The organism is Pseudomonas sp. dw_358 (assembly GCF_018449655.1).
Classification (GTDB): Bacteria; Pseudomonadota; Gammaproteobacteria; order Pseudomonadales; family Pseudomonadaceae; genus Aquipseudomonas.
Genome location: NZ_JAAVUX010000001.1, coordinates 453,881 through 510,033, shown reverse-complemented (window position 1 = coordinate 510,033; position 56,153 = coordinate 453,881). Strand labels below are relative to the sequence as shown.

At 62.7% G+C, this 56,153-nt stretch carries 58 protein-coding genes and 1 pseudogene (2 of these 59 running past the window's edge); 31 read left to right on the top strand and 28 right to left on the bottom strand.

Annotation, left to right across the window (positions count from 1 at the left end):
• The 5 genes from thiL to HB675_RS02410 form a co-directional block, all read left to right on the top strand.
• A protein-coding gene (gene thiL / locus HB675_RS02430) for a thiamine-phosphate kinase (RefSeq protein WP_213875487.1) crosses the window boundary here: on the top strand, positions 1-681 show its 3' portion. The gene continues 285 nt to the left of window position 1, outside the view; the window shows 681 of its 966 coding nt (coding positions 286-966); the start codon falls outside the window, past its left edge; it ends in the stop codon at positions 679-681.
• Positions 678-1,181: a phosphatidylglycerophosphatase A gene (locus HB675_RS02425; protein WP_213875486.1), complete on the top strand. Its 504-nt coding sequence runs from the start codon at positions 678-680 to the stop codon at positions 1,179-1,181. Before thiL ends, HB675_RS02425 begins: the two co-directional genes overlap by 4 nt.
• 41 nt (positions 1,182-1,222) lie before the next feature.
• Entirely contained in the window at positions 1,223-1,975 is a 753-nt protein-coding gene (locus HB675_RS02420) for a transporter substrate-binding domain-containing protein (RefSeq protein WP_213875485.1), read from the top strand.
• Between the two features lie 105 nt (positions 1,976-2,080).
• A complete protein-coding gene (gene ribA, locus HB675_RS02415; protein WP_213875484.1) occupies positions 2,081-2,713 on the top strand; it encodes a GTP cyclohydrolase II in 633 nt (210 codons plus the stop codon).
• Entirely contained in the window at positions 2,710-3,138 is a 429-nt protein-coding gene (locus tag HB675_RS02410; RefSeq protein ID WP_213875483.1) for an MFS transporter, read from the top strand. Before ribA ends, HB675_RS02410 begins: the two co-directional genes overlap by 4 nt.
• A gap of 48 nt (positions 3,139-3,186) precedes the next feature.
• On the opposite strand, the gene dxs is transcribed toward HB675_RS02410, so the two are convergent.
• The 4 genes from dxs to HB675_RS02390 form a co-directional block, all read right to left on the bottom strand.
• Positions 3,187-5,088, bottom strand: a complete 1,902-nt coding sequence (gene dxs / locus HB675_RS02405; RefSeq protein WP_213875482.1) for a 1-deoxy-D-xylulose-5-phosphate synthase — start codon at positions 5,086-5,088, stop codon at positions 3,187-3,189.
• Positions 5,089-5,157: 69 nt separating this feature from the next.
• Complete coding sequence (ispA, locus tag HB675_RS02400) at positions 5,158-6,045, bottom strand: (2E,6E)-farnesyl diphosphate synthase (RefSeq protein ID WP_213875481.1); 888 nt, start codon at positions 6,043-6,045, stop codon at positions 5,158-5,160.
• Positions 6,046-6,297, bottom strand: a complete 252-nt coding sequence (locus HB675_RS02395; protein ID WP_213875480.1) for an exodeoxyribonuclease VII small subunit — start codon at positions 6,295-6,297, stop codon at positions 6,046-6,048.
• Between the two features lie 63 nt (positions 6,298-6,360).
• On the bottom strand, positions 6,361-6,984 hold the full coding sequence (locus HB675_RS02390) for an ATPase (RefSeq protein WP_213875479.1): 624 nt from the start codon (positions 6,982-6,984) through the stop codon (positions 6,361-6,363).
• 191 nt (positions 6,985-7,175) lie between these two features.
• On the opposite strand from HB675_RS02390, the gene HB675_RS02385 reads away from it, so the two are divergent.
• The 5 genes from HB675_RS02385 to HB675_RS02365 all read left to right on the top strand — a co-directional run bounded on the left by HB675_RS02385 (position 7,176) and on the right by HB675_RS02365 (position 11,085).
• Positions 7,176-8,396 (top strand): putative DNA modification/repair radical SAM protein, encoded by a 1,221-nt coding sequence (locus HB675_RS02385; protein WP_213875478.1) that lies wholly within the window; start codon positions 7,176-7,178, stop codon positions 8,394-8,396.
• Positions 8,393-9,223: a TIGR03915 family putative DNA repair protein gene (locus HB675_RS02380; RefSeq protein ID WP_213875477.1), complete on the top strand. Its 831-nt coding sequence runs from the start codon at positions 8,393-8,395 to the stop codon at positions 9,221-9,223. Before HB675_RS02385 ends, HB675_RS02380 begins: the two co-directional genes overlap by 4 nt.
• Positions 9,224-9,268: 45 nt before the next feature.
• Positions 9,269-9,820 (top strand): hypothetical protein, encoded by a 552-nt coding sequence (locus tag HB675_RS02375; protein ID WP_213875476.1) that lies wholly within the window; start codon positions 9,269-9,271, stop codon positions 9,818-9,820.
• 94 nt (positions 9,821-9,914) lie between these two features.
• Positions 9,915-10,310 (top strand): NUDIX domain-containing protein, encoded by a 396-nt coding sequence (locus HB675_RS02370; RefSeq protein WP_213875475.1) that lies wholly within the window; start codon positions 9,915-9,917, stop codon positions 10,308-10,310.
• A 55-nt stretch (positions 10,311-10,365) separates the two neighbouring features.
• Positions 10,366-11,085 (top strand): aspartate/glutamate racemase family protein, encoded by a 720-nt coding sequence (locus tag HB675_RS02365; RefSeq protein ID WP_213875474.1) that lies wholly within the window; start codon positions 10,366-10,368, stop codon positions 11,083-11,085.
• A gap of 312 nt (positions 11,086-11,397) precedes the next feature.
• Here HB675_RS02365 and HB675_RS02360 read toward each other — a convergent pair whose 3' ends face one another.
• From HB675_RS02360 to HB675_RS02335, 6 genes are all read right to left on the bottom strand, one after another.
• Positions 11,398-12,132: a LexA family transcriptional regulator gene (locus tag HB675_RS02360; protein ID WP_213875473.1), complete on the bottom strand. Its 735-nt coding sequence runs from the start codon at positions 12,130-12,132 to the stop codon at positions 11,398-11,400.
• Positions 12,133-12,292: 160 nt separating this feature from the next.
• On the bottom strand, positions 12,293-12,820 hold the full coding sequence (gene ppa, locus HB675_RS02355; protein WP_213875472.1) for an inorganic diphosphatase: 528 nt from the start codon (positions 12,818-12,820) through the stop codon (positions 12,293-12,295).
• Between the two features lie 216 nt (positions 12,821-13,036).
• Positions 13,037-13,675, bottom strand: coding sequence for a DedA family protein (locus HB675_RS02350; protein WP_213875471.1), 639 nt, complete (start codon positions 13,673-13,675; stop codon positions 13,037-13,039).
• Between the two features lie 142 nt (positions 13,676-13,817).
• Positions 13,818-14,276: an N-acetyltransferase gene (locus tag HB675_RS02345; protein ID WP_213875470.1), complete on the bottom strand. Its 459-nt coding sequence runs from the start codon at positions 14,274-14,276 to the stop codon at positions 13,818-13,820.
• Between the two features lie 29 nt (positions 14,277-14,305).
• A complete protein-coding gene (locus HB675_RS02340) occupies positions 14,306-15,700 on the bottom strand; it encodes an ethanolamine ammonia-lyase subunit EutB (protein ID WP_213875469.1) in 1,395 nt (464 codons plus the stop codon).
• Positions 15,701-15,903: 203 nt separating this feature from the next.
• Positions 15,904-17,424, bottom strand: a complete 1,521-nt coding sequence (locus tag HB675_RS02335) for an aldehyde dehydrogenase family protein (protein WP_213875468.1) — start codon at positions 17,422-17,424, stop codon at positions 15,904-15,906.
• Between the two features lie 305 nt (positions 17,425-17,729).
• Here HB675_RS02335 and HB675_RS02330 point away from each other — a divergent pair, with 305 nt between their 5' ends.
• From HB675_RS02330 to HB675_RS02315, 4 genes are all read left to right on the top strand, one after another.
• Positions 17,730-19,628 carry a sigma-54-dependent Fis family transcriptional regulator gene (locus HB675_RS02330; RefSeq protein ID WP_213875467.1) on the top strand — a complete coding sequence of 633 codons (1,899 nt, stop codon included), beginning with the start codon at positions 17,730-17,732 and terminating at the stop codon, positions 19,626-19,628.
• Positions 19,629-19,696: 68 nt separating this feature from the next.
• Positions 19,697-21,046 carry a UDP-N-acetylmuramate:L-alanyl-gamma-D-glutamyl-meso-diaminopimelate ligase gene (gene mpl / locus HB675_RS02325; protein ID WP_213875466.1) on the top strand — a complete coding sequence of 450 codons (1,350 nt, stop codon included), beginning with the start codon at positions 19,697-19,699 and terminating at the stop codon, positions 21,044-21,046.
• Positions 21,043-21,672, top strand: a complete 630-nt coding sequence (gene ubiX, locus HB675_RS02320) for a flavin prenyltransferase UbiX (protein WP_213875465.1) — start codon at positions 21,043-21,045, stop codon at positions 21,670-21,672. The genes mpl and ubiX overlap by 4 nt, the downstream gene beginning before the upstream one ends.
• Entirely contained in the window at positions 21,668-21,952 is a 285-nt protein-coding gene (locus tag HB675_RS02315; RefSeq protein WP_213875704.1) for a YceK/YidQ family lipoprotein, read from the top strand. The genes ubiX and HB675_RS02315 overlap by 5 nt, the downstream gene beginning before the upstream one ends.
• Positions 21,953-21,961: 9 nt before the next feature.
• On the opposite strand, the gene HB675_RS02310 is transcribed toward HB675_RS02315, so the two are convergent.
• From HB675_RS02310 to HB675_RS02300, 3 genes are all read right to left on the bottom strand, one after another.
• A complete protein-coding gene (locus HB675_RS02310; protein ID WP_213875464.1) occupies positions 21,962-22,603 on the bottom strand; it encodes an oxidoreductase in 642 nt (213 codons plus the stop codon).
• 36 nt (positions 22,604-22,639) lie between these two features.
• Positions 22,640-24,361 carry a C13 family peptidase gene (locus HB675_RS02305; protein ID WP_213875463.1) on the bottom strand — a complete coding sequence of 574 codons (1,722 nt, stop codon included), beginning with the start codon at positions 24,359-24,361 and terminating at the stop codon, positions 22,640-22,642.
• Positions 24,362-24,435: 74 nt separating this feature from the next.
• Positions 24,436-24,891, bottom strand: coding sequence for a MaoC family dehydratase (locus HB675_RS02300; RefSeq protein WP_213875462.1), 456 nt, complete (start codon positions 24,889-24,891; stop codon positions 24,436-24,438).
• 266 nt (positions 24,892-25,157) lie between these two features.
• Between HB675_RS02300 and HB675_RS02295 the strand changes: the two genes are divergently transcribed.
• On the top strand, positions 25,158-25,748 hold the full coding sequence (locus HB675_RS02295) for an LON peptidase substrate-binding domain-containing protein (protein ID WP_213875461.1): 591 nt from the start codon (positions 25,158-25,160) through the stop codon (positions 25,746-25,748).
• 95 nt (positions 25,749-25,843) lie between these two features.
• On the opposite strand, the pseudogene HB675_RS02290 reads toward HB675_RS02295, so the two are convergent.
• Positions 25,844-27,118, bottom strand: a pseudogene (locus HB675_RS02290) (bifunctional DedA family/phosphatase PAP2 family protein); the annotation flags it as partial.
• Positions 27,119-27,121: 3 nt separating this feature from the next.
• Positions 27,122-27,820, bottom strand: a complete 699-nt coding sequence (locus tag HB675_RS02285) for a DNA-3-methyladenine glycosylase (protein ID WP_213875459.1) — start codon at positions 27,818-27,820, stop codon at positions 27,122-27,124.
• A 178-nt stretch (positions 27,821-27,998) separates the two neighbouring features.
• Here HB675_RS02285 and HB675_RS02280 point away from each other — a divergent pair, with 178 nt between their 5' ends.
• From HB675_RS02280 to HB675_RS02220, 13 genes are all read left to right on the top strand, one after another.
• Positions 27,999-29,273 carry a glutamate-5-semialdehyde dehydrogenase gene (locus HB675_RS02280; protein WP_213875458.1) on the top strand — a complete coding sequence of 425 codons (1,275 nt, stop codon included), beginning with the start codon at positions 27,999-28,001 and terminating at the stop codon, positions 29,271-29,273.
• A 41-nt stretch (positions 29,274-29,314) separates the two neighbouring features.
• Positions 29,315-29,962 carry a nicotinate-nucleotide adenylyltransferase gene (nadD, locus tag HB675_RS02275; RefSeq protein WP_213875703.1) on the top strand — a complete coding sequence of 216 codons (648 nt, stop codon included), beginning with the start codon at positions 29,315-29,317 and terminating at the stop codon, positions 29,960-29,962.
• A gap of 16 nt (positions 29,963-29,978) precedes the next feature.
• Positions 29,979-30,377 carry a ribosome silencing factor gene (gene rsfS, locus HB675_RS02270; RefSeq protein ID WP_213875457.1) on the top strand — a complete coding sequence of 133 codons (399 nt, stop codon included), beginning with the start codon at positions 29,979-29,981 and terminating at the stop codon, positions 30,375-30,377.
• 9 nt (positions 30,378-30,386) lie between these two features.
• Entirely contained in the window at positions 30,387-30,854 is a 468-nt protein-coding gene (gene rlmH, locus HB675_RS02265; protein WP_213875456.1) for a 23S rRNA (pseudouridine(1915)-N(3))-methyltransferase RlmH, read from the top strand.
• A 15-nt stretch (positions 30,855-30,869) separates the two neighbouring features.
• Positions 30,870-32,768, top strand: a complete 1,899-nt coding sequence (mrdA, locus tag HB675_RS02260) for a penicillin-binding protein 2 (RefSeq protein ID WP_213875455.1) — start codon at positions 30,870-30,872, stop codon at positions 32,766-32,768.
• Between the two features lie 31 nt (positions 32,769-32,799).
• Entirely contained in the window at positions 32,800-33,903 is a 1,104-nt protein-coding gene (gene rodA / locus HB675_RS02255; protein WP_213875702.1) for a rod shape-determining protein RodA, read from the top strand.
• A gap of 17 nt (positions 33,904-33,920) precedes the next feature.
• Complete coding sequence (gene mltB, locus HB675_RS02250) at positions 33,921-34,946, top strand: lytic murein transglycosylase B (protein WP_213875454.1); 1,026 nt, start codon at positions 33,921-33,923, stop codon at positions 34,944-34,946.
• Positions 34,946-35,959 carry a septal ring lytic transglycosylase RlpA family protein gene (locus tag HB675_RS02245; protein WP_213875453.1) on the top strand — a complete coding sequence of 338 codons (1,014 nt, stop codon included), beginning with the start codon at positions 34,946-34,948 and terminating at the stop codon, positions 35,957-35,959. The genes mltB and HB675_RS02245 overlap by 1 nt, the downstream gene beginning before the upstream one ends.
• Before the next feature lie 145 nt (positions 35,960-36,104).
• The gene (locus tag HB675_RS02240) at positions 36,105-37,265 is read left to right on the top strand and encodes a D-alanyl-D-alanine carboxypeptidase family protein (protein WP_213875452.1); all 1,161 of its coding nucleotides are present in this window, start codon (positions 36,105-36,107) and stop codon (positions 37,263-37,265) included.
• Positions 37,266-37,347: 82 nt separating this feature from the next.
• A complete protein-coding gene (locus HB675_RS02235) occupies positions 37,348-37,623 on the top strand; it encodes a DUF493 domain-containing protein (protein WP_213875451.1) in 276 nt (91 codons plus the stop codon).
• Positions 37,624-38,286: a lipoyl(octanoyl) transferase LipB gene (gene lipB / locus HB675_RS02230; RefSeq protein ID WP_213875450.1), complete on the top strand. Its 663-nt coding sequence runs from the start codon at positions 37,624-37,626 to the stop codon at positions 38,284-38,286.
• A gap of 1 nt (position 38,287) precedes the next feature.
• Complete coding sequence (gene lipA / locus HB675_RS02225) at positions 38,288-39,313, top strand: lipoyl synthase (RefSeq protein ID WP_256737445.1); 1,026 nt, start codon at positions 38,288-38,290, stop codon at positions 39,311-39,313.
• Positions 39,310-40,236: an LD-carboxypeptidase gene (locus HB675_RS02220; protein WP_213875449.1), complete on the top strand. Its 927-nt coding sequence runs from the start codon at positions 39,310-39,312 to the stop codon at positions 40,234-40,236. Before lipA ends, HB675_RS02220 begins: the two co-directional genes overlap by 4 nt.
• 41 nt (positions 40,237-40,277) lie before the next feature.
• Here HB675_RS02220 and HB675_RS02215 read toward each other — a convergent pair whose 3' ends face one another.
• The 5 genes from HB675_RS02215 to leuS form a co-directional block, all read right to left on the bottom strand.
• A complete protein-coding gene (locus tag HB675_RS02215) occupies positions 40,278-41,585 on the bottom strand; it encodes a lytic murein transglycosylase (protein ID WP_213875448.1) in 1,308 nt (435 codons plus the stop codon).
• Positions 41,586-41,645: 60 nt separating this feature from the next.
• Positions 41,646-41,807, bottom strand: coding sequence for an alternative ribosome rescue factor ArfA (gene arfA, locus HB675_RS02210; protein WP_213875447.1), 162 nt, complete (start codon positions 41,805-41,807; stop codon positions 41,646-41,648).
• Between the two features lie 84 nt (positions 41,808-41,891).
• The gene (gene holA, locus HB675_RS02205) at positions 41,892-42,929 is read right to left on the bottom strand and encodes a DNA polymerase III subunit delta (RefSeq protein WP_213875446.1); all 1,038 of its coding nucleotides are present in this window, start codon (positions 42,927-42,929) and stop codon (positions 41,892-41,894) included.
• A 60-nt stretch (positions 42,930-42,989) separates the two neighbouring features.
• Positions 42,990-43,595, bottom strand: coding sequence for an LPS assembly lipoprotein LptE (gene lptE / locus HB675_RS02200; protein WP_213875445.1), 606 nt, complete (start codon positions 43,593-43,595; stop codon positions 42,990-42,992).
• Positions 43,596-43,648: 53 nt separating this feature from the next.
• Positions 43,649-46,255 carry a leucine--tRNA ligase gene (leuS, locus tag HB675_RS02195; RefSeq protein ID WP_213875444.1) on the bottom strand — a complete coding sequence of 869 codons (2,607 nt, stop codon included), beginning with the start codon at positions 46,253-46,255 and terminating at the stop codon, positions 43,649-43,651.
• Between the two features lie 242 nt (positions 46,256-46,497).
• On the opposite strand from leuS, the gene HB675_RS02190 reads away from it, so the two are divergent.
• Positions 46,498-46,815 (top strand): hypothetical protein, encoded by a 318-nt coding sequence (locus HB675_RS02190; protein ID WP_213875443.1) that lies wholly within the window; start codon positions 46,498-46,500, stop codon positions 46,813-46,815.
• An 84-nt stretch (positions 46,816-46,899) separates the two neighbouring features.
• On the top strand, positions 46,900-47,667 hold the full coding sequence (locus tag HB675_RS02185) for a YdcF family protein (protein ID WP_213875442.1): 768 nt from the start codon (positions 46,900-46,902) through the stop codon (positions 47,665-47,667).
• 7 nt (positions 47,668-47,674) lie between these two features.
• Here the strand turns inward: HB675_RS02185 and lnt are convergent, their stop codons facing one another.
• From lnt to miaB, 5 genes are all read right to left on the bottom strand, one after another.
• Positions 47,675-49,192 carry an apolipoprotein N-acyltransferase gene (gene lnt, locus HB675_RS02180; RefSeq protein WP_213875441.1) on the bottom strand — a complete coding sequence of 506 codons (1,518 nt, stop codon included), beginning with the start codon at positions 49,190-49,192 and terminating at the stop codon, positions 47,675-47,677.
• Between the two features lie 21 nt (positions 49,193-49,213).
• Positions 49,214-50,053, bottom strand: coding sequence for an HlyC/CorC family transporter (locus HB675_RS02175; RefSeq protein WP_213875440.1), 840 nt, complete (start codon positions 50,051-50,053; stop codon positions 49,214-49,216).
• A 5-nt stretch (positions 50,054-50,058) separates the two neighbouring features.
• On the bottom strand, positions 50,059-50,565 hold the full coding sequence (gene ybeY / locus HB675_RS02170; protein WP_213875439.1) for an rRNA maturation RNase YbeY: 507 nt from the start codon (positions 50,563-50,565) through the stop codon (positions 50,059-50,061).
• On the bottom strand, positions 50,558-51,553 hold the full coding sequence (locus HB675_RS02165) for a PhoH family protein (protein ID WP_213875438.1): 996 nt from the start codon (positions 51,551-51,553) through the stop codon (positions 50,558-50,560). The genes ybeY and HB675_RS02165 overlap by 8 nt, the downstream gene beginning before the upstream one ends.
• Positions 51,554-51,764: 211 nt before the next feature.
• Entirely contained in the window at positions 51,765-53,093 is a 1,329-nt protein-coding gene (gene miaB / locus HB675_RS02160) for a tRNA (N6-isopentenyl adenosine(37)-C2)-methylthiotransferase MiaB (protein ID WP_213875437.1), read from the bottom strand.
• Between the two features lie 131 nt (positions 53,094-53,224).
• On the opposite strand from miaB, the gene HB675_RS02155 reads away from it, so the two are divergent.
• Positions 53,225-53,551, top strand: a complete 327-nt coding sequence (locus HB675_RS02155; protein WP_007927079.1) for a DUF1820 family protein — start codon at positions 53,225-53,227, stop codon at positions 53,549-53,551.
• A 3-nt stretch (positions 53,552-53,554) separates the two neighbouring features.
• Here HB675_RS02155 and HB675_RS02150 read toward each other — a convergent pair whose 3' ends face one another.
• The 3 genes from HB675_RS02150 to thiE form a co-directional block, all read right to left on the bottom strand.
• A complete protein-coding gene (locus HB675_RS02150; RefSeq protein ID WP_213875436.1) occupies positions 53,555-54,106 on the bottom strand; it encodes a tetratricopeptide repeat protein in 552 nt (183 codons plus the stop codon).
• Between the two features lie 142 nt (positions 54,107-54,248).
• A complete protein-coding gene (gene hemL, locus HB675_RS02145) occupies positions 54,249-55,532 on the bottom strand; it encodes a glutamate-1-semialdehyde 2,1-aminomutase (RefSeq protein WP_213875435.1) in 1,284 nt (427 codons plus the stop codon).
• A 30-nt stretch (positions 55,533-55,562) separates the two neighbouring features.
• Positions 55,563-56,153 carry the 3' portion of a thiamine phosphate synthase gene (thiE, locus tag HB675_RS02140; RefSeq protein WP_213875434.1) on the bottom strand. Its footprint extends 36 nt past the window's final position, so the window shows 591 of its 627 coding nt (coding positions 37-627); its start codon lies beyond the right edge, outside the window; its stop codon occupies positions 55,563-55,565.

Below are 56,153 nucleotides of genomic sequence, written 5' to 3'. Positions count from 1 at the left end.
GACGAAGCCTGGCTCAAGGGCTTCAGCGACGGTTTGAACCGGATGGCCGAGCAGTGCCGGCTGCGCCTGATTGGCGGCGACACCACCCGTGGGCCGTTGACCCTGACCCTGACCGTGTTCGGCAGCGTGCCCGTCGGGGCGGCGCTGACGCGGGGTGGTGCCCGGCCTGGCGACCTGCTTTGTGTCGGCGGCTCGCTGGGCCTTGCCGCCGGAGCCTTGCCGCTGGTGCTTGGTCAGCGTCAGGCCGAGCCTGCCATTGCCGTGCCGTTGCTGGCGCAGTACTGGTCGCCGTCCCCGCAACTGGCGCTGGGTCAAGCCTTGCGCGGCCGGGCTTCGGCAGCGCTGGATATTTCCGACGGCCTGCTGGCGGACTGCGGCCACCTCGCCAAAGCCTCCGACTGCGCCCTGCAAATTGAACAATCCGCCTTGCCCCTGTCCAGGCCATTGGTGACCTTTCTCGGCCTGGATGGCGCCCGGGCTGCTGCCTTGAGCGGCGGCGACGATTACGTGCTGGCCTTCACCTTGCCCGTCGAGCATCTGCCGGCACTGCAGGCAGAGGGCTTTACGGTGCACGTGATCGGACGTGCGGTGTCCGGCAGCGGTGTGCAATTGCTCGACGAGCATGGCCGGGATATCACCCCGGCCGTCCGTGGTTATCAACATTTTCCGGAGTCCCCGTGACAGACCATCCCAAGCAGGTCCCGGCCGAGTTCGTGCCACCGTCGGTGTGGCGCAACCCTTGGCATTTCATTGCCTTCGGCTTTGGCTCCGGGACGTTGCCCAAGGCGCCGGGCACCTGGGGTTCGCTGGTGGCCATCCCGTTCATCCCGCTCTGGCAGATGCTGCCCGATTGGGGATATTGGCTGATGCTGGGCGTGACCATGCTGTTCGGCTTCTGGCTGTGCGGCAAGGTAGCGACCGATCTGCGGGTGCATGACCATGAAGGCATCGTCTGGGATGAAATGGTCGGAATGTGGATCACGCTATGGCTGGTGCCCAGTGGCTGGTACTGGATTCTCGCGGGTTTCCTCATGTTCCGTTTCTTCGACATTCTCAAACCCTGGCCGATACGCTGGATAGACAAGCATGTGCACGGCGGTGTCGGTATCATGCTGGACGACGTGCTGGCCGGGGTCTTTGCCTGGTTGTGCATGCAGGCGCTGGTTTGGGCGGTGGCTTGATCCACGGATTTGAAACGATGGCATGACCTGGGGAGCAGGGAATGGCGCGGTGGGCCTTGTGGTTGTGCACCTTGATGTTCATGACGGGCGTCGTGCGCGCGGACGAGACGCTGACGCCGCCGGCGCAGATCAACCTGGCGAGTGATCAGTGGCTCGAATACACCAACGCCGATGGCACGGGGCTGGGCTGGGATCTGCTGCGCAAGGTCTTCGAACCTGCCGGTGTCAGCCTGCGCTTTCGCATCGTCCCTTACACCCGCTCGGTGGGGCTGGTGCAGCGTGGCGAGGCGGATGCCTGGGTGGGTTCCTATCAGGACGAGACCAAGGCGCTTTATCCGCGCTGGAATTACGACACTGACCACATTTATGCCTTGGGCCGGGCGACAGCGCCGCATCCGACCCGGGAAACGGTTGGCACCTACCGATTGGCCTGGGTGCGCGGCTACGACTACCAGAAATACCTGCCCAACGTGCTGCACTTCAATGAGGTGCAGCGGCGCGGAAGCATTCTCGCGATGCTTGAGCACGATCGCGCGGATTACTACATCGACTCGCTCAACGAGATCAATTTCATTCTCAAGGGTGCCCCCGACGCGAGTGCTTACCACATTACCTCATTGGTGGACCTGCCCATGTATCTGGGCTTTGCCGACAACCCGCGCGGGCGTGCGCTGCGCAAGTTGTATGACCAGCGGATGGGTGAGTTGGTCGCCAGTGGCCAACTGCGGGAAATCTTCCTACGCTGGAAGCAGCCCTACCCGTTTGAATCGGGTAAGCCGCCAGCAGGGCCGTGATCAATTTCGTTGATCTATATGTTCGCTAATTCGGAATAAGCGTCTTCGGCATCGTCCTGTACAATGCCGGTCCTCACCAAGACTCTTATTGATCAGGAGCACAAAGTGCCCGTCGTTTTTGTCGCTGCCTCGAAATTGCCCACTCCCTTCGCGGAGTTCACCATGCACGGTTTTCTCGATGAGGCCACCGGCCGCGAGCATGTCGTGCTGAGCCTTGGTGATGTCGCCGATGGCGCGCCGGTATTGGGTCGCCTGCACTCCGAGTGCCTGACCGGAGACGCCCTGTTCAGCCAGCGTTGCGACTGCGGCTCGCAGCTCGAGGCCGCCCTGCGGGCCATTGCCGAAGCGGGTCGTGGCGTGTTGCTGTATCTGCGTCAGGAAGGCCGAGGCATCGGTCTGTTGAACAAGATCCGCGCCTATGAGCTGCAGGACGGTGGTGCCGACACGGTCGAAGCCAACGAGCGCCTGGGCTTCGCGGCCGATCAGCGTGAATACGGCATGTGCCGGCCGATGCTCGAACACCTGGGTATCAGCGCGTTGCGCCTGATGACCAACAATCCGCGCAAGGTCAAGGCGCTGACCGGGATGGACATCACTGTCACCGAGCGCGTGCCGCTGCACACGGGTCATAACCCGCACAACAAACATTACCTGGCGACCAAGGCCGGCAAGCTCGGGCACATGATGGGCAACGAGCACCAAGGTGAGATCGTCCTGACCCGGATCGACCACGCGTGACCCGCTCTCAGGTCAAGGCCAAGCTGGCCAGCGCCTGGTGGCAGCAGCTGGGGCTGACCCTGGCGCCAATGTTTGTGATGAGTTGGGCTTTCGGTCAGATGGAGCCTGTCATGCCGATGCTGGCCTTGCCGCTGTTCATGGCCGGGATTGCCGGGCTGTTTCTGAGTATTCCGCGGATTGGCCTGTTTCGCCGTGCGCTGCACGCTACCGAAGATGCGCTGGACACGCCCAACGAGCCGGCGGCCTGGGTCGGCCTCGCGCGGATCAGAAGGTTTGCTTTTCTGCTGGCGGGTATTCCGGCCTGGGTGGCCGCCTTGGCAGTGCCCTTCGGCCTTGAGCCATTGCCGCAGTGCGTGCTGGCAGTGATCAGTGTGGGGCTGCTGTGCCTGTATCGGATACCGGCGAAGATGGGTACGGCGGTCTGACGTGCAATGCCAGGACCTCCAGGACCGAGCCAGCTCGGTCCTGGAGCGTCAGAGACCCTTCAGCAAAGCCAGCCGCTTCAGCACCGCCGCCTCGATCCCCGCCGCATCCAGCCCACACTCGGCCAGCATCTGCGCCGGCTTGGCGTGTTCCACATACGCATCCGGCAGGCCAAGGTGCAGCACCGGCTTGAGCAGGTTCTCGCGCGCCAGAAACTCGCTGACGGCGGCGCCGGCTCCGCCCATGATGGCGTTTTCTTCGACCGTCACCAGCAGTTCGTGGTGGGCGGCCAATTCACGCACCAACGCTTCGTCCAGCGGCTTCACAAAACGCATGTCGACGACAGTGGCGTCCAGTTTCTCCGCCACTTTCAGGGCGTCGGCCAGCTGTACGCCGAACACCAGCAAGGCGGTCTTGCTGCCTTGGCGGCGAACCACGCCTTTACCGATCTCGATTGGCTCGAGCGCCTCTTCGATCAGGGCGTTCGGGCCATTGCCACGGGGGTAGCGCACGGCTGCGGGCCCAGGGTATTGGTGACCGGTGGTCAACATGCGACGCAGTTCGTTTTCGTCGCTGGGTGCCATCACCACCATGCCGGGGATGCAGCGCAGGAACGACAGGTCGAAGCTGCCCGCGTGGGTCGGGCCGTCTTCGCCCACCAAACCGGCACGGTCGATGGCGAACAGCACGTCGAGATTCTGCACCGCGACGTCGTGGATCAACTGGTCATAACCGCGCTGCAGGAAGGTCGAATAGATCGCCACGACGGGTTTGGCGCCTTCACAGGCCATGCCGGCGGCCAAGGTCACCGCGTGCTGTTCGGCAATCGCCACGTCGAAATAGCGTTCCGGAAAACGTTCGCTGAACGCCACCAGATCCGAACCTTCCTTCATCGCAGGCGTGATGCCCACCAGGCGCGGGTCAACGGCAGCCATGTCGCACAGCCATTGGCCGAACACGGCGGAATACTTCGGCCCACCGACCTTTTTCGGCGCGGCGGCCGGGGCGTTCAGCGGGTCGAGCTTGGTGATGGCGTGGTAGCCGATCGGGTCGACTTCCGCCGGCGCGAAGCCTTTGCCTTTCTTGGTCACCACATGCAGGAACTGCGGCCCTTTGAGGTCGCGCATGTTGCGCAGGGTGGCCACCAGGGTCGGCAGGTCGTGGCCGTCGATCGGGCCGATGTAGTTCCAGCCCAGCTCCTCGAACAGGGTGCCGGGGACCAGCATGCCCTTGGCGTACTCTTCGGTACGCCGGGCAATTTCCCAAGCGCCGGGCAGACGCGACAGCACTTTCTTGCTGCCTTCGCGCATGCTGGCGTAGGTGCGGCTGGAGAGGATCTTGGCCAGGTAATTGGACAGTCCGCCGACATTGCGCGAAATCGACATGTCGTTGTCGTTGAGGATCACCAGCATGTCGGCGTTCACTTCAGGCGCGTGATTCAGCGCCTCGAAGGCCATGCCAGCGGTCAAGGCGCCGTCGCCGATCACCGCAATGGACTTGCGCCCACTGTTCTGCAGACGGGCGGCAATGGCCATGCCCAGGGCTGCACTGATCGAGGTGCTGGAGTGGCCGACGCCAAAGGTGTCGTACTCGCTTTCCGAGCGGCGCGGGAATGCGGCGATGCCTTCTTTCTGACGAAGGGTCTCCATCCGCTCGCGGCGGCCGGTCAGGATCTTGTGTGGATATGCCTGGTGGCCCACGTCCCACACCAGCCGGTCATCCGGGGTGTCGAAAACGTAGTGCAGGGCGATGGTCAATTCGATCACGCCCAGCCCGGCACCGAAGTGCCCGCCAGTCTGGCCGACCGTGTAGAGCAGCTCCTGGCGCAGCTCGTCAGCCAGCGGCTCAAGCTCCGCCTCGCCCAGCCGACGCAGGCCGGCAGGGGTGTCGGCGCTGTCGAGCAGGGGCGTCAGCGGGCGTTCGCGGGGAATCTCATGAAACGTCGTGGGCATCAGGCGAATCGTTATAAATTATGAGGACGCGGCAGTTTACATCATGCAACGTCACTCGGGCAGGTCGAATCAACTACGCCTTTCAACAATGAAACGCGCCAGTTCACGCAGCGGCTCGGCGGCTGCGTCGAAAGGTCGCAAGGCGTGCAGGGCCTGATCGCGCAATTCCAGGGCGTAGGCTTTGGCGGCCTCCATGCCCAGCAGCGCCGGGTAGGTGGGCTTGTCGCGGGCGATGTCGGCACCTTGGCGTTTGCCCAGTGTGGCAGTATCGCTTTCGACGTCGAGAATGTCGTCCTGGACCTGGAAAGCCAAGCCGACTGCCCGCGCATAGAACTGCAAGGCCTTGAGCTCATCGCGCTCGGCATGACCGCTGGCGAGGGCGCCGAGGCGCACGCTGGCCTCGATCAAGGCGCCGGTCTTGTGCCGATGCATGTTCTCCAGCGTCTGCTGGTCGAGCTTGCGCCCTACCGATTCGAGGTCGATGGCCTGACCGCCGACCATGCCCGCCGGGCCGGCGGCACTGGCCAGGGTCTGGACCATGCTCAGCAGCACGTCGGCAGGCTGGGGGCTCAGGCGCGGGTCCACCAGCGCGGTGAAGGCCAGGCTCTGCAAGCCGTCACCGGCCAGAATTGCACAGGCTTCGTCGAACGCCTTGTGGGTGGTGGGCTGGCCGCGGCGCAGGTCGTCGTCGTCCATTGCCGGCAGATCGTCGTGGACCAGCGAGTATGCGTGAATCAATTCGACGGCGCAGGCAGCACCGTTGGCCTTGTCCGCCGAGATACCCAGCGCCTCGCAAGCCGCGTAGGCCAGCAATGGGCGCACGCGCTTGCCGCCGTTCATCACGCTGTAGCGCATGGCCTCGTACAGGCGGGCCAGCTCCGCGGATGGCGCCACCAGCAGGGCGTCGAGGGCGGCGTTGACGCGTTTTTGGCAGGTGGCCTGGTAAGCTGCGATCATTCAGGGTTTTTCCACGTCGAGGTCGGCTTCGAACGGCTCTTCGGCCAATTCGCCATCACGCTCCAGGAGCACCTGAACCTTCTGTTCCGCCTGGGCCAGGGCGCTCTGGCAGTCGCGGGTCAGGCGGATGCCTTGTTCAAAGGCGGTCAACGAATCTTCCAGCGACAGCTCGCCGTTTTCCAGGCGCTCCACCAGCGTCTGCAGGTCGGCGAGGGACTGCTCGAAATCCAGGGAAGCTTTTTTGCGGGCCATGGCGGCTATCTCGACAGGGGTTCAAACCGCGCGACACTAGCAGAGCCAGGGCAGCGGGGCAAATCAGGCTGCCTCATGACGGCCGTGTGCGCCACTGATGAGCTTGCCCAGCGAGCTGTCGAACTGGCGCAGGGCGTTTTCCTGGACAGTCTTTTGCTGAGTGATGTCTTGGGCGACGTCGCTGATGCGTCGGGTCGGCAGCCAGAGCGTCGACAATGACCGAGCGTCCGAGCCTTCGGCCTTGCCGATGTAGTTGAAGGCGGCGTCGTAGAACTCGGCGCGAATGTCGGCGGAAACGTTGTTGCTGCGGTCGCTGACCAGGTGAGCGCGGGTGTCGAGCATCACCACGATATCGGGGTGCGCAGCGTTCAGCGCAGCGAGGTTGTCGTAGAACGTCACCGAGGCAAAATGCTTGCTCAAGGACGCCGCTAGCCAGTGCACCGCCAGGGTTGGGTCGGAGCTGTCGGCGTAGGCTTGCTGGATGGTGGGGTCGAGGTCTTGGCTGCCCACGCCTTTGCGCGCGGCGGCATGATAAGCCTTGAGGTAGGCGAGGTTGAGTTCGGTGTCCTCGGTGAAGATGACGCCCACGGTCTGCGAATGCTTGAACACGACCGGCGAGTCGGCCGATGCCGAGCCGATGGACAGGCTGAACAGGAGGATCAAGAGGGTGACGATGGCAAGTTTCATGGCGGGGTGCTCCGTGAGCGGTGTGGCATGGCGCTATGCTGACGGGTGCGGGTTCGGAGCAGAACTTGAATGGCGTGATGGTGAATATTGCCGGGATCGATAGCCTGTTGCTTGCAGTCTCCCGACCACCGGGCTTGAGAATGACGCAGCGTCCATATACTGTACAAAAAACCAGTAAAACCGAGCCCGTCATGCAACTGATCGAAAAGCTGAGCATTCTCGCCGACGCTGCCAAGTACGACGCTTCCTGCGCCAGCAGCGGCGCGCCCAAGCGCAGTTCGCGGGGGCAGGACGGTATCGGCTCGACCAACGGCATGGGTATCTGCCACAGCTACACACCGGACGGGCGCTGCGTGTCGTTGCTCAAGGTGCTGTTGACCAACTTTTGCCTGTACGACTGCCAGTACTGCGTCAACCGCCGCTCCAGCGACGTGCCTCGGGCACGCTTCAGCCCCGAGGAAGTGGTCACCCTGACCCTGGACTTCTACCGCCGCAACTGCGTCAGCGGGTTGTTCCTGAGCTCGGGCATCATCCGCTCGGCCGACTACACCATGGAACAGCTCAATCGCGTGGCCAGGCTGTTGCGCGAGCAGCACCAGTTTCGCGGCTATATCCACCTCAAGACCATTCCGGACGCCGACCCGCTGTTGATCGAAGAGGCCGGGCGATATGCCGACCGACTCAGCGTCAACATCGAATTGCCCACCGAAGCCAGCCTGCAGACCCTAGCGCCGGAAAAGAACGTCAAATCCATCAAGCAGGCCATGAACACCATCTACACCGGCCAGCGCACAGTGGAAAACGAACCGCGGGCACCGCGCTTCACCCCGGCCGGGCAGAGCACGCAAATGATCGTCGGCGCCGATGCCACCGATGACAGCGTGATCCTCCATAGCGCGCAGTCCCTCTACGGTGACTTCAAACTCAAGCGAGTGTATTACTCGGCGTTCAGCCCGATCCCTGACAGCCCCAGCAGCGTCCCGTTGGCCGCGCCGCCCTTGATGCGCGAGCATCGTCTGTATCAGGCAGACTTCCTGTTGCGCAGCTACGGCTACACCGCCGGCGAACTGCTCGGCGGCCCCGGCAACCTGGCCCTGGACATTGATCCCAAGCTGGCCTGGGCGCTGGATAATCGCGACGTATTCCCTCTTGACCTCAACCGCGCAGAACCTGCCTTGATTGCGCGTATTCCCGGTATCGGGATCCGCACCACCCAGCGCCTGATCGAGCTGCGCCGAGAGCGCCGTATCCGCTTCGAAGACCTGACTCGCTTGCGTTGTGTGCTGGCCAAGGCCAAGCCGTTCTTCATCACCAGCGATTACCACCCGCGCCAGGCCGAGAGCACCAGCCTGTTGCTGCGCGAGCAAATGCGCGAGCGGCCGCAGCCGCAGCAATTGGGGTTGTGGGCATGATCAGCCTTGATTGCGATGACCTGTTTTCGACCTGGCGACAGCAAGCGCGCTGGTTGCTCAGCCATCAGGTCGACCCAAGCCGCGTCAGCTGGGCGGCACAGGATCTGTTCGGCAGTGATGAAGCGCTGCCTGAGCACCCCGGACCGTTCCAGGCACGCATTCCCGCCGAGTTGATCCCTCTGCTGGAAAGTGCGGCCTGCTACCGGGGCGATCAACGCTGGAGCCTGCTGTACGAAGTGCTCTGGCGGGTCAGCCACGGCGACCGCACTGCCATGCTGGCCGGTGACACGCTGGGCAGTGAATTGCACCGCCGCCTCAAGCAGGTCAGCCGCGAGGCCCACCATCTGCATGCCTTTGTGCGCTTCGTGGCTCGCCCGGCCAGTGCCATCGACGCTGCAAGCCAGCCGGAGTTCGTCGCCTGGCACGAGCCGGCTCATGACATTCTCGCCAGTGCCAGCCAGCATTTCATCGGGCGCATGGGCCGCCACCGCTGGCTGATCGCCACGCCGCGCGACGGCGTCTACTATGATGGCGAGTGCTTGATCCATGAACGTCGCTGCCCGCTCGAGTGGCAACAGATGGCCCAAGGCGCAGAAGACCCTCACGGGGACTTGTGGCTGGCCTACTACAGCCACATTTTCAACCCGGCGCGGCTCAACCCCAAGGTCATGCAAGGTCACTTGCCGGCCCGTTTCTGGAAAAATCTGCCGGAAGGGCCTTTGATTCCAGCACTGATCACTCAGGCGCGCACTGGCAAGCAACGGGATGGACAGGCCAGTGAGGTGGCAGCCATGCGCGGGAAGAAGATCAAAGCAAACCGTCCATGATCATGGCACTCTGGCATCTTTTCCAGGGCGGAGGACCGCACACCCATGACGACCTTGCTCGATGTGCAACTGGCCCGCCTGCTCTATCCGCTGCTGGTTGAAATTGCCGCCGGCAAGACGCCGCGCTCGACTCAGCAGTTTCTGCACCTGGCCCACACGCGCTTTTTGAGCGATCGCCGGGTCGGACAGCTGATCCCTGCGCGACTGGGTCGTGTGCTCGCCGTCATTCGTCATTTCACCGAACAGCATGACCTGCCGGACCTGACCCGCACCGTCAACTTGCCCCGTGACCATGAACCCGCGCTGTTGGAGCACCAGAGCGGTGACTGCTTCGGTTACTCCTGGGCCAAGGCCACCGCCGACTTCAACCTTTACGGTGCCATCGCCGAACGCGCGCTGACGTCGCCTCACCGCCTCAGCCGCGAAACTGCCACGCGCGTGATGTCCGATTACTACTTCGAACACCGTGAGCCATACGCCCAAGTGATGCGGCATATGCGCGAGGTGGTGATCGAAAACCTCATCAACGGCATGGGGGTGGCGGAGGCTTTTGAAGTGGAGGCGCGGTTGTTGGCGGCGTATCAGGGGCGGATTTGATAGCGGGTGCTGCGCCCCCAGCGTCACCCTTGCAGGACCGAGCTTGCTCGGGAACAATTCAGCGCCACCTTCAAGTGAACACCGAGCGCTGCCCATGACCACCTTGATCACCATCGCCGCCGCCCTGCTGCTCGACCTACCAGGCCGCACCCTCTTGGTGCGTAAGCGCAGCACACCGTTCTTCATGCAGCCCGGTGGCAAGATCGATGCCGGCGAACAACCGATTCAGGCGCTGATCCGTGAGCTCCAGGAAGAACTCGGCTTGCACATCACCGCGCAGCAGGCTCACTACTTGGGCACTCACACAGCACCGGCCGCGAACGAACCTGGCCATCAGGTGCAGTGCGCTTTGTTTCGCGTGACCATTGCCGATACTGTCGTCCCCGCTGCTGAAATCGAGGAGGCCCGGTGGGTTGATGCCGAGGGCGCCGGGACTCTCCAGCTGGCACCGCTGACTCGCGATTGGGTACTGCCACGGTTTTTTCTTTGACTCTGGTGCGGCTCTTGCAAAACACGTGACTCTGCCCCGTTTTCAAGGTCACTTCATGCGCATCCTGGTCGTTAACGTCAACACCACCGAGTCCATCACCGAGACCATCGCCGAACAAGCCCGCAGCGTCGCCTCCCCGGACACCGAAATCATCGGCCTGACCCCACGCTTCGGTGCCGAGTCGGTGGAAGGCAACTTTGAAAGCTACCTTGCCGCGCTCGGCGTGATGGACTGCGTCATGGCCTATGACCAGCCCTTCGACGCCGTCATCCAGGCGGGGTACGGCGAGCACGGCCGCGAAGGGTTGCAAGAGCTGCTTGAGGTTCCGGTCGTTGATATCACCGAAGCCGGCGCCAGCCTGGCCATGTTGCTGGGCCATGCCTATTCGGTAGTGACCACCCTCGACCGCACCGTCCCGCTGATCGAGGACCGCCTGCGCCTCGCCGGTTTGTTTCAACGCTGTGCCTCGGTCCGTGCCAGCGGCCTCGCCGTGCTGGAGCTCGAAGAAGACCCCATCCGCGCCGTAGAGGCCATCGTCGCCCAGGCGGCGCTGGCCGTCAGCGACGACAAGGCCGAAGTCATCTGCCTGGGTTGTGGCGGCATGGCCGGGCTCGATGAGTTGATCCGCGCGCGCACCGGCGTGCCGGTGGTGGACGGCGTGACCGCGGCGGTGATGCTCGCCGAGTCGCTGGTGCGCCTGGGGCTGAGCACTTCGAAGGTGCGAACCTACGCCAAGCCCAGGGAAAAGCAGGTCAAAGGTTGGCCCTTCAAGTGATGACGGCGACTGCAGTATTACCAAGCGCGAGCGGCTGGCCGATGATTGGCTCGCAGAAAATCGGGGGGGAGGGGGACCGAATAACTTTCAATCAAGCATTAAAAAGCCGGCTTGTGGCCGGCTTCTCGCGGACGGTCTCGGTCTGTTTTTGACAAACCCCAACCGCCATCAACTGGAGTGCTGGCTCTAGCCAGCCATGGTGCAAACCGCGCGTAGCAGCCCCACCGGGTATCGATGCCCGCTTAAAGGGGATCGGTACCTGAACGTGGGCAGAATAATACTGCCATTCCCCCGCCATGCCCAGCGCGAATGTCATAGCGGCCTCTTCGTGCTAAACGTCCCGTGCCAGAACATCCAGCCCAGTACCTCAAGGTGACGTGGGCCGCTTTCGCGGGCGGTGAGGGATTGGTCGGGGTAGTCGATGAAGTTCTGACTGCGCAGGCGCAGCCCGCCATCGGGCAGGCGGTAAAGGTAACGGACGTGCAATTCGCCCTGGAACATCATGGCGTAGGGTTGACCGTCGACGATGTGCGTCAGACTGCGATCGATGGTCAGCGCTGAACCCGGATGCAGGCGGTCGAGCATGCTGTGGTCGGGCATGAGCAGCGCACAGCTATGTTCGGCGCTCACGCCGGCGCTGGCGAGGGCGATGCGAGGCAGGCGCAGATGAGTGTTCTGGCGGTGTAGCAGATGGCTTTCGTGAGGGACGTGGAAGGGGATGAGTATATCGTCGGGCTGGCTGGCAAAGTGTTCGATGGAGGGGGGAACAGCCGCGCATGGACTGTGGGCTGTGCGGTAGGGCGCGGCGGTGGGGTAGTTGCAGTCTACGGCAAAGGGACTGGTGTATTTCGGGCCTTTGCCATGGCGCAGCCAGTGACTGCGCACGCTGAGCAGCTCCGCGATTTCATCCATGCGCGCGGCGGGGACGCCACGGGTGAACCAGTTGTTGATGTGCTGCGAGGTCACGTTACGGTGGGCAGCGAAGTCCGCGGCGCTGAGGTTGCACTCTTTGAGAAGGATTCTGAGTCGGTCGCCGGATGTGTTCATGGTGGCGGATTTTACGGGGTGGGGGTGTGCTGGAAAATAAACAAAGCGTTTGGGTTTATTGCCTGGAAATCGGAAATTTCCTACAGGGGAAGCAGAATGGTCGGCGAAGGACAAAAAAAAGCCCCGGCACAAGGCCGGGGCTTTTTTATCAAATCGCGTTTCAGCCCTTGAAGGCCGCAACCGATTTGGTGATTTCGGCGCGGGCCGCTTCCGCGTTGCCCCAGCCTTCGATCTTGACCCACTTGCCTTTTTCGAGGTCTTTGTAGTTCTCGAAGAAGTGCTTGATCTGCTCGATCAGCAGCGGTGGCAGGTCGGTGTACTCTTTGACGTCGACGTACAGCTGGGTCAGCTTGTCGTGCGGCACGGCCAGGACCTTGGCGTCGCCGCCGCCGTCGTCGGTCATGTGCAGGATGCCGACCGGGCGGGCGCGGATCACCGAGCCTGGGGCCACTGGGTAGGGCGTGACCACCAGTACGTCGAGGGGGTCGCCGTCGTCGGCCAGGGTGTTGGGGATGAAACCGTAGTTGGCCGGGTAGAACATCGGGGTGGCCATGAAACGGTCAACGAACAGGGTGTCGCTGTCCTTGTCGATTTCATATTTGATCGGCGCGTGGTTGGCCGGAATCTCGATGGCGACGTAGATGTCGTTCGGCAGGTCTTTGCCAGCCGGAATCTTGCTGTAGCTCATTGGGCGATGCCCCCGTTGTAGGCCAGTAAAAATGGCCGTTTTGGCCGAAAAGTGGTGGCGATTATAGGCACATTCATTGCGCCTTGCCATGTTTGCCGAGGTGCGCTGGAGCGTAGCCGTCTCACTCGGACGCCGGATAATCCCGATGGTTCGCCTGCAGCTGCAACAGCCGGCTCAACGGGATTTACGCTGCCAGGCGCTCAGGGAGCATACGACTCAGGCAGTACGGGCTTTGCGGCTCTTGATCACCCCGATGATCATCGGTGCCAGCGAAAGCAGGATGATGAAGACGATCAGCAAGGTCAGGTTCTGCTTGATGAATGGGATGTTGCCGAAGAAATAGCCCAGTGCGGTCAAGGCGGCGACCCACAGCACACTGCCCGCGACGCTGAAGCCCAGAAAACGTGGGTAATGCATCTTGCCCAGGCCAGCGACGAAGGGGGCAAAGGTGCGCAGGATCGGCAGGAAACGCGCGAGGGTTACGGTCTTGCCGCCATGGTGCTCGTAGAACGCGTGGGTCTGGTCGAGGTAGTCGCGGCGGAAGATCTTCGAGTTGGGGTTGCTGAACAGCTTGTCGCCAGCGAAGCGGCCGATGAGGTAGTTGGTGCTGTCACCGAGGATGGCCGCCAGCATCAGCAGGCCGCCCAGCAGGAACGGGTCCATCTTGCCGCCGGCGGCCACCGCACCCGCGATGAACAGCAGCGAATCGCCGGGCAGGAACGGGGTCACCACCAGGCCGGTTTCGCAGAAGATCACCAGAAACAGGATGGCGTAGATCCACGGGCCATAGTTGGTGACCAGCATGTCGAGGTAGACATCCAGATGCAGGATCAGGTCTAGAGGGTGAAATTCCATGCGCAACACCTGTGTGAGTCACCCGAGGCTACGGGCGAGTTAAAAAAATTGGGGGTCAGTATACGGGCGCCGAAGCGACGTGGCAGTGCCTGGCTATGTATAACCAAGTGTCTGTGAGTTTTTTGTCACGAACCTGCCCGCCTCAATCAGAGGCGATGGGCAGCGTATAGTTCTTGAATTCGTGATCTTCACGGAAACCAATGGATTCATAAGTTTTCTGCGCCACGTCGTTGTTGGCGCTGGTGGACACGCGCATGCGCACTGCCTGGGTGTCCCTGGCCATCTTTTTCGCGGTTTTCAGCAGGTGGTCGGCCACCAGTTGCCGGCGGGCATCTTCGGCCACGTAGATGTCGTTGAGAATCCACACGCGCTTGAGCGACAGGGACGAATAACTCGGATACAGCTGGCAGAAGCCCAGGATGCGATCTTCGCTGCCGTCCGGTACTGCCAGGTAAATCACTGATTCATCACGCCGCAGACGGGTTTCGAGGAATTTGCGTGACGATTCCGGGAACGACAGCTCGCCATAGAATTCTCGGTATTTGACGAACAGGGGCGTGAGCAGGTCGAGGTGTTCGAGGGTGGCTTTGATAATGCGCATGGTCAAACTCCTCAACAGGGTCGATGTATTCAGTTCAGGCCGCGCAGAACGTGGCCGAAAGCAGCGGGAAGGTCACGGCCCAGTTTCAACAGGCCTCCGGTGCGGGTCAGGATGCCCGTTCGAGCCAGCCAGCGCTCGAATTCGGGCGCCGGGGCCAGCCCCAGTACCTTGCGTGCGTAGAGCGCGTCGTGGAACGAGGTGGTCTGGTAGTTGAGCATGATGTCATCGGAGCCAGGAATGCCCATGATGAAGTTGATGCCGGCCACCCCCAGCAGCGTCAGCAGGCTGTCCATGTCATCCTGGTCGGCCTCGGCGTGGTTGGTGTAGCAGATGTCGCAGCCCATGGGCACGCCCAGCAGCTTGCCGCAGAAATGGTCCTCCAGCCCGGCGCGGATGATCTGCTTGCCGTTGTACAGGTACTCGGGGCCGATGAAGCCGACCACGGTGTTGACCAGAAATGGAGTGTAGTGGCGCGCCACGCCATAGGCCCGGGCTTCGCAGCTCTGTTGGTCGACGCCATGGTGGGCATCCGCCGACAGCGCGCTGCCCTGGCCTGTTTCGAAATACATCAGGTTGTTTCCCGCCGTGCCGCGCTTGAGGCTCAGACCCGCTTCGTAACCCTCGCGCAGCAATTCCAGGGTCACGCCGAAGCTGGCGTTGGCCGCCTGAGTGCCGGCAATCGACTGAAACACAAGGTCCAGCGGCACGCCGCGCTCGATCACCTCGATGGAGGTGGTGACATGGGTCAGCACACAGGCCTGGGTGGGAATGTCGTAGCGCTCAATGATCGCATCCAGCATGTGCAGCAGTTCGACGATGGCGCGGGTGCTGTCGCTGGCTGGATTGATGCCGATCATGGCATCGCCGTTGCCGTACAGCAGGCCGTCGAGGATGCTCGCGGCGATCCCTGCCGGATCGTCGGTCGGGTGGTTGGGCTGCAACCGGGTGGACAGCCGTCCACGCAAGCCTACGGTGCCGCGAAAGGCGGTCACTACGCGAATTTTCTGGGCGACGAGGATCAGGTCCTGAAGGCGCATGATTTTCGAGACGGCAGCGGCCATTTCCGGGGTCAGCCCGGGGGCCAGAGCACGCAGACTGTGCTCGTCGGCTTCGTCTCCCAGCAGCCAGTCGCGCAGGCCACCGACGGTCAGGTGGCTGACCGGGGCGAAAGCCACCGCGTTGTGCGTGTCGATGATCAGGCGGGTGATTTCGTCGGTTTCGTAGGGGATCAGCGCTTCTTGCAGGAAATGTTTGAGTGGCACATCGGCCAGGGCCATTTGTGCGGCCGCGCGCTCGCCATCGTTGCTGGCGGCAATCTGAGCCAGATAGTCCCCGGAACGGGCCGGGCTGGCCTTGGCCATCAGGTCCTTGAGGCTGTCGAAGCGATAGGTCTGGGTGCCAATGGACTGAACAAATTGGGCCATGCAGCTTCTCCGTTACGACGTGTGTCGGAAGGACAAGCAATATGTACTCCATGTTTGGGCGGGGGGCAAATGGGGGCGATTGCACAGAGGCGGACTTTGTGGGAGCAGCCCTTGGGCGCGATAGCATCACCGCGCTTCAGAGCTGTAATCGTGTCGCCGGCATCTTGTTCCCACAACGTATACCCGCGAAGGCCTTGGGGGGCTTAAAAGAAACCCAGCGGATTCACGTCATAGCTCACCAGCAGGTTTTTCGTCTGCTGATAATGATCAAGCATCATCTTGTGGGTCTCACGCCCTACGCCGGACTTCTTGTAGCCCCCAAACGCTGCATGCGCGGGATAAAGGTGGTAGCAGTTGGTCCAGACGCGACCGGCCTTGATGCCCCGGCCCATGCGCCAGGCGCGGTTGATGTCGCGGGTCCAGACGCCGGCGCCGAGGCCGAACTCGGTGTCGTTGGCGATGGCCAGGGCTTCGGCTTCGTCCTTGAAGGTGGTGATGCTGACCACCGGGCCAAAGATCTCCTCCTGGAACACACGCATCTTGTTGTTGCCCTTGAGCAGCGTCGGCTGGATGTAATAGCCAGTCGACAGGTTGCCCTCGAGTTTTTCCACCTTGCCGCCGGTGAGCAACTCGGCGCCTTCCTGCTTGGCGATCTCCATATAAGAGAGGATCTTGTCGAATTGCTGTTCGGAGGCCTGGGCGCCGACCATGGTTTCAGTGTCCAGCGGGTCGCCACGTTTGATCTGCTCGATCTTTTTCATGACTTCTTTCATGAACGCCGGGTAGATCGACTCCTGTACCAGGGCCCGGGAAGGGCAGGTGCAGACTTCGCCCTGGTTGAAAAACGCGAGTACCAGGCCTTCGGCAGCCTTCTCGATAAAGCTCTGCTCGGCATTCATGATGTCTTCGAAAAAGATGTTCGGCGACTTGCCCCCCAGCTCCACGGTGGAGGGAATGATGTTTTCTGCCGCGCATTTCATGATGTGCGAGCCGACCGGCGTCGAGCCGGTGAAGGCAATCTTGGCGATGCGTTTGCTGGTGGCCAGGGCTTCGCCGGCTTCTTTGCCGAAACCTTGGACGATGTTGAGCACGCCGGGCGGCAGCAGGTCGCCGATCAGTTCCACTAGCACGGTAATGCCCAAGGGGGTCTGCTCGGCGGGCTTGAGCACAACGCAGTTGCCCGCGGCCAAGGCGGGGGCCAGCTTCCATGCGGCCATGAGGATCGGGAAGTTCCACGGAATGATCTGGCCGACCACGCCCAGGGGTTCATGGATGTGATAGGCCACGGTGTTGCCGTCGATTTCCGAGGCGCTGCCTTCCTGCGCGCGCAGGCAGCCGGCGAAGTAGCGGAAGTGGTCGGCGGCCAGCGGGATGTCGGCATTGAGGGTTTCGCGCACGGCCTTGCCGTTGTCCCAGGTTTCGGTAATGGCCAGCAGTTCGAGGTTCTGTTCGATGCGGTCGGCGATTTTCAGCAGGGCCAGGGAGCGGGCCTGCACCGACGTGGTGCCCCAGGCATCGGCAGCGGCGTGGGCCGCGTCCAGTGCCTTGTCGATGTCCTCGACCGTGGAGCGGGGGAATTCAGCGATGACTTCGCCGTTGACCGGCGAGGTGGTGGAGAAGTATTGACCTTTGACAGGGGCGACGAATTCGCCACCGATATAGTTCCCGTAGCGGCTCTTGAAGGATACGAGGGCGCCGTCGGTACCGGGATGGGCGTAACGCATGGTAGGTGTCTCCTGCTCTTGTGCTTATTGGAGTGGCGTCGCGGTCACAATCCGGGATTGTGAGCGGTGGACTGTGCTGATTCAGAATAGAGCAAAGGCCGGGCCACTGCCTTGAGGCGGCGCAGATACACGGTTTTGGTGCTGATGCCTGCCGCCTGAGCCTTCGAGATGTGCCACAAATGACACAGTCTGGGAGGACAGTCTGTACCTGCATTGGACACCGATGCCCCTCTGCGACTGAGGTCGGGTTGCGCCGACGGTCGGTGAGGAGGATGCTGATTATTCGCTCGAGGGAGAACAATAAAATGCAGAGCAGCCATTTGAGCCGCCATGCCCAGCGCGTACTGACAGTCAGCCAGGGTGTGCCCCAGACCATCGGGCCGGGTAGCGACCCGTCCATTGCCCGTTCCTGGCGTCGCTGTGTGCAGGATTACCACCTCGATCCCGGCCTGGCGATCGCGCCGACGGTGCTGGAACATGCGCGCATCCTCGAACGTCGCGACCAGTTGCGCCAGGTCTTGCAGGTGGTCGGCAGTGAAATGAGCCACCTTCATCAGCAACTGAGCGGCAGCGGCCATGCGGTATTGCTGACCGATGCCCGTGGCGTGATTCTCAACTGCGTGACCGCGCCCACCGAACGCCGGGTGTTCGAGCACGCAGGTTTGTGGCTCGGGGCCGACTGGAGCGAGGCGTGCGAAGGCACCAACGGCATCGGCACCTGCCTGGTGGAGCGCCAATCCCTGACCATTCACCGCGACGAGCATTTTCGCGGCCGCCACACCAACCTTACCTGTTCGTCCAGCCCGGTGTTCGACCCCTACGGCGAGCTGCTGGCGGTGCTGGACGTGTCGTCGGCGCGGCCGGAGGTTTCGCGGCAGAGCCAGTTCCATACGCAGACGCTGGTCAATCTGGCGGCGAAAACTATTGAAAGCCACTACTTTATCAATGCTCAGGCGCACCACTGGCTATTGCAGTTCCATCTGCCCATCGACTCGGTCGGCTTATTCAGTGAGGGTCTGCTGGCATTCAACGCCGATGGCCGGATCGAAGCGGTCAATCAGAGTGCATTGAACCTGCTGGGCCACTCTCGGGAGAGCCTCGCGGGGCAGACCATCGATCAATTGTTCGATTGCACGCTGGACCGGTTACTGGCCAGCGCCAGTGAGGACCCTGCCACGCGCTGGCCTTTGCATTGCCACGATGGACGTCTGGTCTACGCACGGGTCAAGGGGCACAAGGCGCCAGCGGCGCAATCCGTTATCGCGCCGAGCCGGACTGTTCAGCCGAATATCTGCCTGGACGATACCGCCCTGCGCAGCGATTTTGGGCGCGCCCTGCGGGTGTTCGAGCGCGATGTGCCGTTACTGCTCAAGGGTGAGACCGGCTGCGGCAAGGAGGCTTTCGCCAAGGCGGTACATCAGGGCAGTCAGCGCGCCGGTCAGCCCTTTGTTGCACTCAACTGCGCTGCCATCCCGGAAAGCCTGATTGAAAGCGAGCTTTTCGGGTACCTCGGCGGCAGCTTTACCGGGGCGCGCAAGGAGGGCATGCGCGGGAAACTGCAGCAGGCCAATGGCGGTACCTTGATGCTTGATGAGATTGGCGACATGCCGCTGGCGCTGCAAACCCGTTTGCTGCGGGTATTGGAAGAGCGCCAGGTGGTGCCACTGGGTGGCGAGGCCCAGTCTCTTGATGTGCGTATCATCAGCGCCAGCCACCGCGATTTATTGGAGCGTGTGGCGGACGGGCGCTTTCGCGAGGACCTCTACTACCGGCTCAATGGTCTGGAAATCGTGCTGCCGCCATTGCGCGAGCGCAGCGACAAAGGGCAGTTGCTGGACTTCCTGTTGGCCGAAGAAACACGCGGGATACCGGTGCGGCTGGAGTCTGCGGCCCGGCAAAAGCTGCTGGAGTTCGGCTGGCCGGGCAACGTCCGTCAGATGCGCACCGTGTTGCGGACCCTGGTCGCGCTCAGCGAAGTCGGGGTGATCGGCGTCGCCGATCTGCCGGCCGTGGTGCGTCACCCGGCATTGCCGGTAGAGGCGATCCAGGCCCCGCTGGAGCAGGCCGAGCGGACGGCGCTGCTGGAGGTCCTGGAGCAGCAGCATTGGCACATGACCCGAGTGGCGCAGGTACTGGGGGTCAGCCGTAATACGCTGTACAGAAAGCTGCGTCGGCATGGCATCGAAAAAAGTGCTGCCCATTAGGCTCGGATTCATCGCGTGAGATTTTCCTCACCCTGCGCTAACCTGCGGCGATGTTTACGAGGTCAATCATGCACATTCATATTCTCGGTATCTGTGGCACCTTCATGGGTTCGCTGGCGGTCCTGGCCAAGGAGCTCGGGCACCATGTGACCGGTTCCGATGCCAATGTCTACCCACCGATGAGCACACAGCTCGAAGCTCAGGGCATCGAGCTGATCCAGGGCTACGATGCCGCTCAGTTGGACCCGGCGCCCGACCTGGTGGTGATCGGCAATGCGCTGTCGCGGGGCAATCCGGCAGTGGAATACGTATTGAACAAGGGCCTGCCCTACGTCTCCGGGCCGCAGTGGCTGGCCGACCATGTTCTGCAAGGGCGCTGGGTGCTGGCGGTGGCCGGTACTCACGGCAAGACCACCACCAGCAGCATGCTGGCCTGGGTACTGGAGCACGCGGGCATGAGCCCCGGCTTCCTGATCGGCGGAGTGCCGCATGATTTCTCGGTGTCGGCTCGTCTCGGCGATACGCCCTTCTTTGTAGTGGAAGCCGACGAATACGACAGCGCTTTCTTCGACAAACGTTCCAAGCTGGTTCACTACCGCCCCCGAACGGCTATCCTGAACAATCTCGAGTACGATCACGCAGACATCTTCCCTGATCTGGCGGCCATCGAGCGGCAGTTCCATCATCTAGTACGAACCATTCCCGGTGAAGGGCTGATCATTCATCCGACCACCGAGCCGGCCCTTGAACGGGTAATCGAGATGGGCTGCTGGACCCCGGTGCAGACCACCGGTGTCGGCGGCCAATGGCAGGCGCGGTTGCTGAGCCCGGATGGCTCGCGCTTCGAGGTCAGCTTTGACGGCGTGGTGCAGGGCACCGTGCAATGGGGGCTGACCGGCCAGCACAATGTGGCCAACGCCCTGGCCACCCTGGCGGCGGCCCGGCATGTTGGCGTGGTCGGTGCCATGGGCGTCGAGGCCTTGAGCGCGTTCAAGAGCGTCAAGCGGCGCATGGAAACGGTGGCCGTGGTCAATGGCGTGACCATTTATGATGACTTTGCTCACCACCCGACAGCCATTGCCACCACCCTTGATGGCTTGCGCCAGCGGGTGGGCGATGCACCGATCATTGCGGTGATCGAACCACGCTCCAACTCCATGAAGCTGGGCGCGCACCGTGACGGTCTGCCGGACAGCGTGCGCGATGCCGATCAAGTGATCTGGTACGCACCGCCCGGGCTGGGCTGGGATCTGGCCGGTACGGCGGCGCAATGCAGCATTCCCTCGACCGTGGCCGACTCGCTTGAAGCAATCATCGCCCAGGTCAAAACCCAGGCCGTGGCGGGTACGCAGGTGATCATCATGAGTAATGGCGGCTTCGGCGGCTTGCACTTGAAACTGGCGGAGGCACTGAAATGAGCGGCCCGGAACGCATTACCCTGGCGATGACCGGTGCCTCGGGCGCGCAATATGGCTTGCGCCTGCTCGACTGTCTGGTAAGGGAAGACCGCGAGGTGCATTTTCTGATTTCCAAGGCTGCGCAGTTGGTCATGGCCACGGAAACGGATGTCTCGCTGCCCGCCAAACCCCAGGCAATGCAGGCGTTTCTGACCGAGTACACAGGTGCCCAGTCTGGGCAGATCCGCGTATATGGCAAGGAAGACTGGATGTCTCCCGTCGCCTCGGGCTCTGGTGCGCCAGCGGCCATGGTGGTGGTGCCCTGTTCCACGGGAACGCTGTCGGCAATTGCCGCCGGTGCCTGCAACAATCTGATCGAGCGCGCGGCCGACGTAACCCTCAAAGAGCGCCGCCAACTGATTCTGGTCCCGCGGGAAGCGCCACTGTCGACCATTCACCTGGAGAACATGCTCAAGCTGTCGCAGCTGGGGGCGGTGATTCTGCCGGCGGCACCGGGTTTCTATCATCAGCCGCAGACCATCGACGATTTGATCGATTTTGTCGTGGCCCGGGTGTTGAACCTGCTGGATATCCCTCAGGACATGCTGCCTCGCTGGGGCGAGCATCACTTGGGTGCAGAGGATTAAGACGCTGGTGCTGGCATTGGCCGCGCTGCAACTAGGCGGGTGCGCCACCGTGCGCACTTTGGATGCGGCCAAGCCAGGAGCGCCGGTGGTGTATGCTGGCACCCGGCTGGATCAGTACGCGATAGACGGCGGCTGCTGTCCGATGGACCGCTTTGGTACCGAGGCGCCTGCCTGGCCGGGGGTGGATCTGCCCGCCAGCTTTCTGCTCGATACCCTGTTGTTGCCGCTGTCGTTGTTGACGGTGCTTGGGGTCGGGCTGCAGGCTCATGGAGGCCTGTAGGGGCGGAAGTTATTTACCCAGCCGGCGCAACTCGTCGGACTCCACCACCCGCACCCCATCCTGTTCCTCCAGCGCCAATCGCCACAGCGCGCGCGCCAGCTGAGGCGCCTCGATGCCGTGATACTTGCCGGGAATCAGTTTGGACAGCGGCGCCGCGATGCGCTCCACCAGGCGTGGTTCGACACGTTCGCCGATCAGCAGGGAGGGCCGGGCGATGGTCAATTGGGGCCAGTTCTGCGCACGTAGCGCCTGTTCGGTCTCGCCTTTGACGCGGTTATAGAAGATCGATGAGTTGGGGTCGGCATCAATCGCGCTGATCACCAGCAGATGCCGAGCGCCCATGTCGCGCGCGCGTTGGGCGTAGGCTACGATCAGATCGTGATCGACCTGGCGGAAGGCCTCTTCGGAACCCGCGACCTTGATCGTGGTGCCCAGGCAGCAGTAGGCAATGTCTACTTGCCCTTCAAGCCCGGGCAGCAACTCGGTCAGGCTGCCCACCGGGTTTTCCAGGTGCGGATGCTCGGCCAGCGGTCGCCGCGAAGGCGCCAGTACGCGGCTGATGGTCGGTTCGTTCAGCAGGCGGTCCAGCAGATGCTCGCCGGTCAGTCCCGTGGCTCCTGCCAAGAGGATGTGCTGGGGGGTCAGGTACATGTTTCTCTCCTTCGAAACGGAAGACGGCGACTCGTTTCAGCGGGTCTGGATGCTGGTCTGCGTTGCGTCTTGCAACGCGTTGCGGGCCTGCTGCTGGCGCAATCGTTGCCAATGGGCCAAAACCGCCTTGGGCGCCCATATCTGCGGTTCCGAGGCTTCGTAGCTGTCGGCGATTTCTCGTTCGGCAACGTGCTTTCGGGCAAGTTCGAATGCCTGCTGCAAATCATCGGTTTCGTTCAGCGCCTGGGCGAACAACGCGTCGCCAAAGTAGGTGAAGTCGGCCTCTTCGGAACAACCGAAGGACACTCGGTCGGCCCGAGACGCGGTCATGATCAATGTATGCTCATCTTTAAGCGCCGGGATGAAGCCTCCGGAGTAGCACGCTGATATCACAATGATCTTGTCACGGTTTTTCAGTGGCGCCAGCAGCGTCTCGAGCTGGTCGGCGGGCAGGTCTGCCAGTTGCAGGCGCGGCTGGTCGAGCACCAGTTCGTGCTCGTGGGTGCCGTGGCTGCTCAAGTAGATGAACACCAGGTCCTCGGGTCGACTGCGTTCGGCCAGGGTGCGAATGGCGCGGCTCAGTGTCTCGCGGCTGGCCATGGGACGATCGGCCAGGTGGTCGCGGTGATTCACCAGGGTAATCTGGCCGAAGGCGCCGAAGCGGCTGGCGAGCATATGGCTGACGTAGTCGGCTTCACGCATGAACACGCTTTGCTGGCCGTCACCGCCCAATGCCAGGCTGTAGAGGTTGATCCCGTTGGTGGAACGCGGCACAGCGGCCAACGCATCGTCCAGCAGGCGACCTTGATTGAGCAGGCCAAGGTCCAATGGGTCGGGCAGCAGCTGACCCTTGTCGTCACGCACGCGCTGTCCGTTGGCCCAGAAGCCGCTTTGAACGCTCCCGTCCTTGAGCGTCAGGCGTCCGGGGCCGTCGTAGGTGTCATTGTCGAACGACCCGCTGTAGGCGCTGCCGTCGGTCAGGTTCAGGGTGCCGATGCCGGAGAACTTCCAGTCCTCGAAGTCGCCCGTGTAATGGCTGCCGTCGGCGCCCAGCAGTTCGCCTTTGCCGGTCAGTGCGCCGTCCTTGAACTCGCCGATCCACACGTCGCCGTCGGAGTTCTCATAGCGGCCACGGCCGTTCAGCTGGCTGTGGCGAAAACTGCCGATGTACTGGTCGCCGTCGGCACTGTTGTAGTTGCCGTGGCCTTCGAGCATGCCGTCAACGAAATTGCCGGTGAACTGGTTGCCGGCAGCGTCGCTGCGCGAACCCTCGCCATTGGGCTTGCCGTGGGCGAACTGGCCCTGGTACTGGCTGCCGTCGGCCAGTTCGAGGTGGCCGGGGCCGGAGTACTGGTCTTCCTTGAAGCCGCCGCGATAACTGACGCCCGGTTCCTTGAGCGTACCCTCGCCGTCGCGACGTCCCTGCAGAAAGCCGCCGGTGTAGGTGGCGCCGTGGGCGACGAGGGTGCCCCGGCCCTCGAACAGCCCGTGGTTGAAGCCGCCTTTGTAGGTTTCCCCGTTGCGCCCGTGCCATTCCCCTTCGCCGTCCCACTGCCCATCGGCAAACTGGCCGATGTAGCCGCTGCCATTGGGATAATCGATGCGGCCCTGGCCTTGCAACACGCCATTGACGACTTCGCCACGGTAACGACCGCCATCCGGGAGGCGCGCGTCAGGCGGCGACAGCGGCTCGCCTTCGCCGCAGGCGACCAGCAGCAGGGAAAGGGCAATGGGGGCAAGTGGAGCGAGTGGGCGCATGACGGGGTCCGGGCAGGTATGCGCCTGAGTATGCCGCACATGTCGTCCCTGAAACAGTCATTAGCCGTGTTTCACTAGATGAAACAAAGCGATAGCGGTTCGGCGATGAACGCAGGCTTGATCTCGCCCTCGATTTCCATCGCGACAATGGCCTTGAGCAACCATTGGCCGGGTTTCTTTTCGTGCACCGCGTCCAGCTGCACGCTGAGCCGCACCCTGGAGTCGACCTTGACCGGCTGGATGAAACGCACGCTGTCCAGGCCATAGTTGACCACCATCTTCAGGCCCTCCGGCAGGACCAGCAGGTCCTCCATCAGCACCGGGATCAAGGACAGCGACAGAAATCCATGGGCGATGGTGCTGCCAAACCGCGTCTGGGCAGCCTTTTGCGGGTCGACATGGATGAACTGGAAGTCGCCGGTGGCCTGGGCGAACAGATTGATACGGGTCTGATCGATGGTCAGCCACTCGGACACGCCCAGGCGTTTGCCGACGTAATCTTGCAACTCATGCAGGGGGACATGTGGCATCGCCAGGCTCCTTTTTTCGGCCGAAGGTGCGGCCAGGGGATGTAGCCGAGCCCGAGCGTAGGCGGCTGGAGGACGCAGGGTCAAGGTTTGTAACATTGCCGAATAGTGCGTCATAGACGGTTTGCAGCCTGTCTATAATGGCTGCCATTGCGCTTTATCGAACCTGCGATGTATCCGACAGTTGTTCTGGCCTGGCTTGACTACGCTGGTAGAGGGAGCCGAAATCGCTGGCGTTGGCCGTGGGTCTGTTCGTTTAAGGAAAGTTTATGACGGTGCCGTTGTTTCCACTCAATACCGTGCTGTTCCCGGGCTGTACCCTGGACCTGCAGATTTTCGAGGCCCGCTACCTCGACATGATCGGACGCTGCATGAAGCAGGGCGCCGGCTTCGGCGTGGTGTGCATCCTGCGGGGCGATGAAGTCGGCGCCGCGCCCAGTGATTATGCCCAGGTCGGCTGCGAGGCCCGGATTACCGACTTCCAGCAGCAGGATAACGGCCTGCTGGGCATCCGAGTGCAAGGGGGGCGGCGGTTTCGCGTGCTGAGCACCGAAACGCAGCGCGATCAGCTGATTCTGGCGGATGTGGAATGGCTGGAGGAGGCCGACGACTCCCCTCTGGAAGACGAAGACGAGGATCTGCTGGCGCTGCTGGTGGCGCTGGCAGAGCACCCGATGGTGGCGGCGCTGGACATGGCGACCGGCGCCTCGGGGCGCCAGTCGTTGGCCAATCAGTTGGGCTATCTGCTGCCGTTCACCGAAGAGGAGAAGCTCGAGCTGCTGGAGTTGGGCGACCCCCATGCACGGTTGGCCGCCATTCAGTTGCTGCTGGATCAGCTGCAGGGCGAATTGTTCGCCTGAGCTTGCTCCTGACCCACCGGTGTGTCGCAGGCCTGATCCTGGACCTGTACACCCGGATAGGCGTAACGCTCGAACTCATGACTGAAGTTGGTGAAGGCAAAGTAGCTCAGCAGGATGACGCACGCGGGCACGATCAGCCACCAGGTGCGCGTCGGCAGGCTCGGCAGTTTCTGATTCCACTGCGCCAGCGTCAGGCTGATGGCGCAGGCAGTGCAGGCCAGCAGGGCGCCAGCGAGCACATCGCTCGGCCAGTGGGCGCCAAGATAGAGCCGCGAGGCGCAGATCGACAGTGCCGGCAGGCTGGCCAGCAACAGCCAGGTCACGCGCATGCGCGGGGGCTGGTTGCGTCCGGCCAGTACCGCCAGGGTCAGGAACAGCGCGAAGGACGCCGAACTGTGGCCGCTTGGCATGCTGAAGCTGCTCAGCGGGGTCGACAGCACATCCGGCCGGTGGCGACTGAAAGACGCCTTGATCGCCGCATTGCCCAGCGCTGTGCCCAGGGTTGTGCCCAGTGCAAAGACGGCATGGCGCCAGTGACGGGTGACCAGCAGCACGGCGATCACGGCCAGTGCCGCGACGAATTGGCTGCGGAAGTCGCCCGCCTTGGTGATGCGCACCATGATCGGGTCCAGCGCGGTACTGCGGTGTTCCTGGATCAGCGTCATCAGGCCCTGATCGAAATGGCTCAGGTAGGGCCAGCCGACCAACACAGCGGCCAACATCACCAGGCTGGCGGCGGCAATCAGCCGAGTGCCGCGCTCACGGGCCTGCAAGCTGGTGTGAATGCTCAACCCGATCAGAATCGCCACCCCGGCAGCCACCACGCCGGCCTGTGGCCAGAAACCCGGTGGCAAGGGCAGGCGGGTGGCGGCCCCGGTGGCCCAACCGGGCAGCAGATAAGCCACTGACCAGCCGGCGGCGGCTACCACGCTGACCAGCACAAAGCGCAGCAAGGGGAAGTCGAACATTCCGGCCACCATCGGCAGCATCGGCCGCAGGGGGCCGATGAAGCGTCCTACCAGCAGGCTGGCGATGCCGTAGCGCTGGAAATAGCCCTCGGCCGTGCCTATCCACTGCGGATGAGTGCGCAGCAATGGCAGTTGGCGGATGCGCTGATGAAAGCGTCGTCCGAGGAAGTACGAAACCGCATCCCCCAACAAGCCGCCGAGGTATCCCAGCAGCAGGACTTCGCCCAGTGGCAATGCTCCGCGTCCGGCCAGCACCGCCACCGCGAACAGCACCACAGTGCCCGGCACGATGAGCCCGGCGATGGCCAGGCATTCCACGAACGCAATCAGAAAGATTGCCAGGGCGAGCCATTCGGGGTGGCTGCCCAACCAGAGGGTCAGGCTATCGAGCCATTGGCCCATGATTCAGTTTCCTTTTGTCTCGATGAAGTAATCGATGCCTTCGACCTGGCCACGGCGCATGGGGTTGCGTGTGCAGTGGCGCGCGTAGTCGGCATCGACGAAGCGGTAGAGCAGATGTTCATCCCTGCCGATGGGAATACCCAAGCGTGTTGCCTGGATAATGTGTGTCGGAATAATGCCTACATCATCGACGAACAGCTGCGCCGGGTCGAAACGCTGCGCGTCCCAGTCCGGCACCTTGAGGCCCAGAGCCCGGCAGAGCAGGGTCTGGCCCGCACAGAGACGCTCCAGCGCGCGTGGCTGGCCGCTGGCATCCGGGTTGTTGAGTTGCATCTGGGTCAGGGCGTTGGCATCCGAATAGCCGTCGAGCCAGGGATAGGCCGACTTGATCAGCACCGCGTTGCCGGGACCTTGGGCGCTGAAGTTCAGCGAGTCGCCGCCGCGGGCGTAATACATATAGATGTGGCCACCATCGAGAAACAGCGCTTTGCGCTTTTCGGTATAGCCCAGCGAGGCATGGCTGCCTTTTTCACTGGCGTAGTACGCTTCGGTCTCGATGATGCGTGCGGCCAGCCAGTAAGGGCCGTGACGGTGACGGATGACCTTGCCCAGCAGTTCGCGGGCCAAAACTTGCGCATCGCGGTCAAAGAAGCTGTCGGGCAATGGCCGTGCTTCGGGCCATGCTGTAACGCCTTGTTGCATTTAGGGTGGCCTGTTGCCGGGCGATCAAGCGCAGAATCATAACAATTTTCGCCGGTCAGGCGGCGCAATGCCGAGCCGGCGGCGGGAGATTTCGACCATCCGCCTGTCTGCGCTGTTAGTGGGCCCATGTGACAGCTATAATCAGCGGCTTTCCTCTTTGCCAAGACCATCAGAGACCATGACTGAGTCCGTTCTTGACTACATGACCCGCCTGGGCCGCGCTGCCCGCGAAGCTTCGCGGGTAATCGCCCGTGCCAGTACCGCGCAGAAGAACCGTGCCCTGCTCGCCACCGCCAATGCGCTGGACGCCGCGCGGGCCGAGCTGGTGGCGGCCAATGAACGGGATCTGGCCGCTGGCCGCGCCAATGGCCTGGAGCCCGCCATGCTGGAACGCCTGGCGCTGACGCCGGCCCGTATCGACAGCATGATGGTCGGCCTGCGCCAGGTGGCGGCCCTGCCGGACCCGGTGGGCGCGATCCGCGACATGAGCTTCCGTCCTTCGGGTATTCAGGTCGGCAAGATGCGCGTGCCGCTGGGTGTCGTGGGGATTATCTACGAGTCGCGGCCCAACGTGACCATCGACGCGGCCAGCCTGTGCCTGAAGTCGGGCAATGCCACTATTTTGCGTGGCGGCTCGGAAGCCATTCATTCCAACCGTGCCATCGCTGCCTGCATTGCTCGCGGCCTGGCCGAGGCCGGCCTGCCGGAGACCGTGGTGCAGGTGGTGCAGACCACTGACCGCGAAGCCGTGGGCGCGCTGATCACCCAGCCGCAATATGTGGACATCATTGTCCCGCGCGGCGGCAAGGGGCTGATCGAGCGGGTCAGCCGCGACGCCCGCGTTCCGGTGCTCAAACATCTGGACGGTATCTGTCATGTGTATGTGGCCGCGGGTGCCGACCTGGTCAAGGCACAGCGTATCGCTTTCAACGCCAAGACCTATCGTTACGGGATCTGCGGCGCCATGGAAACCCTGTTGGTGGATCAGGCCGTGGCGGCCGAATTCCTGCCGGACATGGCCGCACAGTTCCGTGACAAGGGCGTGGAGTTGCGCGGTTGCGAGCGCACCCTGGCGATCATCGACGTCAACCCGGCGACCCAGGACGACTGGAGTACCGAGTACCTGGCACCGATCCTGTCGATCCGTGTCGTTGATGGCCTGGACCAGGCGATCGAGCACATCAACCATTACGGTTCGCACCACACCGACGCCATCGTCACCGAGCTGCAAGGCGATGCGCGGCGGTTCTTGGCCGAAATCGATTCAGCTTCGGTCATGCTCAACGCGCCCACCAGTTTCGCCGACGGTTTCGAATACGGCCTGGGTGCCGAGATCGGCATTTCCACGGACAAGCTGCACGCCCGTGGCCCGGTCGGCCTGGAAGGCCTGACCTGCGAGAAATACGTTGTCATCGGCGATGGCGTGGCCGTGCGCGGTCAGGATCCGGCCTGACCTTGAGTGATCTGTCGTCTGCGGACGCCCGACCTCAGGCCCTGTCGCCCCGGCGTATCGGTGTGCTGGGCGGGACGTTCGATCCCGTGCACATCGGCCACCTGCGCAGTGCGTTGGAAGTTGCCCAAAGCCTGGGTCTGGATGAGGTACGGCTGACGCCCAACGCCCGCCCGCCACACCGCGACATGCCACAGGTATCGGCAGTCAATCGCCTGGCGATGGTGGAGTCGGCGGTCAAGGACGTGCGCTTGCTCAAGGTCGATGCCCGGGAGCTGCAGCGGGACAAGCCGTCCTACACGATCGAAACGCTGGAGTCGATGCGCGCCGAACTGGCCATTGATGATCAGCTGATATTGTTGTTGGGCTGGGACGCCTTCTGCGGTCTGCCTTCCTGGCATCGATGGGAAGAACTGCTGCAGCATTGCCACATTCTGGTCTTGCAACGACCTGATGCGGACAGCGAGCCACCGTTTGCCTTGCGCAATCTGCTGGCGGCGCGTTCGGTCAGCGACCCGTTGGCCCTCAAAGGGCCGAGCGGGCAGATTACATTCGTCTGGCAGACACCGCTCGCGGTGTCCGCCACCCAGATCCGCCAACTGCTGGCCAGCGGTAAGTCGGTACGTTTCCTGGTGCCTGACGCGGTACTGGCCTATATCGAGGCGAACGGACTGTACCGTTCGCCCATTTGAACTGAATGAGTTTTATATGACTGACAAAGCAATCACCCACGACAACGTACTGGTCCAGGCCGCCGTTGCCGCCCTCGAAGATGTGAAGGCCCAGGACATCCTGGTCATCGACGTGCGCGAAAAACAAAGCATCACCGACTACATGATCATTGCCACCGGTACTTCCAGCCGCCAGATCAACGCCATGCTCGACAAGGTTCGCGAGAACGTCAAGGCCAAGGGCTTCAAGCCATTGGGCGAAGAAGGCAAGGGCGAGAGTGATTGGGTGCTGCTGGACATCGACACCGTCATCGTTCACATGATGACCGCTGCAGCCCGTCAGTTCTATGACCTCGAGCGTCTGTGGCAGGGTGCCGAGCAAAGCCGTGCCGCCAGCGGTGCCCACCACACCCCTGGTAACGATTTCCCTCAGTAAGGGCTTGCGATGCGCCTGCGTTTGATTGCGGTCGGCTCGCGCATGCCCAAGTGGGTGGAAGAAGGCTGGCATGAATATGCCAAGCGCCTGCCTGCCGAGCTGCCGTTGGAGTTGGTGGAAATCCCACTCAATACCCGCGGCAAGAACGCCGACGTCGCCCGTTTCATGCGCCAGGAAGGCGAGGCGATGTTGGCCAAGGTGCAGCCAGGCGAGCGTATCGTCACCCTTGAGGTGCACGGTAAACCTTGGAGCACCGAGCAGTTGGCAACCGAACTGGACCGCTGGCGGCTTGATGCACGTACGGTCAATTTCATGGTCGGCGGGCCCGAGGGCCTGGCGCCGGAGGTCTGCGCACGTGCAGACCAGCGTTGGTCGCTGTCGGCGTTGACTCTGCCTCATCCGCTGGTGCGCATCTTGATTGGCGAACAGCTGTATCGCGCCTGGACGGTTCTGTCCGGGCACCCTTACCACAAATAAGTCGCCTACCCGCCGATGCCCCAGCCGATTCGCATCAAGGACCACGAAAAGGACGCGCGCACTGTGCGCGGACGCGTCGTGGTCGGCGCTTGCGTGGTGGTTGCGCTTGTCTGTGTACTGATGGTGCGGATGTATTACCTGCAGGTGGTGCAGTACGAGTACCACTCCACGCTGTCGGAAAACAACCGCGTGCACGTGCTCTCGATCGCGCCGCCGCGGGGCCTGATCCATGACCGCAATGGCGTAGTGGTGGCTGACAACCGGCCCAGCTTCAGCCTCAGCATGACCCGTGAACGCGCCGGCAAGGATTGGCCGTGTGTCCTCGATGACGTGGTGCAGATCCTTGAGCTGACTCCGGATGACCGGGCGATTTTCGAGAAGCGCGTGCGGCAGGGACGTCGGCCGTTCGAGCCGGTCTCCATCCTGTTCGAGCTCAATGAAGAGCAGATCGCGCGCATTGCGGTGAACCAGTTCCGCCTGCCCGGCGTGGAGGTGGTCGCACAGTTGGTGCGGCACTACCCGCAGGGTGCGCACTTCGCTCACTCCGTGGGGTATGTGGGGCGAATCAACGAGAAAGAGCTGAAGGGTCTCGATACGGTCAATTACAGCGGCACCTCGCACATCGGCAAGACCGGTATCGAACGCTTCTACGAAGACGACCTGCATGGCCAGGTCGGTTACGAAGAGGTCGAGACCAACGCCCGGGGCCGGGTGCTGCGGGTGCTCAAGCACACTGATCCTGTACCGGGCAAGGATATCGCCTTGAGCCTGGACATCAACCTTCAGGAAGCGGCGGAAAATGCCTTGGCCGGGCGTCGTGGCGCCATCGTCGCGCTGGACCCTGCCACCGGCGAAGTCCTCGCCATGGTCAGCCAGCCCAGCTTCGATCCCAATCCGTTCGTGACCGGCATCAGCTTCAAGGACTATGCCGATCTCCGCGATTCGGTCGACCGGCCGCTGTTCAACCGAGTGTTGCGTGGCTTGTACCCGCCGGGGTCGACCATCAAGCCGGCGGTGGCCATCGCCGGCCTCGACAGCGGTGTGATCACCGCCTCGACGCGGGTCTTCGACCCGGGCTATTTCCAGCTGCCCAACTTCGATCACAAGTACCGCAACTGGAACCGTACCGGCGATGGCTGGGTGGACCTGGACACGGCGATCATGCGCTCCAATGACACCTATTTCTACGAGTTGGCGCACAAGCTGGGCATCGATCGGCTGGACAGTTACCTGAGCCAGTTCGGCGTCGGGCAGAAAGTCGCGCTGGACATGTTCGAGGAGTCGGCGGGGCTCATGCCCTCCAGGGAGTGGAAGCGAGTGACCCGCAAGCAGGTCTGGTATCCCGGTGAAACCCTGATTCTGGGGATTGGTCAGGGCTACATGCAGGCCACGCCCTTGCAGCTGGCCCAGGCCACGGCGCTGGTGGCCAACAAAGGCAAATGGAACCGCCCGCACCTGGCCCGTACCGTGGGCGGCGAAAAGTCGGTCGACCCCAGCCCCATGGCCGACATCGTGCTGCGCGACCCGTCCGACTGGGACAAGGTCAACCACGGCATGCAGCAGGTCATGCATGGTGCCCGTGGCACCGCGCGCAAGGCTTCGGTCGGCGCGCAATACCGCATCGCCGGCAAGAGCGGCACTGCTCAGGTGGTTGCCATTCGCCAAGGCGAGAAATATGACCGGGCCAAATTGCAGGAGCGTCACCGCGACCACGCCTTGTTCGTCGGCTTTGCGCCGGCCGACAATCCCAGGATCGTCGTCGCGGTGATGGTCGAGAATGGCGAGTCCGGCTCTGGCGTGGCAGCCCCCGTGGTCCGCCAGGTGATGGACGCCTGGCTGCTCGATTCTCAAGGACGCCTGAAACCCGAATACGCCAGCGCTCAATCCCCGGAGATCACGGCACGTGAAGAGTAATTTCGACCGCATCCTCTCCAGCGATGATGTGATGCGGCGCCGCGCCACGTTTCTGCAGCGCATCCATATCGATGGTCCCTTGCTGATCCTGCTGTTGACCCTGGCGGCCGGCAGCCTGTTCGTCCTTTATTCCGCCAGTGGCAAGAGCTGGGACCTGCTGATCAAGCAGGCGACCTCGTTCGGCATCGGCCTGGTGTCGATGTTCGTCATCGCCCAGCTGGAGCCGCGCTTCATGGCGCGCTACGTGCCGGCGGCCTACGTGCTGGGGGTGATCCTGCTGGTGGTGGTCGACGTCATGGGCCACAACGCCATGGGGGCGACGCGCTGGATCAACATTCCGGGGGTGATTCGCTTCCAGCCGTCGGAATTCATGAAGATCATCATGCCGGCTACCATCGCGTGGTACCTGGCCAAGCGCACGCTGCCGCCGCAGCTCAAGCATGTGGCGGTGAGCCTGCTGATCATCGGCCTGCCGGCCATGCTGATCATCCGTCAGCCAGACCTGGGCACAGCGTTGTTGATTCTGGCCTCGGGGACCTTCGTGCTGTTCATGGCCGGGCTGCGCTGGCGCTGGATCATCAGCGTGATCGCCGCGCTGGTGCCGGTGGCCGTGGCCATGTGGTTCTTCATCATGCATGACTACCAGAAGCAGCGAATCCTCACCTTCCTCGACCCGGAGAGCGATCCGCTGGGCACCGGCTGGAACATCATTCAGTCCAAGGCCGCGATCGGTTCGGGCGGGGTGTTCGGCAAGGGCTGGCTGATGGGGACTCAGTCCCATCTGGACTTCCTGCCGGAAAGCCACACCGACTTCATCATTGCGGTGCTCGGCGAGGAGTTCGGCCTGGTGGGTGTTTGCGCCTTGCTGCTGCTGTACGTCTTGCTGATCGGCCGTGGCCTGGTCATCACCGCACAGGCGCAGACGCTTTACGGCAAGCTGTTGGCCGGGTCACTGACCATGACGTTTTTTGTTTACGTTTTCGTCAATATCGGTATGGTCAGTGGCCTGCTGCCGGTGGTTGGCGTGCCGCTGCCCTTCATTAGTTATGGTGGAACTTCGCTGGTGACACTGATGTCAGCGTTTGGGGTTTTGATGTCGATCCACACGCATCGAAAGTGGATTGCACAAGTTTGATCAAGGTGAAGAATTCAATGCAAGTGTTGCTTAACTGGGCTGCTCGCTGCATGCCGTGGGTCGGCCTGGTGGGCGTGCTCGGCTCGTCGCAGTACAGCCAGGCGCAGCCGGCGCCGGTGGGCGACTACGCAGGTTCGCCCAAGGTGGCGCAGTTCGTCGGCGAAATGACCCGCGACTACGGCTTTGCCGGTGAGCAATTGATGAGCGTGTTCGACGAGGTGCAGCGCAAGCAGGCCATTCTCGATGCGATTTCGCGGCCGGCCGAGCGGGTCAAGCCGTGGAGCGAGTACCGGCCGATGTTCCTGACCGATGCGCGCGTCGCCCGTGGTGTCGATTTCTGGCGGCAGAACGAAGTAGCCTTGGCCCGCGCCGAGCGTGAATACGGCGTGCCGGCCCAGGTGATTGTCGCGATCATCGGCGTCGAAACCTTTTTCGGTCGCAATACCGGAAATTATCGGGTGATGGACGCTTTATCGACCCTGAGTTTCGACTATGCACCGCGTTCCGACTTCTTTCGCAAGGAGCTGCGCGAATTCCTGCTGCTGGCGCGCGATGAGCAAATCGACCCCCTCAGCGTCAAAGGCTCCTATGCCGGTGCCATGGGCTTGCCGCAGTTCATGCCCAGCAGCTTTCGCGCCTACGCGGTGGACTTTGACGGCGACGGCCATATCAACATCTGGACCGATCCGGATGACGCCATCGGCAGTGTCGCCAATTATTTCAAGGAGCATGGCTGGGTGGCCGGCGAACCCGTGGTCAGCCGCGCCGTGGTGCAAGGCCCGCGTGTCGATGAGGGGCTGAGCCCCGGAATCGAACCGGTCAAGACCGTTGGGGAGTTGCGAGCCCTGGGCTGGACAAGTCATGATGCGCTGCGCGCTGACCTGCCGGTCACCGCGTTTCGCCTGGATGGCGCCGATGGCCCGGAATACTGGATAGGGCTGAAGAACTTTTATGCGATCACTCGCTATAACCGCAGTGTGATGTACGCCATGGCCGTGCATCAGCTGTCGGATCTGCTGGTACAAGCACGGGGCGTCAAGTAATGCGGGTAATGTCGATACGCACACCACTCAAGCTGATGGGTTTCACGGCCCTCGGCATCCTGATGGTCAGCTGCTCATCCACCAGCACGCACTATGGCCAGGCAGGCAGCAATGTGGTGCGTTCCCAGCCAGGGCTGGACATCAACCGGGCCCACAAGGACGGCGCGCCGTGGTGGGACGTCGACGTGTCGCGCATCCCTGATGCCGTGCCGACCCTGCACACCGGCCCTTACAAGGCCAACCCCTATACGGTGCTGGGCAAGACCTATTTCCCGCTGACGAACTCGAGCACTTACGTGGCCACGGGTACGGCGTCGTGGTACGGCACCAAGTTCCATGGCCAGAACACCGCCAATGGCGAGGTTTATGACCTGTATGGCATGAGCGCGGCGCACAAGACGCTGCCACTGCCCAGTTATGTGAAAGTCACCAACCTGGACAACAACCGCAGCGTGATTCTGCGGGTCAACGACCGTGGGCCGTTCTATTCGGACCGCATTATCGACTTGTCCTACGCCGCGGCGAAGAAACTCGGTTACGCCGAAATCGGCACGGCCAGGGTCCGTGTGGAGGGGATCGACCCGCAACAGTGGTGGGCCGCGCGTGGCAAGCCGGCGCCGTTGATGGTGGATTCGCCGCAAGTGGTGGCCCAGGCGCAGCAGCCGCTGAGCCCCAGCACCGGCACGGTGGAGCAGTACACGCCGCCGCCCGCCCAGCATGCCCCGGCCGTATTGCCGGCGGTGGCGGACGCAAAAAAAAACGGTTCTGCACCAGTATCTGGCCTGTATCTCCAGGTGGGAGCGTTCGCCAACCCGGACGCTGCGGAGCTCTTGAGATCGAAACTGAGTTCGATGGTGACGGCTCCGGCGTTCACCAGCCCGGTGGTTCGCAACCAGCAGACACTCTATCGCGTGCGTCTGGGGCCGATCCAGACGCCGGGTGAAGCCCAGCAGATGCAGCAGAACGTGCGTCTGGCCAACCTGGGGTCCGCCAAGATCGTCACGCTGGACTGAGCTGCCGTGAAGAGACAAGGCTGACGCAGGCACTGCCGTCAGTTGTTTAACCGCTGGTGACACAGCGGATAGTGAGCCGGAACGTCAGTTCCGAAACCCGTGTTGCCCCTGTTGGGCAATGCCCATCAGCAATTTCGAGAGACGGATGAACATCACCACCTTCGCCAAACGCCTATGCCTGCTTGTACCGTTGTTGCTAGCCCCCGCCGCCTGGGCGGCAGAGCAGATGACACCGGCCGCCCCTCAACTTGCCGCCAAGGCCTGGGTGCTGATGGAAGCGTCCAGCGGGCAGGTGCTGGTGGATGAGAACGGCGACCAGCGTCTGCCGCCCGCCAGCTTGACCAAACTGATGTCGGCCTACATCGCCACCCTGGAAATCCGTCGCGGCCAGATTGGCGAGAACGACATGGTCAACGTCAGCGAAAACGCCTGGCGCACCGGTGGTTCGCGGATGTTTCTCAAGGTCGGCTCCCAGGTCAGCGTAAGCGACCTGCTGCACGGCATCATCATCCAGTCGGGTAACGACGCCACAGTCGCCTTGTCCGAGCACATCGCCGGCAGCGAAGATGCGTTCGCTGACCTGATGAACAAGACCGCAGAACAACTGGGCATGAAGAACTCGCACTTCATGAACCCGACCGGTCTGCCGAACCCCGATCACTACTCCAGCCCGCATGACATGGCGATCCTGGCGCGCGCGATCATCCACGAAGACCCGGCGCACTACGCGATCTACTCGCAGAAGGAGTTCTTCTGGAACGGTATCAAGCAGCCTAACCGCAACCTGCTGCTGTGGCGCGACAAGACCGTTGACGGCCTGAAGACCGGTCACACCGATGAAGCCGGCTATTGCATGGTGTCCTCGGCTGTACGTGACGGCATGCGTCTGATCGCGGTGGTGTTCGGCACCAACAGCGAAGCGGCTCGGGCGTCGGAAACCCAGAAGCTGCTGACCTACGGCTTCCGTTTCTTCGAAACCCAGACTTTCTACCAGAAGGGCGCTGAACTGGCCCAGGCCACGGTCTGGAAAGGCGAAGCACACCAGGTCAAGGCCGGTCTGGCTGAAGACCTGACCATGACCTTGCCACGCGGCCAGCTGAAAAATCTGGCGGCCACCATGACCATCAACCCACAGCTGATCGCCCCGATCGCCAAGGGCCAGGTGATCGGCAAGGTCGAAGTCAAGAATGGCGACAAAGTCGTTCAAACCGCCGACCTGATCGCATTGGATGCGGTCGATCAAGGTGGTATCTTCCGCCGCGTGTGGGATAGCCTTCGTCTATTCTTCTACGGCTTGTTCAACTGATATCGTGAACTGCTGGCCCCCCGCTCGTCATTGACGGCCGGGGGGCTTGTCCGTCTTCACGGCTTACGAGGCCGTCACTGCCATGACAGACACTGAAGTAAAAGCACCCAAAATCGAATTCCCCAACACCGACTACCCGATCAAGGTCATTGCCGACACAGGTGTGGGCGTGCGCGACAAAGTCATCGAGATCGTCGCCAAACATGCGAGCATCAACCACGATATATCGGTCGAGCGGCAAAGCAGCAATGGCAAGTACACCACGATCCAGCTGCACATCGTGGCCACGGGCCAGGACCAGCTCTACGACATCAACAGCGAGCTGCGCGCCACCGGCTTCGTTCACATGGTGTTGTAAATGTTGATCGCCTCAGGGTTTTCCACACTCGGCTTTCGTGAGCTTGGAACCCAGCCCTATGAGCCTGTGTGGCGTGCCATGCAACGCTTTACCGATGGGCGCAATGCCGACACGCCGGACGAGGTCTGGCTGGTGCAGCACCCCCCGGTGTTCACCCAGGGCCAGGCCGGCAAGGCCGAGCACTTGCTGCTGCCGGGTGAAATCCCGGTGGTTCAGGTCGACCGCGGCGGGCAGGTGACTTACCATGGCCCCGGCCAACTGGTGGTCTACTTGCTGTTGGACGTGCGCCGTCGGGGCTGCGGCGTACGTGAACTGGTCACGCGCATGGAGCAGATCCTGATCGATCTGCTCGCCAGTTATGGGGTGGCAGGCGCGGCGAAAGCCGATGCGCCGGGTGTCTATGTCGACGGGGCGAAGATCGCCTCGCTGGGGCTGCGGATTCGCAAGGGCTGCTCGTTTCATGGCCTGGCCCTCAACCTCGACATGGACATGCAGCCCTTCAAAAGAATCAACCCTTGCGGATATGCCGGCCTGCCCATGACCCAGTTGTGCGATCATGCAGGCCCGATTGAATTTGCCGAGGTCAGTGCCCGGCTGCGCTCGCAGTTCGTCAAGCACCTCGACTATGCTGAGCAGACGACCCTTAAGGGCGGAATCGACTGATATGACTACTGCCACAGACGCTGTGCAAACCCTGATACCGACGCTGGACCTTTCCGACCGAACCGCAGCCCCCCGCCCCACCAAGGTAGAGGCTGGCGTCAAGCTGCGCGGCGCCGAGAAGGTCGCGCGCATCCCGGTGAAGATCATCCCGACCACCGAGCTGCCGAAGAAGCCGGACTGGATTCGCGTGCGTATCCCGGTTTCCCCGGAAGTCGACCGTATCAAGCAATTGCTGCGCAAGCACAAGTTGCACAGTGTCTGTGAAGAGGCGTCCTGCCCGAACCTGGGCGAGTGCTTCTCCGGTGGTACGGCCACGTTCATGATCATGGGCGACATCTGCACCCGTCGCTGCCCATTCTGCGACGTGGGTCACGGGCGTCCCAAGGCGCTGGACACCGACGAGCCGATGAACCTGGCCGTGGCCATTGCCGACCTGCGCCTCAAGTATGTGGTCATTACCTCGGTGGATCGCGACGACCTGCGCGACGGTGGTGCTCAGCATTTCGCCGATTGCCTGCGGGAAATCCGCAAGCTGTCCCCAGGCGTGCAGTTGGAAACATTGGTTCCGGATTACCGCGGCCGCATGGACATTGCCCTGCAAATCACTGCACAAGAGCCGCCGGATGTGTTCAACCACAACCTGGAAACCGTGCCGCGCCTGTACAAGGCGGCGCGTCCGGGTTCGGACTACCAATGGTCGCTGACGCTGCTGCAGAAATTCAAGGAACTGGTACCCCACGTACCGACCAAGTCGGGGCTGATGCTTGGCCTGGGCGAGACCGATGACGAAGTGATCGAAGTGATGCAGCGCATGCGCGAGCACAACATCGACATGCTGACCCTTGGCCAATATCTGCAACCATCGCGCAGCCACTTGCCGGTCCAGCGTTTCGTGCACCCGGACGTGTTCGACTGGTTTGCCGAGGAAGGCCGCAAGATGGGCTTCAAGAACGTCGCTTCCGGGCCGCTGGTACGTTCCTCGTACCACGCTGACCAGCAAGCCCACGAAGCCAAGATCAAGCTGTGATCCTGGCGCCGGCGGCTCCGGTCCCGGCGCTCGCGCCGGGTGGCTTGATCGGTGTAGTGGCACCCGCCGGGCCGGCGCCTCTGGACGAGGCGTTGGCCGGTCGCTGGCTGCGCGAGCGGGGCTATCGCCTGCGGGTGTACCCTGGCGTGTTCCAGAAGCGCGGGTATCTGGCCGGCAGCGATGCCCAGCGTCTGCGCGACCTGCACGATGCCTTTGCCGACCCCGAGGTCAATCTGATCCTGTGTCAGCGGGGTGGCTATGGCAGTCCGCGGCTGCTGGATCGTATCGACTTCGACCTGTTGCGTCATAACGCCAAGCCTTTCATCGGCTACAGCGACCTGACGGCCATTCACTTGGGCATCGCCCGCAAGGCTGGCTTTGTCAGTTTTCATGGGCCGATGCTGACGGGGGACCTGCTCAAGGGCCGGCAACCCCCCACAGAAGCCTCCCTGCGCGGGCTGGTGACCGGCCAGGTGCGCTCGGGCGCGGTGCTGAATCATCCAACCGCCTACCCGCTGACGGCCGTCGAGCACGGCATCAGCCATGGGCGGCTGGTGGGCGGCAATCTGGCAATGATCGGCTCGCTGATGGGCACCCCTTGGGAAATCGACACGGCCGGCGGCATTCTCTTCATCGAAGACGTCAACGAGCCACTGTATCGGATCGATCGGCTGCTCAATCACCTGCGTCTGGCGGGCAAGTTCGAGGGGCTGGCGGGCGTGCTGGCAGGAGATTTTGCCGGGATCGAGCGCGAGCCACTGGATGCCTTGCTGCATGAGTATTTCGGGCCGTTGGGCATTCCGGTGCTGTCCGGTTGGCGCAGCGGTCACTGCGACCCGAACCTGACCTTGCCCCTGGGGGCGCTGGTCAGGTTGGATGCCGAGCAGAAGGTGGTGGTGCTGGAGCAGGAAGTGACGCGTTGAATGGTGTTGTCCGCTTTCCGACTTTGCTCGGGAACCGCCGCTCAGGGCTGGCGTAACCGCTCCAGCAACACATGGGTGGCATAGCCATCCGGTGGCTCGCTGAACTGCTGTTGCGCCTGCCTGATCGCCTTGCGCGTGTTGGCGCCGATGATGCCGTCAGGTGTGCCCGCGTCATAACCCCGGGCACTCAGCAGGTTCTGCAGTTCCATCCGCTCGCTGCGGCTCAGGGGCAGATCATCCTTCGGCCAGTTGCCGACAATCCCGCCGCCCCCCGTCAGCTTTTGCGCCAGCAGGCTGACCGCCAGGGCGTAGGACGAGGAGTTGTTGTACTTGAGCACGGCGCGGAAGTTGTCCAGCACCAGGAACGCGGGTCCCCGGTAGCCAGTTGGCAGCAACAAGGCGGCGGAGAGGTTGTCGGCACCGGCAGGCATCTGCGTGCCCACCGGCAAGGTCAGGCCCATTTGCATCCATTCACTGACCGGTTTGCGGACCACTCCGTCGGCAAGGTTATAGTCGAAGCCAGGCGCCAGTTGCACCTCGAACCCCCAGGGCTGGCCACGCTGCCAGCCAGAACTTTGCAGATAGTAGGCCGTGGAAGCCAAGGCGTCAGCGCTGCTGTTCCAGATGTCGCGACGGCCATCGCCGTCGAAATCTACCGCATGGGTGGCATAAGTGGTGGGTATGAACTGAGTCTGGCCCATAGCTCCGGCCCACGACCCGAGCATGCGCTCCGGGGCGATGTCGCCGTTCTGCAGGATCTGCAAGGCTGCGATCAACTGGCTTTGGGCGAAATCTGGGCGACGTCCTTCGTAGGCCAGCGTGGCAAGTGAGCGAATGACCGACTTATCACCCTGAAACTGGCCGAAGCTGCTTTCCATGCCCCAGACCGCGATCAGGGCCTGGCGATCCACGCCATAGCGCGCTTCGAGGCGGCTCAGCAGATCGGCGTTCTGCGCCAGGAGTGCCTGCCCCTTGCGCACGCGCACCGGAGAAATGGCCCCTTCGAGGTATTCCCAGACAGGCCGGCTGAATTCAGGCTGGCTACGGTCGGCAGTGACAACGCTGGGGTCGGGCGCGAGGCCGGCGAACGCGTGATCGAAGATGGCCGCACTGATGCCGGCCTGCAGGGCTTGCACGCGAAAACCGGCTTCCCAGTCTTCGAAGGACTGGGTGGGCATCGCAGGGGTATCAGCGGGCGCCGCAGCCGTCTGGACTGCAGGTCCGGAGGCCGTGGGCAGGGAGGCTTCCGCAGCAGCGATGGGTTTTTCAGCACAGGCAACGAGGAGTATGAAACTGGTGGCCGCCATGAACTGGCGAAACGGCCATCGAAGGGTAAGGCAAAGAGACATGCGGGGGTCCAGGTATTTCAGGTCAGGTGATGACCTTATCATGCCTGCGCGACGAAGGGTTCAGGCAGCCAGAAAGTAAAAAGCCTCCCCGTCTTTCGATGGGAAGGCTTCACGGCGGTAGCTGCCTTTGCCTTTGGCCGGTCGTTCCTGACGGCTGCGGAACAAGGGCTGGGCGACGATGGATTTGGCCTTGTTGGGGCGCTTTGCGGGTTTCTGGCTCATGGCGTGTCTCCTCGTTGACGGCGGGGATCATACGCTTCTCGATGCAGGGCGCAATGCTGGCAAATCGCGATGGGGGCAATACGCTCACTGCGCCGGCAGGCCCAGCCGCAAACCCGCCATCAACAACGATAACCGCGACAAGCTCACCCACACCGACCCCGGCGCCTGGCCCTTGATTTGCGCATCCACCTGCTGAGCATCCTGCAGCAACTGCCTCCAGCGCAGCGCCGAATGGCGTTGCAGGGCCTTGCTCATCAGCGGCTTGCGCTTGTCCCACACGGGCGGCCGGGCCTGGCTGAACGCCTTGTCCAGTGGCACGCCCTGGCTATATTGCTGGGACAGGCTGGCCAACAGCCGCAGCTCCCGAGCCAGGGCCCAGAGGATCACGGGCGGTTCCACGCCCTCGCTGCGCAAGCCTTCGAGCATCCGTTGGGCGTGGGCCGGTTCGCCGTTGAGGATGGCGTCGACCAGGCCGAAAACATCGAAGCGTGCGCTGTCGGCCACTGCACCTTGCACTGTTTCAAGAGTGATCAGGTTGCCATCGGCCAACAGTTTGAGCTTCTCGATTTCCTGCGCGGCGGCCAGCAGGTTGCCTTCGACCCGGGCGGCAATCAGATCCACCGCGTCCGGCTGGGCCGACAGGCCGGCCTGGGCCAGACGCTGGCGAATCCATTGTGGCAACTGGCCGGCATCCACCGGCCAGATTTGAATGAACTGGGTCTGGGCGCCATCGATCAGCGCCTTGCCCCACTTGGTCTTCTGCGCGCTGCCATCGAGCCTGGGCAGGCTGATCAGCAGGAGCGTGTCTTCGGCCGGGCGTCCGGCGTACTCCATCAGCGCTGCCGCGCCCTTGTCCCCGGGCTTGCCCGAAGGCAGGCGCAGTTCCAGCAGGCGTCGCTCGGCGAACAGCGACAGGCTGGCACCGGCCTGGAGCAGCGTACCCCAATCGAAATTGGCGTCGGCACTGAACACCTGGCGCTCGTCGAAGCCTTGCTGGCGGGCAGCGGCCCGAATGGCGTCGGCGGCTTCCTGGCAGAGCAGGGGATCGTCGCCACTGACGATGTAGACCGGCGCCAGCGACCCTAGCAGGTGCTTGCCCAGTTGCGCGACGTTGAGTTTCATAAGCCCGGTTTCATAAATACCGAGGGGCCCCCTTGTTGTCAGGGTGCACCCTCGCGAACATCACTTGGTGGGGATGTCCATCGGCGACTGCTGCGGGGTGTTGTCCATCTGGCGCTGGGCCGCTGCTTCGGCATCGGCGTCGGCCTTGGCCTTGGCTTCAGCCTTGGCCTGCAGCTCGTCCAGGTGTGCCGGCGTCAGGGCTTGCAGGCGCAACATCAAGCGCTGAATGGCTTCGCGACGCATCTCCTGGCGCACCACATCGGCTTCGGAATCAGAGCCCGCGAGGTTGTTGCCGTCGTGGGTGTATTCCTTCTCGGTTTCGATGGTGTCGCTGATCAGGGCGATGTTGGTCGGGCCGCGCACCTCAAAGCTCAGGACGTTGTCCAGCTCGATGTCGACCGAGCGGGCCGAACCGCTGTAGCTGGCCGTGCGTTGGTCAGCCTTCTCGTCGGTCAGGACCAGCTTGTAGGTGGCGAAACCGTCAAGCTTGACGCCGCTGTGCTCCAGGGCGTTTTTCAGGTCCTTGACGGTAGGGCCGTAGGCATCACGAGCGCTGACGTTCAATTCCTTGAGCTGCATCGTGTTGGTGCCTGTTCCGCGCAACTGGAAACCGCAGGCGCTCAGCAGCACGGCGAGGCCTGTTACCAGCAGGTTGCGTTTGATCATTCTTGTTGCTCCGTAGAAATCCTGTCTGTCATTTCCTGGCAAAGCCGTCGCCATCAGCTGGCGACGATGTTGACCAGCTTGCCCGGTACTACGATGACCTTGCGAATGGTCAGGCCGTCAGTGAAACGCAGCACGTTTTCGTTGACCCGCGCCGCCGCTTCGATCTCTTCGCGGCTGGCGCTGGCGGGCATGTCGATCTGGCCGCGCAGCTTGCCGTTGACCTGGATCACCAACTGCAGGCTGTCCTGCACCAGCGCAGATTCGTCCAGGGTCGGCCAGCCGGCGTCGATGATGGCATCGCCATGACCCAGTGCCTGCCACAGTTCGTGGCAGATGTGCGGGGTGATCGGCGCGAGCAGCAGGGCCACGGTTTCCAGCCCTTCGTGCAGCAGGGCGCGGTCACTTTCGCTGTCCTGAGGGGCTTTTTCCAACACGTTCATCAAGGTCATGACCTGGGCAATGGCGGTGTTGAATTTATGGTGCTGGCCGACGTCCTGGCTGGCCTGGCGGATGGCCAGGTGGATGGCGCGCCGCACGGCTTTCTGCTCATCGCTCAGTTCGCTGAGATCGAGCTTGCCCGGCAGGCCTTGAGCCACATGGGCCTGGGCGAGGCGCCAGACGCGCTTGAGGAAGCGATGCGAGCCTTCGACGCCGGAGTCGGACCATTCGGCGCTCATGTCGGGTGGAGAGGCAAACATCATGAACAGGCGGCAGGTGTCGGCGCCGAACTGGTCGATCATCGATTGCGGGTCGACGCCGTTGTTCTTCGACTTGGCCATCTTCTCGGTGCCACCGATTTCCACCGGCAGGCCGTCGGCAATCAACTTGGCGCCGATGATCTTGGCCTTGCCGTCACGCTCCAGCTCGACATCCGCCGGGTTGTACCAGGTCTTGCTGCCGTTGGCTTCGAGACGATAGTAGGTCTCGGCGATGACCATGCCTTGGGTCAGCAGGTTCTTGAACGGCTCGTTGGAGCTGACCAGGCCCTCGTCGCGCATCAGCTTGTGGAAGAAGCGTGCGTACAGCAGGTGCAGGATCGCGTGTTCGATGCCGCCGATATATTGATCGACCGGCAGCCAGTGGTCAGCCGCCTTGGGATCGACCAGGCCGCCCTCGTAGTGCGGCGAGGCATAGCGTGCGTAGTACCAGGACGACTCGACGAAGGTGTCCATGGTGTCGGTTTCACGCTTGGCCGGTGCGCCGCATTTCGGGCAGCTGCATTCGTAGAATTCGGGCATGCGGGCCAGCGGCGAGCCGGCGCCGTCCGGCACCACGTCTTCGGGCAGCACTACCGGCAACTGGTCTTCAGGGACCGGCACGTCGCCGCAGGCGTCGCAGTGCACGATCGGGATCGGGCAGCCCCAGTAGCGCTGGCGGCTGATGCCCCAGTCGCGCAAGCGGAACTGGGTCCGGGACTGGCCCAATTCTTTCTTGATCAGTGCCACTTCGATGGCATCGAAGGCGCCCTCGAAGTCCAGTCCGTCGAAATCGCCGGAGTTGATCAGGGTGCCGTGTTCGCCGTAGACGGCCATCCAGGGCGCCGGGGTCAGGTCGCCGACGCTGGTGCGGACCACTGGCTTGATCGGCAGGTCGTACTTGGAGGCGAACTCGAAGTCGCGCTCGTCATGGGCCGGCACGGCCATGACCGCGCCATCTCCGTAGTGCATCAGCACGTAGTTGGCGACCCAGACAGGCAACCGCTCTCCGGTCAGCGGATGCTCGACGAACAGGCGGGTGGGCAGGCCTTTCTTTTCCTGGGTGGCCACGTCGGCTTCGGCAACACTGCCGCTCTTGCATTCGTGGATGAAGGCCTGGAGGGCCGAATCGCCCTTCGCTGCCAGGGTGGCCAGCGGGTGTTCGGCCGCCACGGCGACGTAGGTCGCACCCATCAGGGTGTCGGGGCGGGTGGTGAACACCTTCAGCGAGCCGGCTTCGCCAATGGAGGCGACGTCGTAGGGGAACCGCACTTCCATGCCCTTGGACTTGCCGATCCAGTTGCGCTGCATGGTCTTGACCTGTTCAGGCCAGCCCGGCAGATCGTCGAGGCTGGTCAGCAACTCGTCGGCGTAGGCAGTGATCTTGAAGTAGTACATCGGAATTTCGCGTTTTTCGATCACCGCGCCCGAACGCCAGCCGCGGCCGTCGATGACTTGCTCGTTGGCCAGTACGGTCTGGTCCACCGGGTCCCAGTTGACGGTACCGTTCTTGCGGTAGATCACGCCCTTTTCGAACAGGCGCGTGAACAGCCACTGTTCCCAGCGATAGTAATCGGGCTTGCAGGTGGTCACCTCTCGCGACCAGTCCACCGCCAGGCCCAGGCTGCGCAGCTGGGACTTCATGTAGGCGATGTTTTCGTAAGTCCACTTCGCCGGGGCCACATTGTTCTTCATGGCGGCGTTTTCCGCCGGCATGCCGAACGCATCCCAACCCATGGGCTGCAGGACATTCTTGCCCTGCATGCGCTGGTAACGGGCAATCACGTCGCCGATGGTGTAGTTGCGCACGTGCCCCATGTGCAGCTTGCCGCTTGGGTAGGGGAACATCGACAGGCAGTAGAAGGTCTCCTTGCCGGGCTGTTCACTGACTTCAAAGGACTTGTGCTCGTCCCAGAAGGTCTGGGCGGCGGCTTCGATTTCGCGGGGCGTATAGAGTTCGTGCATGGCTACTTTGCGCTGAGAAATGGGTGACCTTGTCCAGGCAGCCTGAAATCAGCTGCGGCCGGGGCTCCGGCTGCCGGTCTCCCGGCGACAATCGTGAAACGCCGTAGCATACATGACCCCCGACTACCGAGGGAAACCTTGATTGCGCCGGATTATCCGTTGGTCGAAGTTCCTCGCCGGATTGGCGGTTGCCGCTACGCTGATCAGTGGGGAATCGTAATATCGTCAATGAGGTGGAGCGGATGCTTGAGTCGCAGCTGGAGACTATGGGACCGCAGGTTTACGAGCGCCTGATCGATCGCCTGGGGTTGGCCCTGGACGTCGCCAGAACCGCTGTGCGGTTGCGTGATGAGGTGCCTGTCGAATTGGAACTGCGTGGCTTGAGCCGCGCCGAGTACGAACTGATCAATGCTTACCTGAAAGCGGGCGGCGCCGACGCGTCGCCGACGGCCGCCGCACCTGTGACGCGCGACGCCGGGCCTTCGGGCAAGGTGGTCTGGCTGGAGCATGTGCGCGCCAGGCATCAGATCAGTGCAGCGCCGACACGTCTGAAACGGTGATCGGCAAGCAAATGTGCTTAACAAGGATTGTTGGCAGGCTACATTCCACTTACGCTTCGGGCATCTCTAGGGAGGGGATGCTCGATGTTCTTGCGTTACATCATTAAACAACTACTTTTGCCGCCCGGCATTTTGTTTATCTTTTTGTTGCTGGCCTGGTGGCTGCGCCGCGCGCGACCTCGCCTGGCGGGTTGCCTGTTCGTGCTGGGGCTGGGCGGGCTGTGGCTGATGAGCTTGCCGGTGGTGGTCAAGACCGCGGCCCATGCGTTGGAGAGCGTGCCGCCGTTGCCCATGGATCAGTGGGCAGGCCTGGCCGGCAAGGCTGACGCCATCGTGGTGCTGGGTGCTGGTCGCGACCGCGATGATATTGCCTGGGGCGGCACCGATCAGCCCTCGGCGCTGGCCTTCGACCGAATTCGCTACGCTTCCCGAATCGCCAAGGCCTCCGGCTTGCCGGTGTTGATCAGCGGCGGCCTGGACTATGACCGGCCCCCCAGTGAGGCGGCGATGATGGCCGACTCGATGGAGCACGATTTCGGGGTCAAGGTGCGCTGGCAGGAGGGGGAGAGCCGTACCACCTGGGAGAATGCCAGGTTCACGGCGGCCATGCTGGACAAGGAAGGCATCAAGCGCATCGTGCTGGTCACCCATGGTTGGCACATGCCACGTTCCCTGTGGAGCTTCCAGCAGGCTGGCTTCACGGTGATCCCGGCGCCCATGGGCTTTCTCGGCGGCAAGTCCGACGGCCCGGTGGGCGGCTGGCTGCCTGAGCCCAAGTCGGTCTGGCAGAACGGTTGGCTGATGAATGAAGCGGTGGGCGCGGTGGGGTATAGGTTGTTCTACAGGCATTGAGGGGTGGTCAGGCCGTACGCCCGAACCGCCCAGCCACCACCGCCCAAGCCAGCAGCAGCACGCTCACGATCGCCAGCGGCCACGACCGCCAGTGCAGGTACGGCGTCAGGTTCTGCATCGGCGTGACCTCGCCATACAGCACACCCGGCTGGAACTGCGGGATCTGCGCGGTGATCTTGCCGAACGGATCGATCAGCGCCGACACCCCATTGTTGGTCGCGCGGATCATCCAGCGGCCGGCTTCCAGCGCGCGCATGCGGGCCATCTGCAGGTGCTGCAGGGGGCCAATGGAAGTGCCGAACCAGGTGTCGTTGCTGATGGTCAGCAGCAGTTCGCTCCGGGCCGACAGACTGGCGGCAAAGTCCGGATAAACCACTTCGTAGCAGATGAACGAGGCGATGGCATAGCCCTTGGCCTCCAGCAGTTTCTGATCGGACGGGCCGCGAGCGAAGTCGGACATAGGCAGGTTGAAGAAGCTGATCACGCCCCGCAGCAGGTCTTGCAGCGGTACGTATTCGCCAAACGGCACCAGCTTCTGCTTGAGGTAGGTGCCGCTGCCTTTGCCGACCACGGTGATACCGTTGTAGTCACGCTCGTCGCCATCCACCAACTGGCGCACGGGCACGCCGGTGATCAGCGTGGCGTCCTGGCTGATGGCAAACTTGTTCATCATTTCCAGGTATGGCGTGGCTGTGTCCAACCACAACGGGATGGCGGTTTCCGGCCAGATGTACAAGTCGGCCCGCCGAGCAGCCATGGTCATATCGCGGTACAGCGCCAGTTGCTGATTCACCGCATTGGGGTCCCACTTCATCATCTGCGCAACGTCGCCTTGTATCGCGGCGACTTTCAGGGGCGGGGCTACCGGGACGGTCCAAGCGTAGGTTTTCAGGCCAAGTGCCAGCCCCCAGGGCCCGACCAACAGGACAATGCCGGCCGCCAGGGCCGGCTTGTGCAAACGCAGCCGATCAAGATTGCAGAGCAGGGCGGCAGTCAGGGCCAGGGTGAAGGAAATCAGCCACATGCCACCCAGCGGCGCGAGGCCGGACAACGGGCCGTCCAGTTGGCTGTAGCCGGAGTACAGCCACGGGAAGCCGGTAAGGAACCAGCCGCGAAACATCTCTTGGCCAAACCACAGCGCGGCAAAGGCGAGGGCGTCGCCCAAGGGGGCTTCGTTGCGCCGTACCCAGCGTGCCCAGATCCATGCCGGCAGGGCAAAGAACAACGCTACGGCCGCCGTGAACGCCAGCATCAGCGAACCCGCCAGTAGCGGCGAGGCGTCGCCGAAGGTGTGAATGCTCACGTAGATCCAGCTGGTGCCTGAACCAAACAGGCCGAAGCCGTAACACCAGCCGCGGGCCAGCGCCTGGCGCGGAGAAAGGTGGCGCAAGCCGAGGTAGAACAGGACCAGCGCCACCAGCGCCAATGGCCAGATGTCGAACGGGGCCAGGGCCGGCGTGATCAACGCGCCAGCCGCCACGGCCAGCAGGTTACCGGGCCAGCCGGGGCGGGAGATCCAGCGCATCATGATCCTTAGAGCAGGTCGTTAACGGGTAATGGGCGTCAGGCGAAGCAAGTGGATCCGGCGGCTGTCGGCATTGAGGATGCGAAAGCGCCAGGTGCCGATTTCGGTGGTCTCGTTGCGTTTGGGCAGATGGCCGAACGCACTCATGACCAGACCGCCGACGGTATCGAACTCATCGTCGGAGAACTCGGTGTCGAAGAACTCGTTGAAGTTCTCGATCGGCGTCAGCGCCTTGATCAGGAAGTCGCCGCTGGGCAGTGGCTTGATGTAACTGTCTTCCTCGACGTCGTGCTCATCCTCGATGTCGCCGACAATCTGTTCCAGCACGTCTTCGATGGTCACCAGGCCGGCCACGCCGCCGTATTCGTCGATGACGATGGCCATGTGGTTGTGGTTGGCGCGAAATTCGCGCAGCAGCACGTTCAGGCGCTTGGATTCGGGCACGAAGGTGGCCGGACGCAGCAGGTCCTTGATATCGAAGTCGTCGGTGTTGTCCTTGAGGATCAGCGGCAGCAGATCCTTGGCCAGCAGGACGCCGATGACGTCGTCGTGATTTTCGCCCAGCACCGGGTAGCGCGAGTGGGCCGAGTCGATCACGGCGGGCAGGAACTCGCGCAGGGTCTGGCTGGAGCGAATGCTCACCACCTGCGAGCGCGGCACCATGATGTCGCGTACCTGCAGGTCGGCGACCTGGATGGCCCCCTCGACGATGGTCAGCGCTTCGCTGTCCAGCAGCTTGTTCTGATGGGCCTCGCGCAGCAGCTCAAGGAGCTCCTGGCGGTTTTTCGGCTCATGGGCAAAAGCCTGGGTAATCTTGCCCAGCCAGGACTTTTGCCCGTTGCTCGATCGGTCTTCGCTCATGGCGCTTACTCGTGGTCCTTGCGGCTGTCTAGTGGAGTCGTGGGGGATGGAAAATCGGGTTCGTCGTCGGCATAAGGATCGTTGTGACCCAGCTCGGCAAGCAACGTTCGTTCCAGTGCTTCCATTTCCTCGGCTTCATCTTCATCGATGTGATCGAAGCCGAGCAAGTGCAGGCAACCGTGAATCACCAGATGAGCCCAATGGGCCTCCAGTGGCTTGCCTTGTTCGGCCGCCTCGCGCTCGACCACCTGGGTGCAGATCACCAGGTCGCCCAGCAGCGGGATGTCGAGCAAGTCGTCCGGCACGTCGGCGGGGAACGACAGGACGTTGGTCGCATAGTCCTTGTGCCGGTAGGTATGGTTCAGCTCGCGGCCTTCGGCCTCGTCCACCAGCCGAATGGTCATCTCCGAGTCGGCGGTGCGCTCGCGCAGGCCCAGCTCGCACCAGGCGCGCAGTTGGTCGTCGCTGGGGCCGGCAATGTCGCTGGCCCTCTGTATATCGAGCTCAAGCATCGCCGCGTCGACCCTCGCCCGGCTTGAGCGCTTCAAAGCGTTCATAGGCCTCGACGATGCGTTGCACCAGCGGGTGGCGCACCACGTCCTTGGGTTTGAAGTGGGTGAAGCTGATACCCGGCACGCCGTCGAGCACTTCGATCACTTGCCCGAGGCCCGACTTGGTGCCCTTGGGCAGGTCGACCTGGGTGATGTCGCCGGTGATCACCGCCGTGGAGCCAAAACCGATGCGTGTGAGGAACATCTTCATCTGTTCCACCGTAGTGTTCTGGCTCTCGTCGAGAATGATGAAGCTGTTGTTCAGCGTGCGTCCGCGCATGTAGGCCAGCGGCGCGATCTCGATGACCTGCTTTTCGATCAGCTTGGCCACGGTCTCGAAGCCGAGCATCTCGTACAACGCGTCATACAGCGGGCGCAGGTACGGGTCGATCTTCTGGGCGAGGTCGCCGGGCAGGAAGCCGAGCTTTTCGCCCGCCTCGACGGCCGGGCGCACCAGCAGGATGCGGCGCACCTGTTCGCGTTCCAGGGCATCCACGGCGCAAGCGACGGCCAGGTAGGTCTTGCCGGTACCCGCGGGGCCGATGCCGAAGTTGATGTCGTTGCCGAGGATTTCCTTGACGTAGCGCTGCTGGTTCAAGCCGCGCGGACGGATCATGCCCTTGCGCGTACGCAAGGCCACCGGGACCTCGGTGGACGCCGGATTGGACAACTCTTCCACGGCCGACTCCTGCAAGAACAGGTGGACCGTGTCCGGAGACAGTTCGGTGGCCTTGGTTTCACGGTAGAGGCGCCGCAGCAGTTGCTCGGCAGACTGAGTATGGGCAGGGTCGCCAATGAGCTCGAATTGATTGCCGCGGTTGCGGATCTCGATCTCCATGCGTTGTTCGATCAAGCGCAGGTGCTCGTCGAATTGTCCGCACAAGTTGGCGAAACGGCGGGCCTCGAAAGGCTCGAGGAGGAAACGATGGGGTTCTATGGGTGCGTTCAAGGTCGTTTATAGCCGCCCGACGGCAATTGAGATGAGCTGAAGGATAACCCCGGCAAGCGGGTCGTGAAAGCTATTAAGCGATCAGCTGACGGAATGGGCCTGATCAAGCGGCCACCCAGAACCCTGCAGGACCGAGCTTGCTCGGGAACACATAGTGTCGGGTTCCCGAGCAAGCTCGGCCCTGCAGGGTGCCGGGCTGGCCGAGCATGGTTTATTGAACCAGCGTCCCGCGCAACGAGTGCGGCCGCGCCTCGGCAATGTACACGTCGACGAACTGTCCGATCAGTTTCGGGTTGTCGGTGCTGAAGTTGACGATGCGGTTGTTCTCGGTACGGCCCTGTAACTGGCCAGGGTCCTTGCGTGAATAGTCGGTGACCAGAATGCGCTGGGTGCTGCCGACCATCTGCCGGCTGATCTCGAAGCCCTGCTCGTTGAGTCGATGCTGCAAGGCGTCCAGGCGCTGCTTTTTCACTGACTCAGAGGTTTCGTCGGCCAGGTCCGCCGCGGGAGTACCGGGGCGCTGGCTGTAGACGAAGGAATAGGAGAAATCGAAACCGACGTCTGCCACCAGTTTCATGGTCTGCTCGAAGTCCTTTTCGGTTTCCCCTGGAAAGCCGACGATGAAGTCCGAGCTGATGCAGATGCCCGGCACGGCGGCCTTGAGTTTGCGCAGGCGCGATTTATATTCCAGCACCGTATGGTTGCGCTTCATGGCGGCCAGCACTCGGTCCGAGCCTGATTGCACCGGCAAGTGCAGGTGTTTGACCAGTTCCGGCACCTCGGCATGGGCGAGAATCAGGCTGTCGGAGAACTCCAGCGGGTGCGACGTGGTGTAGCGAATGCGGTCGATGCCGTCCACTTTCGCCACCGCCCGGATCAGCTCGGCGAGGTCGGCCACGTGATCGCTGTCGGTACGGCCACGGTAGCCGTTGACGTTCTGCCCGAGCAGGGTGACTTCCCGCACGCCATGGTCGGCCAGGTGGTTGATCTCGGCCATGACATCGTTGAACGGCCGACTGACTTCTTCGCCCCGGGTGTAGGGCACCACGCAGAAGGTACAGTACTTGCTGCAGCCTTCCATGACCGACACATAGGCCGTGGGGCCATCGATGCGTGGCTCGGGCAGGTGGTCGAATTTTTCGATTTCCGGGAACGAGATGTCGACCTGGGGCAGTTTGGTGCTGCGGGCGGCATCGATCATTTCCGGCAGGCGATGCAGGGTCTGCGGGCCGAACACCACGTCGACATAGGGGGCTCGGTCGCGGATCGCCGCGCCTTCCTGGCTGGCCACACAGCCGCCCACGGCGATGACCATTTCCGGGTTGGCCAGCTTGAGTTCGCGCCAGCGGCCCAGCTGGGAGTACACCCGGTCCTGGGCGCGCTCGCGGATCGAGCAGGTGTTGAGCAGGATCACGTCGGCGTCTTCGGCGCGGGCCGTGACTTCCAGGGCTTGATGTTCGCCCAGCAGGTCGACCATGCGCGAGCTGTCGTACTCGTTCATCTGGCAACCGTGGGTTTCGATATAAAGCTTCTTGGCCATGCGGGATCATCGAGTGATTCGGAGAACCGCGCATTATAGGGGTGTGCTTCGGTGCTTCCTAGCCTTGTCTGTCGGGCGGCTATGCTATAGTTTTCGCCCCCATCACCACCCCGACTGTATACTTGCCCAAGATGACCAAACGCGAAGCACCTATTTACAAAGTAATTTTTCTCAACCAGGGCCAGGTGTTCGAAATGTACGCCAAGCAGATCTATCAGAGTGATCTGTGGGGCTTTCTGGAAGTCGAAGAGTTCGTCTTTGGCGAGCGCACCCAAGTGGTCGTTGACCCGAGCGAAGAGAAGCTCAAAGCGCAATTCGAAGGTGTGGTACGCAGTTTCGTGCCGATGCATTCCATCGTCCGCATCGACGAAGTGGAGCGCCTTGGCACGCCGAAGATCAGCGAGGCGCGGGGCGTGAGCAATGTCATGCCGTTTCCGATGCCGATGCCTGAAAAGTAAGCCTTACGGCAATGGCGAGAAGGGCGTGCGGCCGCCGTCGGCGGTTTGCAGCTCGAGCAGGTACTTGCGGAAGATCTGTCCCAGTACCTGAGTGGCCATTTCCAGGTCCTGGTGGGACATCTGCGCCGACACCTCGTCTGCCGTGTCCAGCGCATCCTCGGCGCCATTCACCGCTGCCATCTTCAGCACGATATAGGCCTGCACGTTGTTGGCCGGGACACCTTCGCCCTTGAAGAACATCAAACCCAGATGATATTGCGCATCGGCCTGACCCTGCAGGGAAGCCTGTTCGAAGTAAGTCAGTGCCTGGTTCAGATCTTTGGGCGCGTTCTTGCCGTCATAGTAGAACTGGCCCAATTCGTATTGAGCCTGGGCATCGCCGGATTTTGCAGCCTGCTGGCAGCTGGCAAGCGCTTGCGCGAGGTCGTCTGGCTGGACGTTCAGGGTGCAGCGACCCGTTGCGGGGATCAGCAACGAATTGCTTCCCGCCGATGCCAGCAGTGGCTCAAGGAGCAACAGGCAGCCCAGGACAAGGGCGCGGCCGGTGCGGTTCATGGAAATCGGATTACCTCAGCACAGAAGCAAGAAGCCGGCGCAATGACGGTGCGGTGCGACATTATGAAATAAGGATAGGCATGGTTACAAAGTCTTTACTCATTTTATTGCGCCGCCCCCCGCGAGAGGGGGGCGACACGACTTATTTCAACGCCGCAAACGCCCGCTCCGCCGCATCAAAGGTGATCTTCAATTCTGCTTCACCGTGGGCGATCGAGGTAAAGCCTGCCTCGAACGCGCTCGGCGCCAGGTACACCCCCCCCTCCAGCATCAGGTGGAAGAAGCGCTTGAAGCGCTCGGCATCGCTGGCCATTACGTCGTCGAAGGTGACAATGTCGTCGGCGCCGCTGAAGTACAGGCCGAACATGCCGCCCGCCTGGGTGGTCACGAACGGGATGCCGGCCGCATCGGCACGGTCTTGCAAGCCGTCGAGCAGGCGCGTGGTGAGGGCCGTCAGTTCGTCGTGGAAGCCCGGGCGGCTGATCAGTTTGAGGGTGGTCAGCCCGGCGGCCATGGCCAGCGGGTTGCCCGAAAGCGTGCCTGCCTGGTAGACCGGACCCAGGGGCGAGATGTGCGACATGATTTCACGCTTGCCGCCGAAGCAGCCGACCGGCATGCCACCACCGATGATCTTGCCGAAGGTGCTGAGGTCCGGCACGACGTTGTACAGGGCCTGGGCACCCCCCAGGGCGACGCGGAAGCCGGTCATCACTTCGTCGAAGATCAGCACCACGTCATACTGGTCGCACAGGCTGCGCAAGCCCTGCAGGAACCCGGGCGCGGGCGGCACGCAGTTCATGTTGCCGGCCACCGGCTCGACGATGATGCAGGCAACCTCATCGCCCACTTCGCCGAGCATCTGCTCGACCGCGGCCAGGTCGTTGAACGGCAGGGTCAGGGTGTGCTGAGCGAACGCCGCGGGAACGCCGGGCGAGCTTGGTACGCCGAAGGTCAGTGCACCCGAGCCGGCCTTGACCAGCAGACTGTCGGAGTGACCGTGATAGCAGCCTTCGAACTTGATGATGCTGTCGCGCCCGGTGTAGCCCCGCGCCAGGCGAATCGCGCTCATGGTCGCTTCCGTTCCGGAGCTGACCATGCGCACCATTTCCATGGATGGCACGAGGGCGCAGACCAGGTCGGCCATCTCGGTTTCCATGGCGGTGGGGGCGCCGTAGGACAGGCCATGGTCCAGTTGCCGGCGCACGGCGTCCAGCACGTCCGGGTGGCTGTGGCCGAGGATCATCGGGCCCCAGGAGCCGACGTAGTCCACGTAGCGCTTGTCGTCTTCATCGATGATGTAGGCGCCTTGCGCATGTTTGACGAACAGCGGGGTGCCACCCACGCTCTTGAACGCGCGCACGGGCGAGTTGACGCCGCCGGGAATGTGTTTCTGCGCTTGGGCAAACAGGTCTTCGGAACGGGACATGATCAATTCTCTGAAAGGCAGGAGCGGGTGTCAGGCGGCGGTAAACAAGGCATTGAGAGCCTTGGCGCGGCGGGTGACTTCGCGGGTGTCAGGGGCGGCGAACAGCGTGCTGACCACGGCCAGCAGGTCGGCGCCATGGGCCACCAGCGGGGCAGCGTTGTCGAGGGTGATGCCGCCGATCACGCAGATCGGCAGTTTGATCCGGGCGCGCGCCTCCACCAGCATGTCGACCCCGGAGGTCTCGGCCTCGGGCTTGGTGCTGGACGGGTAAATCGCGCCGAAGGCCACGTAGCTGGCGCCCTCACGGGCCGCCTGCAGGGCCAGATCGATGCTGGCGTGGCAGGTGGAGCCGATGATTGCCTTGCGGCCCAGCAGGGTCCGTGCAGGCGTCAGCGGGCCATCGGTCTGGCCCAGGTGCACACCGACGCCCAGGCGCGCGGCCAATTCGGCGTCATCGTTGATGATCAGCTGCGTTTTGTAGCGCTCGCATAGCTTCATCAGGGTGTCGGCTTCGCGCAGGCGGCGAGCCTCGTCGCTGCTCTTGTCGCGGTACTGCAGCAGCGTGATACCGCCGTCCAGTGCCGCCTCGACATAGGCGAGAAACTTGCCAGCCAGCAGCTG

Coding starts and splice junctions, on each gene's coding strand:
- HB675_RS02285 (WP_213875459.1), bottom strand. CDS start 27,820: ATGCAACAAGGCGTTACAGCATGGCCCGAAGCACGGCCATTGCCCGAC.
- HB675_RS02300 (WP_213875462.1), bottom strand. CDS start 24,891: ATGCCACATGTCCCCCTGCATGAGTTGCAAGATTACGTCGGCAAACGC.
- HB675_RS02240 (WP_213875452.1), top strand. CDS start 36,105: ATGAACATCACCACCTTCGCCAAACGCCTATGCCTGCTTGTACCGTTG.
- HB675_RS02305 (WP_213875463.1), bottom strand. CDS start 24,361: ATGCGCCCACTCGCTCCACTTGCCCCCATTGCCCTTTCCCTGCTGCTG.
- HB675_RS02335 (WP_213875468.1), bottom strand. CDS start 17,424: ATGCGTTACGCCCATCCCGGTACCGACGGCGCCCTCGTATCCTTCAAG.
- rodA (WP_213875702.1), top strand. CDS start 32,800: ATGCGGCGCCGCGCCACGTTTCTGCAGCGCATCCATATCGATGGTCCC.
- lnt (WP_213875441.1), bottom strand. CDS start 49,192: ATGCGCTGGATCTCCCGCCCCGGCTGGCCCGGTAACCTGCTGGCCGTG.
- lipB (WP_213875450.1), top strand. CDS start 37,624: ATGTTGATCGCCTCAGGGTTTTCCACACTCGGCTTTCGTGAGCTTGGA.
- HB675_RS02390 (WP_213875479.1), bottom strand. CDS start 6,984: ATGAAACTTGCCATCGTCACCCTCTTGATCCTCCTGTTCAGCCTGTCC.
- HB675_RS02185 (WP_213875442.1), top strand. CDS start 46,900: ATGTTCTTGCGTTACATCATTAAACAACTACTTTTGCCGCCCGGCATT.
- HB675_RS02235 (WP_213875451.1), top strand. CDS start 37,348: ATGACAGACACTGAAGTAAAAGCACCCAAAATCGAATTCCCCAACACC.
- HB675_RS02340 (WP_213875469.1), bottom strand. CDS start 15,700: ATGGCCCAATTTGTTCAGTCCATTGGCACCCAGACCTATCGCTTCGAC.
- dxs (WP_213875482.1), bottom strand. CDS start 5,088: ATGCCCACGACGTTTCATGAGATTCCCCGCGAACGCCCGCTGACGCCC.
- HB675_RS02385 (WP_213875478.1), top strand. CDS start 7,176: ATGCAACTGATCGAAAAGCTGAGCATTCTCGCCGACGCTGCCAAGTAC.
- HB675_RS02420 (WP_213875485.1), top strand. CDS start 1,223: ATGGCGCGGTGGGCCTTGTGGTTGTGCACCTTGATGTTCATGACGGGC.
- HB675_RS02310 (WP_213875464.1), bottom strand. CDS start 22,603: ATGTACCTGACCCCCCAGCACATCCTCTTGGCAGGAGCCACGGGACTG.
- HB675_RS02350 (WP_213875471.1), bottom strand. CDS start 13,675: ATGGAATTTCACCCTCTAGACCTGATCCTGCATCTGGATGTCTACCTC.
- HB675_RS02215 (WP_213875448.1), bottom strand. CDS start 41,585: ATGTCTCTTTGCCTTACCCTTCGATGGCCGTTTCGCCAGTTCATGGCG.
- miaB (WP_213875437.1), bottom strand. CDS start 53,093: ATGGCCAAGAAGCTTTATATCGAAACCCACGGTTGCCAGATGAACGAG.
- HB675_RS02395 (WP_213875480.1), bottom strand. CDS start 6,297: ATGGCCCGCAAAAAAGCTTCCCTGGATTTCGAGCAGTCCCTCGCCGAC.
- rsfS (WP_213875457.1), top strand. CDS start 29,979: ATGACTGACAAAGCAATCACCCACGACAACGTACTGGTCCAGGCCGCC.
- mrdA (WP_213875455.1), top strand. CDS start 30,870: ATGCCCCAGCCGATTCGCATCAAGGACCACGAAAAGGACGCGCGCACT.
- mpl (WP_213875466.1), top strand. CDS start 19,697: ATGCACATTCATATTCTCGGTATCTGTGGCACCTTCATGGGTTCGCTG.
- arfA (WP_213875447.1), bottom strand. CDS start 41,807: ATGAGCCAGAAACCCGCAAAGCGCCCCAACAAGGCCAAATCCATCGTC.
- HB675_RS02150 (WP_213875436.1), bottom strand. CDS start 54,106: ATGAACCGCACCGGCCGCGCCCTTGTCCTGGGCTGCCTGTTGCTCCTT.
- ispA (WP_213875481.1), bottom strand. CDS start 6,045: ATGATCGCAGCTTACCAGGCCACCTGCCAAAAACGCGTCAACGCCGCC.
- HB675_RS02330 (WP_213875467.1), top strand. CDS start 17,730: ATGCAGAGCAGCCATTTGAGCCGCCATGCCCAGCGCGTACTGACAGTC.
- ubiX (WP_213875465.1), top strand. CDS start 21,043: ATGAGCGGCCCGGAACGCATTACCCTGGCGATGACCGGTGCCTCGGGC.
- HB675_RS02365 (WP_213875474.1), top strand. CDS start 10,366: ATGCGCATCCTGGTCGTTAACGTCAACACCACCGAGTCCATCACCGAG.
- hemL (WP_213875435.1), bottom strand. CDS start 55,532: ATGTCCCGTTCCGAAGACCTGTTTGCCCAAGCGCAGAAACACATTCCC.
- lptE (WP_213875445.1), bottom strand. CDS start 43,595: ATGATCAAACGCAACCTGCTGGTAACAGGCCTCGCCGTGCTGCTGAGC.
- mltB (WP_213875454.1), top strand. CDS start 33,921: ATGCAAGTGTTGCTTAACTGGGCTGCTCGCTGCATGCCGTGGGTCGGC.
- HB675_RS02380 (WP_213875477.1), top strand. CDS start 8,393: ATGATCAGCCTTGATTGCGATGACCTGTTTTCGACCTGGCGACAGCAA.
- HB675_RS02370 (WP_213875475.1), top strand. CDS start 9,915: ATGACCACCTTGATCACCATCGCCGCCGCCCTGCTGCTCGACCTACCA.
- HB675_RS02155 (WP_007927079.1), top strand. CDS start 53,225: ATGACCAAACGCGAAGCACCTATTTACAAAGTAATTTTTCTCAACCAG.
- HB675_RS02280 (WP_213875458.1), top strand. CDS start 27,999: ATGACTGAGTCCGTTCTTGACTACATGACCCGCCTGGGCCGCGCTGCC.
- ybeY (WP_213875439.1), bottom strand. CDS start 50,565: ATGCTTGAGCTCGATATACAGAGGGCCAGCGACATTGCCGGCCCCAGC.
- holA (WP_213875446.1), bottom strand. CDS start 42,929: ATGAAACTCAACGTCGCGCAACTGGGCAAGCACCTGCTAGGGTCGCTG.
- lipA (WP_256737445.1), top strand. CDS start 38,288: ATGACTACTGCCACAGACGCTGTGCAAACCCTGATACCGACGCTGGAC.
- HB675_RS02360 (WP_213875473.1), bottom strand. CDS start 12,132: ATGAACACATCCGGCGACCGACTCAGAATCCTTCTCAAAGAGTGCAAC.
- HB675_RS02345 (WP_213875470.1), bottom strand. CDS start 14,276: ATGCGCATTATCAAAGCCACCCTCGAACACCTCGACCTGCTCACGCCC.
- ppa (WP_213875472.1), bottom strand. CDS start 12,820: ATGAGCTACAGCAAGATTCCGGCTGGCAAAGACCTGCCGAACGACATC.
- HB675_RS02175 (WP_213875440.1), bottom strand. CDS start 50,053: ATGAGCGAAGACCGATCGAGCAACGGGCAAAAGTCCTGGCTGGGCAAG.
- HB675_RS02295 (WP_213875461.1), top strand. CDS start 25,158: ATGACGGTGCCGTTGTTTCCACTCAATACCGTGCTGTTCCCGGGCTGT.
- rlmH (WP_213875456.1), top strand. CDS start 30,387: ATGCGCCTGCGTTTGATTGCGGTCGGCTCGCGCATGCCCAAGTGGGTG.
- HB675_RS02245 (WP_213875453.1), top strand. CDS start 34,946: ATGCGGGTAATGTCGATACGCACACCACTCAAGCTGATGGGTTTCACG.
- leuS (WP_213875444.1), bottom strand. CDS start 46,255: ATGCACGAACTCTATACGCCCCGCGAAATCGAAGCCGCCGCCCAGACC.
- HB675_RS02190 (WP_213875443.1), top strand. CDS start 46,498: ATGCTTGAGTCGCAGCTGGAGACTATGGGACCGCAGGTTTACGAGCGC.
- HB675_RS02375 (WP_213875476.1), top strand. CDS start 9,269: ATGACGACCTTGCTCGATGTGCAACTGGCCCGCCTGCTCTATCCGCTG.